54 protein-coding genes and 1 pseudogene (1 of these 55 only partly in view) are annotated in these 57,671 nt (G+C 42.8%); 29 read left to right on the top strand and 26 right to left on the bottom strand.

Annotation, left to right across the window (positions count from 1 at the left end; translation table 11 throughout):
• A protein-coding gene (locus tag F899_RS10540) for an acyl-CoA dehydrogenase family protein (protein WP_005222669.1) crosses the window boundary here: on the top strand, nt 1–604 show its 3' portion. Its footprint begins 539 nt before the window's first position; 604 of the gene's 1,143 nt are visible here — the last part of the coding sequence; its start codon lies beyond the left edge, outside the window; the stop codon is at nt 602–604.
• Nucleotides 605–686: 82 nt separating this feature from the next.
• On the opposite strand, the gene F899_RS10535 is transcribed toward F899_RS10540, so the two are convergent.
• The gene (locus F899_RS10535) at nt 687–1,205 is read right to left on the bottom strand and encodes a DJ-1/PfpI family protein (RefSeq protein WP_005222668.1); all 519 of its coding nucleotides are present in this window, start codon (nt 1,203–1,205) and stop codon (nt 687–689) included.
• Nucleotides 1,206–1,690: 485 nt separating this feature from the next.
• On the opposite strand from F899_RS10535, the gene pheA reads away from it, so the two are divergent.
• From pheA to F899_RS10515, 4 genes are all read left to right on the top strand, one after another.
• Nucleotides 1,691–2,800, top strand: a complete 1,110-nt coding sequence (gene pheA, locus F899_RS10530; protein WP_004892523.1) for a prephenate dehydratase — start codon at nt 1,691–1,693, stop codon at nt 2,798–2,800.
• Nucleotides 2,801–2,865: 65 nt separating this feature from the next.
• Nucleotides 2,866–3,957 carry a histidinol-phosphate transaminase gene (hisC, locus tag F899_RS10525; RefSeq protein WP_005222667.1) on the top strand — a complete coding sequence of 364 codons (1,092 nt, stop codon included), beginning with the start codon at nt 2,866–2,868 and terminating at the stop codon, nt 3,955–3,957.
• Between the two features lie 3 nt (nt 3,958–3,960).
• Nucleotides 3,961–6,207 carry a bifunctional prephenate dehydrogenase/3-phosphoshikimate 1-carboxyvinyltransferase gene (locus F899_RS10520; protein ID WP_005222666.1) on the top strand — a complete coding sequence of 749 codons (2,247 nt, stop codon included), beginning with the start codon at nt 3,961–3,963 and terminating at the stop codon, nt 6,205–6,207.
• A gap of 100 nt (nt 6,208–6,307) precedes the next feature.
• On the top strand, nt 6,308–6,673 hold the full coding sequence (locus F899_RS10515) for a hypothetical protein (RefSeq protein WP_004892531.1): 366 nt from the start codon (nt 6,308–6,310) through the stop codon (nt 6,671–6,673).
• 43 nt (nt 6,674–6,716) lie between these two features.
• Here the strand turns inward: F899_RS10515 and F899_RS10510 are convergent, their stop codons facing one another.
• Complete coding sequence (locus tag F899_RS10510) at nt 6,717–7,346, bottom strand: alpha/beta hydrolase (RefSeq protein ID WP_005222665.1); 630 nt, start codon at nt 7,344–7,346, stop codon at nt 6,717–6,719.
• A 124-nt stretch (nt 7,347–7,470) separates the two neighbouring features.
• On the opposite strand from F899_RS10510, the gene yaaA reads away from it, so the two are divergent.
• From yaaA to rnhB, 7 genes are all read left to right on the top strand, one after another.
• On the top strand, nt 7,471–8,253 hold the full coding sequence (yaaA, locus tag F899_RS10505) for a peroxide stress protein YaaA (RefSeq protein ID WP_004892538.1): 783 nt from the start codon (nt 7,471–7,473) through the stop codon (nt 8,251–8,253).
• 822 nt (nt 8,254–9,075) lie between these two features.
• Entirely contained in the window at nt 9,076–9,237 is a 162-nt protein-coding gene (locus F899_RS15580) for a hypothetical protein (RefSeq protein WP_155756525.1), read from the top strand.
• Between the two features lie 404 nt (nt 9,238–9,641).
• Entirely contained in the window at nt 9,642–10,964 is a 1,323-nt protein-coding gene (locus F899_RS10500; RefSeq protein ID WP_004892544.1) for an NCS2 family permease, read from the top strand.
• Nucleotides 10,965–11,041: 77 nt separating this feature from the next.
• Complete coding sequence (locus tag F899_RS10495; protein ID WP_005222664.1) at nt 11,042–12,043, top strand: adenosine deaminase; 1,002 nt, start codon at nt 11,042–11,044, stop codon at nt 12,041–12,043.
• A 60-nt stretch (nt 12,044–12,103) separates the two neighbouring features.
• The gene (locus tag F899_RS10490; protein WP_005222663.1) at nt 12,104–12,451 is read left to right on the top strand and encodes a hypothetical protein; all 348 of its coding nucleotides are present in this window, start codon (nt 12,104–12,106) and stop codon (nt 12,449–12,451) included.
• A gap of 153 nt (nt 12,452–12,604) precedes the next feature.
• Nucleotides 12,605–12,967, top strand: coding sequence for a hypothetical protein (locus F899_RS10485; RefSeq protein WP_390882837.1), 363 nt, complete (start codon nt 12,605–12,607; stop codon nt 12,965–12,967).
• Between the two features lie 71 nt (nt 12,968–13,038).
• On the top strand, nt 13,039–13,632 hold the full coding sequence (gene rnhB, locus F899_RS10480) for a ribonuclease HII (protein WP_004892558.1): 594 nt from the start codon (nt 13,039–13,041) through the stop codon (nt 13,630–13,632).
• A 109-nt stretch (nt 13,633–13,741) separates the two neighbouring features.
• On the opposite strand, the gene csrA is transcribed toward rnhB, so the two are convergent.
• The 3 genes from csrA to alaS form a co-directional block, all read right to left on the bottom strand.
• Nucleotides 13,742–13,996, bottom strand: coding sequence for a carbon storage regulator CsrA (csrA, locus tag F899_RS10475; RefSeq protein WP_004892562.1), 255 nt, complete (start codon nt 13,994–13,996; stop codon nt 13,742–13,744).
• Between the two features lie 253 nt (nt 13,997–14,249).
• Nucleotides 14,250–15,530: an aspartate kinase gene (locus F899_RS10470; RefSeq protein WP_004892566.1), complete on the bottom strand. Its 1,281-nt coding sequence runs from the start codon at nt 15,528–15,530 to the stop codon at nt 14,250–14,252.
• A 64-nt stretch (nt 15,531–15,594) separates the two neighbouring features.
• Nucleotides 15,595–18,288, bottom strand: a complete 2,694-nt coding sequence (gene alaS, locus F899_RS10465; protein ID WP_171063862.1) for an alanine--tRNA ligase — start codon at nt 18,286–18,288, stop codon at nt 15,595–15,597.
• 409 nt (nt 18,289–18,697) lie between these two features.
• Between alaS and F899_RS10460 the strand changes: the two genes are divergently transcribed.
• From F899_RS10460 to F899_RS10435, 6 genes are all read left to right on the top strand, one after another.
• Nucleotides 18,698–19,723, top strand: coding sequence for a type I glyceraldehyde-3-phosphate dehydrogenase (locus tag F899_RS10460; protein ID WP_005222660.1), 1,026 nt, complete (start codon nt 18,698–18,700; stop codon nt 19,721–19,723).
• Nucleotides 19,724–19,899: 176 nt separating this feature from the next.
• On the top strand, nt 19,900–20,196 hold the full coding sequence (locus F899_RS10455) for a hypothetical protein (protein WP_005222659.1): 297 nt from the start codon (nt 19,900–19,902) through the stop codon (nt 20,194–20,196).
• Nucleotides 20,197–20,786: 590 nt separating this feature from the next.
• Complete coding sequence (locus F899_RS10450; RefSeq protein WP_004892575.1) at nt 20,787–21,953, top strand: ATP phosphoribosyltransferase regulatory subunit; 1,167 nt, start codon at nt 20,787–20,789, stop codon at nt 21,951–21,953.
• Between the two features lie 71 nt (nt 21,954–22,024).
• Complete coding sequence (locus F899_RS10445) at nt 22,025–23,344, top strand: adenylosuccinate synthase (protein WP_004892578.1); 1,320 nt, start codon at nt 22,025–22,027, stop codon at nt 23,342–23,344.
• Nucleotides 23,345–23,508: 164 nt separating this feature from the next.
• A complete protein-coding gene (locus F899_RS10440; RefSeq protein ID WP_004815415.1) occupies nt 23,509–23,817 on the top strand; it encodes a hypothetical protein in 309 nt (102 codons plus the stop codon).
• A 113-nt stretch (nt 23,818–23,930) separates the two neighbouring features.
• Complete coding sequence (locus F899_RS10435) at nt 23,931–24,701, top strand: M48 family metallopeptidase (protein WP_004815416.1); 771 nt, start codon at nt 23,931–23,933, stop codon at nt 24,699–24,701.
• Nucleotides 24,702–24,826: 125 nt separating this feature from the next.
• Here the strand turns inward: F899_RS10435 and slyD are convergent, their stop codons facing one another.
• From slyD to F899_RS10420, 3 genes are all read right to left on the bottom strand, one after another.
• Entirely contained in the window at nt 24,827–25,309 is a 483-nt protein-coding gene (gene slyD, locus F899_RS10430) for a peptidylprolyl isomerase (protein WP_004815419.1), read from the bottom strand.
• Nucleotides 25,310–25,447: 138 nt separating this feature from the next.
• Nucleotides 25,448–26,734 (bottom strand): NAD(P)/FAD-dependent oxidoreductase, encoded by a 1,287-nt coding sequence (locus F899_RS10425; protein ID WP_004815420.1) that lies wholly within the window; start codon nt 26,732–26,734, stop codon nt 25,448–25,450.
• A gap of 232 nt (nt 26,735–26,966) precedes the next feature.
• Complete coding sequence (locus tag F899_RS10420) at nt 26,967–28,271, bottom strand: D-alanyl-D-alanine carboxypeptidase PBP6B (RefSeq protein ID WP_004815422.1); 1,305 nt, start codon at nt 28,269–28,271, stop codon at nt 26,967–26,969.
• A gap of 175 nt (nt 28,272–28,446) precedes the next feature.
• On the opposite strand from F899_RS10420, the gene F899_RS10415 reads away from it, so the two are divergent.
• Complete coding sequence (locus tag F899_RS10415) at nt 28,447–30,150, top strand: M61 family metallopeptidase (protein WP_005222658.1); 1,704 nt, start codon at nt 28,447–28,449, stop codon at nt 30,148–30,150.
• Between the two features lie 62 nt (nt 30,151–30,212).
• Nucleotides 30,213–30,932 (top strand): hypothetical protein, encoded by a 720-nt coding sequence (locus F899_RS10410; RefSeq protein ID WP_017401422.1) that lies wholly within the window; start codon nt 30,213–30,215, stop codon nt 30,930–30,932.
• Nucleotides 30,933–30,939: 7 nt separating this feature from the next.
• Here the strand turns inward: F899_RS10410 and uraH are convergent, their stop codons facing one another.
• The 3 genes from uraH to F899_RS10395 form a co-directional block, all read right to left on the bottom strand.
• Complete coding sequence (gene uraH / locus F899_RS10405; RefSeq protein ID WP_005222657.1) at nt 30,940–31,335, bottom strand: hydroxyisourate hydrolase; 396 nt, start codon at nt 31,333–31,335, stop codon at nt 30,940–30,942.
• Between the two features lie 119 nt (nt 31,336–31,454).
• On the bottom strand, nt 31,455–32,246 hold the full coding sequence (locus F899_RS10400; protein ID WP_004815429.1) for a pseudouridine synthase: 792 nt from the start codon (nt 32,244–32,246) through the stop codon (nt 31,455–31,457).
• 232 nt (nt 32,247–32,478) lie between these two features.
• Nucleotides 32,479–33,213 (bottom strand): 3'-5' exonuclease, encoded by a 735-nt coding sequence (locus F899_RS10395; protein ID WP_005222656.1) that lies wholly within the window; start codon nt 33,211–33,213, stop codon nt 32,479–32,481.
• A gap of 245 nt (nt 33,214–33,458) precedes the next feature.
• On the opposite strand from F899_RS10395, the gene F899_RS15925 reads away from it, so the two are divergent.
• The 3 genes from F899_RS15925 to F899_RS10385 all read left to right on the top strand — a co-directional run bounded on the left by F899_RS15925 (nt 33,459) and on the right by F899_RS10385 (nt 36,391).
• Entirely contained in the window at nt 33,459–33,593 is a 135-nt protein-coding gene (locus F899_RS15925) for a hypothetical protein (protein WP_004815433.1), read from the top strand.
• A 174-nt stretch (nt 33,594–33,767) separates the two neighbouring features.
• On the top strand, nt 33,768–34,319 hold the full coding sequence (locus F899_RS10390; protein ID WP_005222649.1) for a M23 family metallopeptidase: 552 nt from the start codon (nt 33,768–33,770) through the stop codon (nt 34,317–34,319).
• A gap of 86 nt (nt 34,320–34,405) precedes the next feature.
• Complete coding sequence (locus F899_RS10385) at nt 34,406–36,391, top strand: acyltransferase family protein (protein WP_005222647.1); 1,986 nt, start codon at nt 34,406–34,408, stop codon at nt 36,389–36,391.
• 46 nt (nt 36,392–36,437) lie between these two features.
• Here F899_RS10385 and F899_RS10380 read toward each other — a convergent pair whose 3' ends face one another.
• Nucleotides 36,438–37,868, bottom strand: a complete 1,431-nt coding sequence (locus tag F899_RS10380) for a pyridoxal phosphate-dependent aminotransferase (RefSeq protein ID WP_004815439.1) — start codon at nt 37,866–37,868, stop codon at nt 36,438–36,440.
• A gap of 230 nt (nt 37,869–38,098) precedes the next feature.
• Here F899_RS10380 and msrB point away from each other — a divergent pair, with 230 nt between their 5' ends.
• From msrB to F899_RS10365, 3 genes are read left to right on the top strand one after another with little or no spacing between them, the layout of a single operon-like run.
• Nucleotides 38,099–38,518 carry a peptide-methionine (R)-S-oxide reductase MsrB gene (msrB, locus tag F899_RS10375; protein ID WP_004815441.1) on the top strand — a complete coding sequence of 140 codons (420 nt, stop codon included), beginning with the start codon at nt 38,099–38,101 and terminating at the stop codon, nt 38,516–38,518.
• Nucleotides 38,515–38,991: a glutathione peroxidase gene (locus F899_RS10370; RefSeq protein WP_004815442.1), complete on the top strand. Its 477-nt coding sequence runs from the start codon at nt 38,515–38,517 to the stop codon at nt 38,989–38,991. The genes msrB and F899_RS10370 overlap by 4 nt, the downstream gene beginning before the upstream one ends.
• A gap of 53 nt (nt 38,992–39,044) precedes the next feature.
• The gene (locus F899_RS10365; RefSeq protein ID WP_005222644.1) at nt 39,045–39,497 is read left to right on the top strand and encodes an energy transducer TonB family protein; all 453 of its coding nucleotides are present in this window, start codon (nt 39,045–39,047) and stop codon (nt 39,495–39,497) included.
• A gap of 31 nt (nt 39,498–39,528) precedes the next feature.
• On the opposite strand, the gene dapC is transcribed toward F899_RS10365, so the two are convergent.
• The 5 genes from dapC to F899_RS10340 all read right to left on the bottom strand — a co-directional run bounded on the left by dapC (nt 39,529) and on the right by F899_RS10340 (nt 46,175).
• Nucleotides 39,529–40,698 (bottom strand): succinyldiaminopimelate transaminase, encoded by a 1,170-nt coding sequence (dapC, locus tag F899_RS10360; protein WP_005222642.1) that lies wholly within the window; start codon nt 40,696–40,698, stop codon nt 39,529–39,531.
• Nucleotides 40,699–40,715: 17 nt separating this feature from the next.
• Nucleotides 40,716–43,388, bottom strand: a complete 2,673-nt coding sequence (gene glnD / locus F899_RS10355; protein WP_005222640.1) for a [protein-PII] uridylyltransferase — start codon at nt 43,386–43,388, stop codon at nt 40,716–40,718.
• A 27-nt stretch (nt 43,389–43,415) separates the two neighbouring features.
• Entirely contained in the window at nt 43,416–44,630 is a 1,215-nt protein-coding gene (purT, locus tag F899_RS10350) for a formate-dependent phosphoribosylglycinamide formyltransferase (protein WP_171063231.1), read from the bottom strand.
• A gap of 448 nt (nt 44,631–45,078) precedes the next feature.
• Nucleotides 45,079–45,426: an L-valine transporter subunit YgaH gene (ygaH, locus tag F899_RS10345; protein ID WP_005222633.1), complete on the bottom strand. Its 348-nt coding sequence runs from the start codon at nt 45,424–45,426 to the stop codon at nt 45,079–45,081.
• Complete coding sequence (locus tag F899_RS10340; RefSeq protein ID WP_005222631.1) at nt 45,423–46,175, bottom strand: AzlC family ABC transporter permease; 753 nt, start codon at nt 46,173–46,175, stop codon at nt 45,423–45,425. Before F899_RS10340 ends, ygaH begins: the two co-directional genes overlap by 4 nt.
• Before the next feature lie 105 nt (nt 46,176–46,280).
• Here F899_RS10340 and F899_RS10335 point away from each other — a divergent pair, with 105 nt between their 5' ends.
• Nucleotides 46,281–46,766, top strand: a complete 486-nt coding sequence (locus tag F899_RS10335; protein WP_005222629.1) for a hypothetical protein — start codon at nt 46,281–46,283, stop codon at nt 46,764–46,766.
• A gap of 70 nt (nt 46,767–46,836) precedes the next feature.
• On the opposite strand, the gene F899_RS10330 is transcribed toward F899_RS10335, so the two are convergent.
• Complete coding sequence (locus tag F899_RS10330) at nt 46,837–47,532, bottom strand: Crp/Fnr family transcriptional regulator (RefSeq protein ID WP_005222627.1); 696 nt, start codon at nt 47,530–47,532, stop codon at nt 46,837–46,839.
• Between the two features lie 102 nt (nt 47,533–47,634).
• Here F899_RS10330 and F899_RS10325 point away from each other — a divergent pair, with 102 nt between their 5' ends.
• Nucleotides 47,635–48,180 carry an Mpo1 family 2-hydroxy fatty acid dioxygenase gene (locus F899_RS10325; protein WP_005222626.1) on the top strand — a complete coding sequence of 182 codons (546 nt, stop codon included), beginning with the start codon at nt 47,635–47,637 and terminating at the stop codon, nt 48,178–48,180.
• Between the two features lie 56 nt (nt 48,181–48,236).
• Here F899_RS10325 and ychF read toward each other — a convergent pair whose 3' ends face one another.
• From ychF to F899_RS10290, 7 genes are all read right to left on the bottom strand, one after another.
• The gene (ychF, locus tag F899_RS10320) at nt 48,237–49,328 is read right to left on the bottom strand and encodes a redox-regulated ATPase YchF (RefSeq protein ID WP_005222625.1); all 1,092 of its coding nucleotides are present in this window, start codon (nt 49,326–49,328) and stop codon (nt 48,237–48,239) included.
• 112 nt (nt 49,329–49,440) lie between these two features.
• Entirely contained in the window at nt 49,441–50,100 is a 660-nt protein-coding gene (locus F899_RS10315; protein WP_005222624.1) for a methionine ABC transporter permease, read from the bottom strand.
• Nucleotides 50,081–51,151 carry a methionine ABC transporter ATP-binding protein gene (locus tag F899_RS10310; protein ID WP_034434060.1) on the bottom strand — a complete coding sequence of 357 codons (1,071 nt, stop codon included), beginning with the start codon at nt 51,149–51,151 and terminating at the stop codon, nt 50,081–50,083. The genes F899_RS10315 and F899_RS10310 overlap by 20 nt, the downstream gene beginning before the upstream one ends.
• A 10-nt stretch (nt 51,152–51,161) precedes the next feature.
• Nucleotides 51,162–51,992, bottom strand: coding sequence for a MetQ/NlpA family ABC transporter substrate-binding protein (locus F899_RS10305; protein ID WP_005222622.1), 831 nt, complete (start codon nt 51,990–51,992; stop codon nt 51,162–51,164).
• 19 nt (nt 51,993–52,011) lie between these two features.
• Entirely contained in the window at nt 52,012–53,424 is a 1,413-nt protein-coding gene (locus F899_RS10300; protein ID WP_171063883.1) for an LLM class flavin-dependent oxidoreductase, read from the bottom strand.
• Between the two features lie 11 nt (nt 53,425–53,435).
• The gene (locus F899_RS10295) at nt 53,436–54,659 is read right to left on the bottom strand and encodes an SfnB family sulfur acquisition oxidoreductase (RefSeq protein WP_005222619.1); all 1,224 of its coding nucleotides are present in this window, start codon (nt 54,657–54,659) and stop codon (nt 53,436–53,438) included.
• 11 nt (nt 54,660–54,670) lie between these two features.
• The gene (locus F899_RS10290) at nt 54,671–55,873 is read right to left on the bottom strand and encodes an SfnB family sulfur acquisition oxidoreductase (protein WP_005222617.1); all 1,203 of its coding nucleotides are present in this window, start codon (nt 55,871–55,873) and stop codon (nt 54,671–54,673) included.
• Between the two features lie 380 nt (nt 55,874–56,253).
• On the opposite strand from F899_RS10290, the gene F899_RS10285 reads away from it, so the two are divergent.
• Complete coding sequence (locus F899_RS10285) at nt 56,254–57,018, top strand: glutathione S-transferase family protein (RefSeq protein WP_005222615.1); 765 nt, start codon at nt 56,254–56,256, stop codon at nt 57,016–57,018.
• Nucleotides 57,019–57,071: 53 nt separating this feature from the next.
• On the opposite strand, the pseudogene F899_RS15815 reads toward F899_RS10285, so the two are convergent.
• Nucleotides 57,072–57,671 (bottom strand): annotated as a pseudogene (locus F899_RS15815) (hypothetical protein); the annotation flags it as partial.

Genomic DNA, 57,671 nt, shown 5'->3' with positions numbered 1-57,671 from the left:
TGTTTCATTACTTTTGGTAGATACTCATCTGGAAGGTTTCAAGAAAGGCACCAATCTGGACAAGATTGGCCTGCACTCACAAGATACTTCTGAGCTGTTCTTTGATAATGTCAAAGTGCCAAAAGATCAGTTACTCGGTCAACTAGGCCAAGGCTTTGCATACCTGATGCAAGAACTGCCACGTGAGCGCACTGCGATTGCGGCTACGGCTTTGGGTGCGATTCGTGGTTCAATTGATATCACCACGACCTATGTCAAAGAGCGTCAAGCCTTTGGTCAGGCAGTGGGCCAATTCCAGAATACTCGCTTTGTATTGGCACAGGCCAAGATTGATGAACTGGCAACAGCGGCGTTTTATAACCAGAATGTTGAGTTGTATATGCAGGGCAAGCTGAATGTTGAAACGGCAGCAGCCTTAAAAAGTTTTTCAACTGACATGCAGATGAAAATTGCGGATAATTTGCTCCAGCTGTTTGGTGGCTATGGCTATATGACTGAATATCCGATTTCCCGTTTCTTTGTCGATGCGCGTATCCAAAGGATTTATGGTGGTACGAACGAGATCATGAAAGAAATCGTGGCACGTAGCCTATTAGGTCGCTAAAAGTATTTCATTCGCTATAAAGTAAAAGTGAGTCTATAAGGGCTCATTTTTATGTAAGGGAGCAAATTACATTTTTCATATTTTAAGATCTTAATACTTCTAGGCACTCATCAATAAACACAGATAAATCGTCTGGTGCACGTGAAGAGATCAACTGGTTATTATCATTGACTAGTTCTGCATCATAATAACGACCGCCTGCATCTTGCAGCCAGTGCGCATGGTCACGAATACTGGTAATAATCCGGTCCTTCAGCACGTCAGCTGCACCGAGTAATAATGAAGCATCGCAGATGCTAAAGATGGTTTTATTGGCTGCATTAAATTCCTGAATCAACTTTAGAACAACAGCATCTGAAGTGAAGGTCAGGGGAGATTCTCCACCTGGAATTAGTAATGCGTCAAAATCATCGACACAGATTTGGTCAATACTTTCATCTATAGTCACTGAAGCTGTATGTTTCTGACCATATATGACCTTTCCAGCTTCATGGTCAATATTGCAGATACTGTGACTGGCAGCACGAAAGGCTTCTACAGGTTCAAAATATTCCTGATCATCAAAGTTATGAGTGACGAGCACAGCTATTCTTTTTGGCATGTATTTGCTCCTGCCTAAGTTTTGAACAGACTAGCGGGATAAGGTTTAAAAATCGTCCCTGCTTTGTAAATAAATACATGTTAAATGTAAGAAACTCTGTTAAAACAAGTAAAAAAAGCATATGTGCAGGATGTTGAGCGGTAATTTTAAAATGAACTATTGATCATCTAGCAACATCCTTCCATTGCTGATTTTTGAGTCTTTGTATGATTTTTCTTATGGTTAAAATCGTTATATAGATTAAGAAATAATGATAATTCATCCATCCTAAAATCAGTTAAGATGCAAACGCAAACTTTACAATTTGATAATGTAACTTTTGCTGAATACGCTGTGGAAAATGTTACCAAACATTGCAGATGCGATGAGTGGTTAGGCAACGCATAAATAACTGACTTTTAAAAGACAAAGTCATATTGCGTAACATTTGAAAGCTTACTATTGTTATACTGAAACAGTTACGGTTTATGAAGGGCGACATAACAATGATCAACGACGATCAAAACACTACGACTTCTCTTGATTTGGCTAAGATTCGTGAAGATATCGATTCAGTTGATCAGCAAATTCAGCAATTGATTAATCGCCGTGCGCGTTTGGCAGAAGCTGTAGCAAAAGCAAAGTTTGCTTCAGAAGAGAATCCACTGTTTTACCGTCCTGAACGTGAAGCGCAGGTTTTGCGTAATGTTATGGAACGTAATGAGGGGCCACTGTCTGATACCACCATGGCACGTCTGTTCCGTGAAATCATGTCGGCATGTTTAGCGCTCGAAGCACCACAAAGTATTGCTTTCCTGGGGCCTGTGGGTACCTATACGCATTCAGCAGTATTGAAACATTTTGGGCATGATGCTGTAGTACGTCCATTGCCAACCATTGATGAAGTGTTCCGTGAAGTAGAAGCGGGAAGTGCGCATTATGGTCTGGTACCAGTTGAAAACTCGTCTGAAGGTGTGGTGAACCATACTTTAGACTGTTTCAAAACTTCGCATTTGAATGTGATTGGTGAAGTGGAATTGCCAATTCATCACCAGTTCCTGATCTCTGAAAATACCCGTAAAGACAGTATCAAGCAGATTTATGCGCATCAACAAACTTTGGCACAATGCCGTAAATGGTTAGATGCCCATTATCCAGGTGTTGAGCGTGTCGCACTCAGTTCAAATGCTGAAGCAGCACGCCGTATTCAGAATGAATGGCATTCTGCTGCAATTGCTTCAGAAATTGCTGCGAATATCTACAATCTTGAGATCATGCACAGCAATATCGAGGACAATCCGGAAAATACCACACGTTTCCTGGTGATTGGCCGCGAGAAAGTACCACAAAGCGGTAATGACAAAACTTCACTGCTGGTGTCAGCGCATGACCGCGCCGGTGCATTGCTTGAGATCCTTGCACCATTTGCCAAGCACAACATTAGTCTAACAAGTATTGAGACTCGTCCTGCACTTCCTGAAAAATGGGCTTATGTGTTCTTTATCGATCTGGAAGGTCATATCGATCAGGAACATGTTAAAGCTGCGATTGAAGAAATTCGCCCATTGGTGAAAGAAGTTCGCGTATTGGGTTCATATCCTCAAGCTGTACTTTAAGTCAGCCATTTGTAGTCAGTGCGAGGGTGCTGACCACTGTTTCACACGTAAATCGGAAGTATAAAATGTCGTTCGTGCCAGCCAATCAAGGCATCTCAAAGTTAAAGCCATACCAGCCAGGTAAGCCAATCAGTGAACTTGAACGTGAGTTAGGGATCACTGATATTGTGAAACTTGCTTCAAATGAAAACCCGTTGGGCTGTTCAGATAAAGTCAAAGAAGCAGTCGCTGCAGAACTGGAAGAAATTGGTCGTTATCCAGATGGTGGTGGTTTTATCCTGAAAGACCAGATCAAAGCACAATTTGGTTTTAATCATGACCAGATTACTTTGGGCAACGGTTCAAACGACTTACTGGAAATGTTTGCCCGCGCATTCGTTTCTTCAAGCGATTCTGTGATTTACAGCCAGCATGCATTTGCAGTATATGCTCTGGTAACTCAAGCGATCCATGCTGAAGCGATTGAAGTACCAGCAAAAGGCTTCTCGCATGATCTTGAGGCCATGGCAGCTGCAATTAAAGACAATACCAAGCTGATCTTTATTGCCAATCCAAATAATCCGACAGGCACCTGGTTTGAAGAAGCTGAATTTGAAGCGTTCATGCAGAAAGTGCCGGCAAATGTGATCGTAGTGCTGGATGAAGCGTATGTGGAATATTTCCCGGAAAACTTCAATAGCCTGAAATTCCTGAAGCAGTATCCTAACCTGATTGTCAGCCGCACTTTGTCTAAGTGTTATGGTCTGGCTGCACTGCGTGTTGGTTTTGCATTGGCATCGGTTGAAGTAACGGACTATTTAAACCGTATCCGTCAGCCATTTAACGTTAACCATTTGGCGATGGTGGCTGCAGTTGCTGCACTGAAAGATGAAGCCTTCATCGAAAAATCTCGTGAAGTGAACAAGGCAGGTATGGCACAGCTTGAAGCGGGTTTTAAAGCTCTAGGTCTAAACTATGTGCCATCTCGTGCCAACTTCATCCTGGTCGATGTTCAAGCAGATCCTGCTGAAACCTTTAATGGTTTATTAAAGCAAGGTGTGATTGTGCGTCCAGTGGGTATTGCTAACCACTTGCGCGTATCGATTGGTACCGAAGCTGAAAATGCCAAATTCCTTGCTGCACTCGGCAAAGTACTTGGCTTAGAGGCAAAAGCTTAAGTTATGTCGCAGCCACTGTTTGAAAAAGTTGCCTTTATTGGACTTGGACTGATTGGTTCAAGTCTGGCACGTGTGATTAAGGCTGAACATTTAGCCAATGACATCGTGGCATCGACCCGTTCGCAAAAAACGCTGGAAGATGCCAAAGCCTTGGGATTAATTTCCGAAGGCTATGCAGATCCTGTAGAAGCTGTCAAAGGTGCAGACCTGATCGTCCTGGCGTTACCCGTACGTGCTACGCAAAAAGTATTGGAAACGATTCAGCCTTATCTGGCTGAAGGTGCCATTATTACCGATGTGGGTAGCACAAAGGGCAATGTAGTTGAGGCGGCCAAAGCGGTTTTTGGTGATGCATTACCTGCAGGTTTTGTACCGGGTCATCCGATTGCCGGTGCAGAACATACGGGTGTGCATGCAGGCAAAGTTGATCTGTTTGCCAATCATAAAGTGATTTTGACGCCGTTGCCGACCAGTGCAGCGTGGGCAGTCGATAAACTGATTCAACTGTGGCAGGCGGCAAAAGCGGAAGTGATTTGCATGGATGTGGAAAAGCATGATGAAGTGCTGGCGCATACCAGTCATCTTCCGCATCTGATGGCCTTTAACCTGGTCGAACAACTGGCCAAGCGTGAAGACAATTTAGATATTTTTCGTTATGCTGCGGGCGGCTTTCGGGACTTTTCCCGAATTGCAGCCAGTGATCCACAAATGTGGCATGACATCTTTTTTGCCAACAAAAAAGCAATTCTGAATGCTGTAGATGGCTTTGAGGCTCAGCTGGAAATTATCCGCAAGCTGATTGAAGACGAAGATTCCCAAGCATTGATGGGCTTACTGGGACATGCGCAGGCAGCTCGCCAGCATTTCAACCATATGCTCGCCAAGAAACCTTTCATGGAGAAAAATCAAGTGACACAACAATTTACCATTCAGCCGGGTGCCAAGAAATTCCAGGGCAAATTTACCGTGCCAGGTGACAAATCTGTGTCACACCGTTCCATCATGTTTGGTGCTATCGCTGAAGGTACAACCCATGTGACCGGTTTCCTTGAAGGGGAAGATGCTTTAGCGACTCTGCAAGCTTTCCGTGATATGGGCGTGAGCATTGAGGGGCCTAAAAATGGTGAAGTGACGATTCATGGTGTGGGGATGCATGGTTTGAAAGCACCACAGTCTGCACTGTATATGGGCAACTCAGGTACATCAATGCGTTTGTTGTCCGGTATGCTGGCAGCGCAGAAATTTGATTCTGTGATGACCGGTGATGCTTCACTGTCTAAACGTCCAATGGAACGTATTGCCAAGCCTTTACGTGAAATGGGCGCGCAGATCCAGACTACGGGTGAGCGCGGTACGCCACCTGTATCCATCACCGGCAACCAAAACCTTAAAGGGATTCAGTACGATTTGCCAATGGCCTCTGCTCAGGTGAAATCAGGAATTCTACTTGCAGGCCTGTGGGCGGAGGGTGAAACTTCGGTAACTGAGCCTGAACCAACTCGTGACCATACTGAGCGTATGCTGCGTGCATTTGGTTATGAAGTGAAAACTGAAGGTAACCGGATTTCACTGCAAGGTGGTGGTAAGCTGGTCGGAACCAATATTCAGGTGCCTTCAGACATTTCTTCAGCAGCCTTCTTTATGGTGGGTGCTGCCATTACTGAAAATTCGGACGTCACCCTTGAAGCCGTCGGTATTAACCCCACCCGTACTGGTGTGATTGAAATCCTGAAACAGATGGGTGCAGATATTACAGTTGAAAATGAGCGTATTGCGGGCGGTGAACCGATTGCAGATATTCATATTCGTGGTACTCGTACCTTAAAAGGTATTCATATGCCAGAAGATCAGGTGCCATTAGCCATTGATGAATTCCCTGCATTGTTTATTGCAGCGGCATGTGCCGAAGGTCAGACGATTTTGACCGGTGCTGCAGAGCTTCGCGTGAAAGAGTCAGACCGTATTCAGGTCATGGCGGATGGTTTAAAAACCATGGGTATTGACTGTACCCCAACTGAAGATGGCATCATCATTGAAGGTAAAGGCAAGGCAGGTGACTGGTCACCAATCTTTACCGGTGGTGAAATTGAATCGCATCATGATCACCGTATCGCAATGAGTTTCTCGATTGCAGGTCTGCGTAACTCAGGTGAAATCAAGATTGTCGGGACTGAAACAGTCGCGACCAGCTTCCCAACCTTTACTGCACTGACATCTCAGGCTGGTCTGGCGATTGAAGTGACAGAATAATCCTTAAATTTATGTGAAACGGCCAAGCTTTTGCTTGGCTGTTTTGTTTATATTGGCTTATGCTAAACCCATACAAGAAAAAAGCCATTTGGATGTAGCGATGCGAAAATTAAAATTTATTGCCAATACTCAAAGCCAACAGCAATTACAGGATAGTCGTGAGACCCAAGAGTATGTCGCGCAATTTCTTGCTGATGAACTAGGAAAATATGGCTTTCAAACCCTGCCACAAAGTGGTGGACAGGTTGCTGTTGCAGTAGATGAACACGCATTGCCACTTTCGGTGAGTTGCGAAAGTCGTGACAGTGAAGGGCATTTTGTCTGTGAGATTGTATCTTATCCAGATGAAGAACAAGACTGGCTGGATCGGATTACCGAACAAAGCCTCCTTAATCAACTGGCACAGGCCGTAGAAGCTTCACTCAAAGAGCAAGAAAGCTTTAGTGAATTCGAATGGAAAAATTAAAAAAAGCGGCCATTGAGCCGCTTTTTTTAATTATGGAATTTTTTTACAGCATTAAAAAGCGCGTAATCGCAATACGTAACTGTTTGAGGTAACCAGTAAAGAAATGATTGGCACCTGGTAAAATGGTCAACAAATGACGCTGTGGTTTAGCCCATTCAATCAGATCCGACAACAGGGTTACATCATCGGCTTCAGCATGCAGGAACAGAATGTCACCTTTAATATGCGGTGTTACATAGTGGCGTAAACCTGCTACGGTGGCGGTTGGCAAACCGCATAAAACCGTCTGTTTAGGCTGTAATTCTATAGGTAGCGTGGCATAGCTTTTGGCCATGACATGCGCACCGAAACTAAAGCCGCCTGCATAGAATGGCAAGCCAATATGTTGAGTACGAGCGAATTTAATCACTTCAAGTACATCATCAGTTTCACCATAGCCTTCGTCATGTATTCCATCACTTTGACCAGAACCACGGAAACTTGGACGATAGACAACACAACCACGCTCTAAAAACATTTGTGCCAGCAATACTGGAACTTTATGTTGTGGTGTACCGCCTTGTAATGGATGGGGGTGACAAACAACCGCGAATCCTTTCACTTCACCCTGAGGATAATCCACAAAAACTTCAATTTGTCCCACAGGACCCTGAAGGAAAATTTGCTCGGACATAGGAAAATCGATAAATGAGGGGAGAAAGGCGTATTTTAACGATTGTATTAAGTAAAAACATGAATTGGAATTAAAATAACTCGACTGATATAGTTTGATTAATCACTTTTTAACCAGGTTGGCTATGCTCGCATTAATTTCCCCTGCAAAGACCCTCGACTACGAATCATCGTTACCAACAGATCAGCATACGCAAGCAAGATTGCTGGAACATTCCCAGGAATTGATAGAAGTTGCCAGCAAGTTATCAGCAACAGAAATTTCCAGTCTGATGTCAGTAAGTGAAAAAATTGCCAATCTTAATGTTGAGCGTTTCCGTGACTGGCAGCCAGAGTTTGATCTGTCAAATGCACGACAGGCGATTTTTGCCTTTAAGGGCGATGTTTATACAGGTCTGGATGCCTATAATCTAAAAGATCATGATATTAGCTATGCCCAGGAACATTTGCGTATGCTGTCCGGCTTATATGGTTTGTTACGTCCATTGGATCTGATGATGCCATATCGATTAGAGATGGGAACAAAACTTGCCAATTCTCGTGGTCATAACCTGTATGAATTCTGGGGACATACCATTACTGAGCTGATCAATTATGATCTCGCAGCGGCGAATTCAGAACTTTTGGTGAATATTGCTTCTGATGAATACTATAAATCTGTGAAGGAAAGTAAAATCCAGGCAGAAATCATCAAGCCTGTGTTTCTGGATCAGAAAAATGGCAAATATAAAGTGATTAGCTTTTATGCCAAGAAAGCACGTGGCCTGATGGCACGCTTTATTATTGAAAACCAGATCGATCGCGTAGAGGGACTGAAAGGTTTTAATACTGATGGGTACTACTTTGATTCAGAGAGTTCTCTTAAAGGTGAGCTGGTATTCAAGCGTGATGAACAACTCGCTGCTTAGGTAGTCTTATTTAATAAAAAAAGATCATCTGTGGGTGATCTTTTTTTATATATGAATAATTAAGCATTAAAAAGGCGCATAAAATAAGTTTTTTCTTTTTACAGATAAGAATTCTGCTACAAAAAGAAGCATTAATTTTAAAGGATAAAATTTATTCTATTTCAAAGTAGAACGGCAAATATGGGAGAGTTAGCAGTTAAAATATACAAGTTTTAATCGATGATTTTGACAATGGGTCAGAAAAATTGATTTAGAAAAATTTATAGATAAGGCTGTAAGAAACTCAATTTTCCCCATTCTTTATTTCAAAACAATTAAAGTTTATTTAAATTAAATATTCACTAGAAATAGATATTTATTTAAGATTTTCATAATTAATTTTAATTATAGGATTTTTTTATAAATCATTTTTGAATCCCTATAAAGGGAATTACCTCTCCTACAAGGAGGCTTGCGGAGCATGCTCCTCAGAGAGAGATTTTTTCTAATAAATCTCCTCACCCTGTTCGAAGTAATATTTCTCATCCCAAAGGGAGAAAGGGCTTTTAATATCTATAAATATGAATAAAACAATCATTTTTTGATTTATGAAAGAAATGTATTTTAATAAAAATATTTAAAAAGATTAATGCTTTGTATTAACAATAAAAGCATTATTTTTTTATTGTAGAATTCCTGATATTGATAAAGCTAAACTGAGTCAATTAGGTTACAAATTCATAATATTGATTACAATTCATATAGAATTTCACCTACTTTGTCACATGATTAGTTGATAATTTATTCATACAATTTTAAAAATGTAAAAGAATGCCTATAATTATGAAAAGTTATGTAATTCCAGTTTGCGCTTTATTGGTCGGGGTACTGGGATACTATGTGTATAAGCAAAGTGAAAACAGGCGCCAGCAGGAAATAAGCCGCATCATTACCGATGCCAAGATTTCTTTGCAGGCAATTGAGGGTAAGCACATTCGTCATTAAGAAGATATCTGCTTGAGTGAGCTATTAACTGCATAAAATCAATGAACTTTTCAAATGACTGAACAGTTGAAAATTGAATAGAGAATTAAAGTTAAATTTTAGAAACAATAAAAAATCAATGTGTTATAATTCTGAAAACAAAATATTGGATCAGATTTGAGTTATTGTAACCAATTGATTCAATTCATTTATTAATGAGCTGCATAAGGTTATGCAGCTTTTTTGTTTAGTTTTTTTGTGCTTAGTGCATAGTTACTGTTTTGCTGTGCTTTAAGATTACTTGACCCGTCGAATAGCGATGCTGGCATATTCGTTGCTAACTCATCCGCAAAATCCTTTACCTAATAAGTAGAGGGATTTTATGGAATGCTCAGGCATAAAGTTTACTCAATAGGGGCTAGGTCATGACGACTCCTAATCCATCTTCCGAAAACATGCTGGAACGTCTGTTCAAACTGAGTGAAAACAAAACCAGTTTCCGTACAGAAGTTCTTGCAGGTGTAACGACATTCTTAACCATGTGTTACATCATTATTGTCAATCCAATGATTTTATCCGAAACAGGGATGGATCATGGGGCTGTCTTCGTTGCAACCTGTCTTGCAGCCGCAATTGGCTGTCTAGTGATGGGTCTTGTAGCAAACTATCCAATTGCGCTTGCACCTGGCATGGGCTTGAACGCTTTCTTTACCTATTCTGTATGTCTGGGAATGGGTGTGCCATGGCAAACTGCATTGGGCGCCGTTTTTGTGTCAGGTCTGGTATTTATTGCCATCAGTATGTTCAAAATACGTGAGGCAATCGTCAATGCTATTCCAATGTCCTTAAAACTGGCGATTGGTGGTGGTATTGGTTTGTTCCTTGCGCTTATTGCGCTGAAAAATGCAGGAATTATTGTCGATAACCCAGCAACTTTAGTTGGTCTAGGCGACCTTAAACAGCCATCGGTATTGCTTGCATTGCTTGGTTTCTTAATGGTTGTTGTGATGCATCATTTTAAAGTTCGTGGTGCAATTATCATCAGTATTTTAGTACTGACGGGCATTTCGGCTGCCATGGGCCTGAGCGAATTTAAAGGTGTGGTCGGTGCTGTACCTTCAATTGCGCCAACTTTTATGCAAATGGACTTTGAGGGTTTGTTTACTGCAAGCTTGATCGGTGTCATCTTCGTATTCTTCTTGGTCGATTTATTCGACTCAACAGGTACTCTTGTTGGTGTTTCTCACCGCGCAGGTTTATTAAAAGATGGTAAATTACCTCGCTTGAAAAAAGCACTATTTGCTGACTCATCTGCAATTGTGGCAGGTGCAGCATTAGGTACGTCTTCAACTACACCATATATTGAGTCTTCAGCAGGTGTAGCTGCAGGTGGTCGTACAGGCTTAACCGCAGTGATTGTCGGTTTCTTGTTTATTGCCTGCTTATTCTTGGCACCTCTTGCTCAATCTGTACCAAGCTTTGCAACAGCACCAGCCCTTTTGTTTGTGGGTGTGTTGATGATTCAAGGCATCGTACATATTGATTGGGACGATATCACAGAAGCTGTTCCAGCATTCTTGACTATCGTGTTCATGCCATTCACGTATTCAATTGCTGATGGTATCGCGATGGGTTTTATCAGCTATGCTTTGATTAAATTACTCACAGGTAAGGCTTCAACTGTACCGTATATGGTGTGGATTGTTGCTGTGCTTTGGGCATTGAAATTCGCGCTATTCGGTGGCTGATTTTTGTCAAATTCAGAAAGGGTGTAAACTCAGTTTGCGCCCTTTTTTATTTTTCTCAGGTTTAATCAGGAGTAGTGATGAACCGTCTTGAATTAATACAGGCGATGCCAAAAGCAGAGCTGCACGTGCATATTGAAGGTACTTTTGAACCTGAGTTAATGTTTGCAATTGCACAACGTAATGAGATTGCCATTCCTTACCAGTCGGTTGAGGAAGTTAGGCAGGCCTATAATTTCCATAATCTGCAATCCTTTTTAGATATTTATTATGCTGGTGCCAATGTTCTGATTCATGAACAGGATTTTTACGATCTGGCCTGGGCATATTTTGAAAAATGTGCCGAAGACAATGTTGTACATACCGAAATGTTCTTCGATCCACAAACCCATACCGATCGTGGAATTGCTTTCGAAACGGTACTGAATGGTCTGCAACGTGCGTGTGATGATGCCGCAGAAAAACTCGGTATTACTTCACATCTGATCATGTGTTTTTTGCGTCATCTCAGTGAAGCAGCAGCATTTGAAACTCTAGAACAGGCTTTGCCATATAAAGATCAAATTATTGGGGTGGGGCTGGATTCAAGTGAAGTTGGACATCCGCCCTCTAAATTTGAACATGTCTTTGCTAAAGCGCGTGAAGCAGGTTTCCTGATTGTGGCACATGCGGGTGAAGAAGGTCCGGCAGAATATGTCTGGGAAGCTTTAGATCTGTTGAAAGTGAACCGTATTGATCATGGTGTACGTTCTGAGGAAGATCCGGCATTGATGCAGCGTTTGATTGCAGAAAAAATGCCGCTGACAGTATGCCCACTGTCAAACTTAAAGCTTTGTGTGGTAGATGATATGCAGCAACATAATATTCGTCGCCTGTTACAGCAGGGCGTGCATGTCACTGTGAATTCGGATGATCCATCTTATTTTGGTGGTTATATGAATGACAATTTCATTGCTATTGCTGAAGCTTTGGATCTAAGCAATGATGAGTTAAAACAGTTAGCGATCAATTCTTTTGAAGCCTCATTTATCAGTGAAGCAGACAAGGCCAACTGGATTAGCAAGATCAAAGTATTGGTCTAAGTAAACTATATATAAGAGGTGGAGTTCGCTCCGCCTTTTTTCTGTTGAATGAGTAAATTCATGAAAAAATATATTATCGCGATATCTGTGGCTGTTTTGGCTTTCTGGACACATAGTCATGCCGATATAAGTCTGACTCAAAAAGCTTTAAAGCCAGTGATTGTCTATCAATGTGGGCAAGAACTCAAAGACTCCAAAGTCTGGAAAGTTTCGACCTATCTGATGCAGGACACTAATAAAGCCAAACTGGAACACAATGTCTGTGATTGTGTGGGTGAACATGCTTTAAAAGATGTGCCGGCATCAACTTTGCTTAAAGCAACAGTAAATGAAGAAGCGAAAAACCAGTTGGCACGTCAAGCTGTAGCGAATAGTCTGAAAGGCTGTGTACAGAAATTAGTGAAATAGGTCAGGGTTTTCAATGGGCGTCGTTTAATTGCACAACTGACTCCATGGGCTGAAATAGTGATTTATTCACGCTTTAATTTTCGGCAAAATAGTGCATCTTTAATTCACAACATAGGATTTACAGTGAAAAAATTAGCAGCTGTACTTGCACCCATGGCTTTTGTTTTAACTGCTTGTGTTACCACTGATGGTACAATAGGTACAACAGGTTCAACTGCTGCAACTACAGCGAACGGCTTGGCAATGGCTGCAGTCAAAGTAGGCGTGCAAGCAAAATGCGTCACTGAAATCAACAATAATACCTACTGGAAAACAGCATCTAAGTTGATGACTGAAACTCAGCAGACTGAATTACAAAACGAAGTATGTTCATGTGTAGCTGAGAAAGCGACTACTAGCGTAACAGCAGCTGACCTGGTTATTGCTGCAATGGACAAAACTTCTCAAGCAACCTTGGTAACTAAAGTGGTAAGTAGCACATTGAATGCCTGTGTTGTAGAAACTTTGAAAAACTAAGCAAGATTTGCTTAAATGAGCGGCCACTTTGGCCGCTTTTATATTTGGGCTGAATAATTGAAGGAAATATGATGCGAATTGCAGGTGTAGATGAGGCAGGGCGTGGTCCATTGGTGGGTTCAGTGGTGGCGGCTGCAGTTATTCTTGATCCGAATAATCCGATTGAAGGCCTGAATGACTCGAAAAAACTCACTGAAAAGAAACGTGAGAAGTTATTTATTGAAATTCAGGAAAAAGCATTGGCTTGGGCAATTGCCGAAGCATCTGCAGCAGAAATTGATGAACATAATATTTTGCAGGCTTCATTGCTGGCGATGCGTCGTGCGATAGAAGCACTTGATATTCAACCAGATCATGTACTGGTTGATGGCAACAAGATTCCTCGAGGTTTGGCGATGAGTTGTGATGCTGTCATTGGTGGGGATGCACTGCATGCCGAGATTTCAGCAGCAAGTATTCTGGCTAAGGTAACTCGTGATCATCAGATGGTTGAAATGGATCATAAATTCCCACACTTTGGTTTTGCCAAGCACAAAGGTTATCCAACCAAAGCACATTTTGAAGCAATTGCCTTGCATGGGGTAATTGAAGAGCATCGACGCAGTTTTGGTCCTGTGCGTAAAGCCATTGCAGCTATGCAAGAACAGAGTGAACTGGAGCTATAAGACATTTATAGAATATTTTATAAATACATAGAATGTCTAAGTGAAGTGCGGTAAAAGTGTAGAAAAAAATAAAAGCGGCCTAGAGCCGCTTTATTATTTTTCGCAGAAATTAACGATTAAAGTTATTCTGAGAAGAGGTATCATCTTCAAATGAAGGCTGATAGTCCTGGTCAATATGTTGAAGATGCTCATGCATTGCACGTTCATGCTGAATACGCTGGTAAATTTCTTCACGGTGGACAGAAACTTCCTTTGGCGCATTCACCCCAATACGTACCTGGTTGCCCTTTACGCCAAGCACAGTCACGCTGACTTGGTCTCCAATCATCAAAGTTTCTCCGACACGGCGAGTCAGAATCAGCATGTTTATCTCCTTGCAAAACGCTAAACGTGCATTCAATTTAGAATGTATGTTGAAACACAACTTGAAATCACAAGAGAAAATCGAACAGATCACCACGCACCATCTTGGTTGGGATTATCATCTATTTAAATTTTCTATAAATCCTCGCCCTTAATATAACAGAGCCACTATAAAAAAAACTATAGTGGCTCTGATTTTTTATGAAGTTTTGCAAAATAATGTCAGACAACGACAATAAATTACAAATCAATCATTAAGCACGTGCGCTTGATTCGCCAGACTCACGATCTAGACCAAATGCAGTGTGAAGTGAACGTACCGCAAGTTCTAGGTAGTTTTCTTCAATGATCACTGAAATTTTAATTTCAGAAGTCGAGATCATCAGAATGTTAATGCCTTCGTCTGCAAGAGCAGTAAACATTTTGCTTGCTACGCCTGCATGTGAACGCATACCTACACCCACGATTGACACTTTTACGATGTCATCACGAGTCGCTACTTCACGTGCACCAATCGCTTGCGCTGTTTCTTCAAGGATTTTTTTCGCTTTTGCAAGCTCGCCACGGTTGACTGTGAACGTGAAGTCGGTGGTGCCATCTTCTTCAACGTTTTGGATGATCATATCGACTTCGATATTGGCATCACCAATTGGTTTTAAAATTTTAGAGGCAATACCTGGTTCGTCTGGAACACCCAGAATAGTCAGTTTAGCTTCGTCACGGTTAAACGCGATACCAGAGATAATTGGCTGTTCCATGTTGTCTTCCAATTCAGTAGTGATAAGGGTTCCGACGTTGTTTTTGAAGTCTTCATCAAACGCGCCATCGTTGTCGTTGTCGAAGCTTGAAAGTACACGTAATGGCACTTGGTATTTACCTGCAAACTCAACTGAACGAATCTGAAGGACTTTAGAACCAAGGGATGCCATTTCCAGCATTTCTTCAAACGAAATACGGTCAACTTTTTTCGCTTTTGGTGCAACACGCGGATCAGTTGTATAAACACCATCTACATCTGTGTAAATTTGGCATTCATCAGCTTTTAATGCAGCGGCAAGTGCAACACCAGAAGTATCTGAACCACCACGACCTAGAGTCGTTGTGTTGCCATTGGCATCAAAGCCTTGGAAACCTGCCACGACAATGACACGGCCAGCATCTAGGTTTTCAGTCAAAACATCGGTATCAATCGCTTCAATACGAGCCTTGGTGAAAGCGCTGTCGGTTTTAATCCCAACCTGGCGACCAGTCAAAGATTTAGCTTCAACACCGATCGAGTTCAATGCCATTGCTAACATCGAAATCGTTACCTGTTCACCGGTAGAAACCATTTGGTCAAGTTCGCGCGGGTCAGGGGTTTCGGTAATGGCTTTCGCTAAAGCAAGTAAGCGGTTGGTTTCACCACTCATAGCTGATACAACAACAACCACCTTGTGGCCGTGGTCATGCCAGCGCTTCACACGACGAGCAACATTTAAAATGCGCTCGGGAGTACCCATTGAGGTACCGCCATATTTTTGAACGATTAATGCCATAGTTGTTCCATTCAAACCATGACCCTGATGTTCCAATCAGGGTCAGTTACACAAAATGAAGTTTTTATTTTGCTTCAAGCCAAGCTGCTAGATCAGCCATCACTGTTGCAAACTTCTCGTTAAGTGGCGCGCCACCTTGTGCCAAGTCAGGTTTACCACCACCTTTACCACCAAGCTCAGTTGCCAAGTGTTTGATGATGTCACCCGCTTTAATAGAAGCAGTAAAATCTTTCGCCACAGATGCGATCAAGCTCACCTTGTCACCCTCTACACCTGCAAGAACAATCACTGCATTTTCTAATTTAGATTTCACACCATCGTGCAAGTTACGAAGTGCTTTTGCATCCATGCCTTGAACGGTTGTGATGAGTGTTTGACGACCTGCAATCGTTTGAACTTGGCTTAACAGTTCACCCGCTTGTAGGCTTGCCAATTTTTGATTCAGTTGTTCGATTTGTTTTTGCAAGCTTGATGCTGTGTCAACAATCGCTTCAACTTTCTCTAAAGTTTGGTCTTTTTGTGCTTTCAATAAGCCATTAATCGTGTTGATATCACGATCCACTTTTTGAGTAACTTCAATTGCTTTAGTGCCTGTCACCGCTTCAATACGACGCACACCTGCTGCAACACCACCTTCAGAGGTGATCTTGAACAGGCCGATGTCACCTGTACGTTTTACGTGAATACCACCACACAGTTCGATTGAGAAGTTTTTCTCTTCAATCACTGAACCCATAGACAGTACGCGAACTTCGTCACCGTATTTTTCACCAAACAACATCATCGCACCTTTTGCTTTCGCAGATTCGATATCAAGCAGTTCAGTGGTTACAGGGGTGTTGGCAATCACTTCAGCATTTACAAGACGTTCAATTTCTTGTAGCTGTTCAAATGTCACAGGTTGGTCGTTGGCAAAGTCGAAACGTAATACGTCAGATGCAACCAAAGAACCTTTTTGTTGTACGTGTTCACCAAGAATTTGACGCAGTGCAGCATGCAGAAGATGCGTTGCAGAGTGGTTACGTGCAGTCGCTGCACGGATGTCTGCTTTTACAGTTGCTTCTACGTTTTGAGTAACTTTGAGGTTACCCATGGTTACGATACCTTGGTGAACGAATGCATCACCAGATTTCTTGGTGTCTTGAACTTCGAAAATACCGGTATCGTTTTTGAAGATCCCTGTATCACCGATTTGACCACCGCTTTCTGCATAGAAAGGCGTTTGATTCAGTACGATCAGTGCTTCGTCGCCTTCAACCACTTCATCGACTTGCTCGCCATCTTTATAGATTGCGATGATTTGACCTTCGCCTGCAGTTGCATCGTAACCTTCAAACTGAGTTTCGCCTTCAACTTTAACCACGCTGTTATAGTCGATGGCAAATTTGCCTGCATCACGCGCACGTTGACGTTGTGCCGCCATTTCAGTTTCAAAACCAGCTTCATCGATCGTCAAATCACGTTCACGCGCGATGTCAGCTGTAAGGTCTGTTGGGAAGCCGTAAGTGTCGTAAAGTTTGAACACCACTTCACCTGGAATCACAGAACCTTTTAAGTTTGCAAGTTCGCCTTCAAGCAATTTCAAACCTTGCTCAAGTGTTTTTGCAAATTGCTCTTCTTCTTTCAGAAGTTGCGCTTCGATACGTGCTTGGTTCGCTGCAAGTTCAGGATACGCAGCACCCATCACTTCAATCAAAGGCTTCAACATTTTGTGGAAGAATGAACCTGTCGCACCCAATTTGTTACCGTGACGCACTGCACGGCGGATGATACGACGTAGCACATAACCACGACCTTCGTTCGATGGGTTTACGCCATCAGCGATGAGGAATGAACATGAACGTGCATGGTCAGCCACCACTTTAAGTGACGCAGGGTATTCAACCGGTTTGCCTTCAGCTTGTGCTTTTGCTTCAAGTTCAGCCGTATCTAAACCAATGATTTCAGCAGCTGCTTTTAACAAGTGCTGGAATAGGTCGATTTCGTAGTTTGAGTTCACATGTTGTAGAACTGCAGAAATACGCTCTAAGCCCATGCCTGTATCCACAGAAGGCGCTGGAAGAGGGTGGAGTACGCCATCTGCAGTACGGTTGAACTGCATGAATACGTTGTTCCAGATCTCAATGAAACGGTCGCCATCTTCTTCAGGTGTGCCCGGTAAACCGCCCCAGATGTGATCGCCATGGTCATAGAAAATTTCAGAACATGGACCACATGGACCTGTATCGCCCATTGCCCAGAAGTTATCTGATGCGTATTGACCGCCTTTGTTATCGCCAATACGGATAATGCGAGATGCATCTAGGCCAATTTCTTTGTTCCAGATCTCAAATGCTTCGTCGTCTGTATGGTAAACAGTGGCATAAAGTTTATCTTTTGGCAGACCTAGCCATTGCTCAGATGTTAAGAAATCCCAAGCAAATTTGATTGCATCACGTTTAAAGTAGTCACCAAACGAGAAGTTACCCAACATTTCAAAGAATGTGTGGTGACGCGCTGTGTAGCCAACGTTATCTAAGTCGTTGTGTTTACCGCCTGCGCGTACGCATTTTTGTGAAGATGTCGCACGGACATAATCGCGCTTTTCCAGACCTAAGAAGCAGTCTTTAAACTGGTTCATACCGGCGTTGGTAAACAATAATGTTGGGTCGTTGGCAGGAACCAGAGAACTCGACGCGACACGTGTATGCCCTTGCGATTCAAAGTAGCTTAAAAAAGCTTCGCGAATTTCAGCTGATGTCATAAAACGAGTACTCACAACCAAGTCACTCCATAATTTCTGATTGGGCAAAAGCAGTGCAGTCTGACAAGAAGGTTGGTTCTTTGCTGCAATGCGGGGCTTAAATTTTTAAAAACGCCAAATTATAACGGAAAATGCCTGTTCGACCAATGATTTTCATATTTATAGATCATAAAACTCTAAGGAATGAATATTGGTAAATTCTGCAAAATGACCTGTAAAATCAAAAGCTATTGTCAGAACAGCAATTTATTTAAAATCTGTCAGGATTAAAGAGAATATTCACGATTATAAAACATAAATTATTCGGTGAAATATTGGACATACTGTGTAAATTTTAAAGGATTTGGCTGAATAGTTATCAGTCAGCTGCATAATTCTATTAATATAGGGCACTCAAAGTTTTATGCTGCTTAAGGGAATGTCGATGCAACGTATCGCAATTAATGGTTTTGGGCGAATCGGACGCAATGTGTTACGTGCATGGTTTGAAAATCCGAAAGATTTTAATTTTGACATCTTTGCCATTAATGACATTGCCGATGTGGAAACTTTACTGCATCTGTTCAAATACGACACCACTCATGGCCGCTTTCCAGGGCAGGTCGACCTCAGCTATGAACAGGAACGTGTTTATCTGCATGTGTCTTATCAGGATGCCAGTTTAAAAGTCGAAGTCCTGCGTCAAGCCAGCCCAGCTCAGATGCCATGGCAGGAGCTGAATGTTGATGTGGTACTGGAATGTACCGGTCTGTTCCGTTCCCGTGAAGCAGCGACCCAGCATATTACTGCCGGTGCCAAACGTGTGATCATTGGTGCAGCGCCGTTTGACAGTGTAGATGCTGCGATTGTTTATGGCGTGAACCATCGTGATGTGAAAAACAGTGACCAGATCATTTCCAGCGTATCTTGTACCACGCAGGCATTAGTGCCGCTGGTTAAAATCATAGATGATGCTTTCGGTATTGATACCGCGCTAATGACTGAAATTCATGCGGTCACTGCGGATCAATCAGTCCTAGACCATGCACATCGCGACTTACGTCGTGCTCGAGCTTCAGGGCAAAATATTATTCCGACGACTTCTTCGGCTTTAGGTGCCTTAAAACGCGTAATGCCGAAAATGGAAAACCGGATTGATGGTTACTCGATTCGTGTACCGACCATTAATGTGGCAGCCATTGATTTAACTTTTGTGACTCAAGCCAATATTACCGATCATCAGCTGAATGACGTCCTAATCAAAGCAGCAGCTCACGACTATACTGAAATCATGTCGATCACGGATGAACCTTTAGTCTCTTCCGATTTTAATCATTCACCGTATTCATTGATTGTGGATATGACCCAGACCCTAGTCGTAGGCAAGCAGGCCAAAGTATTTGCCTGGTATGACAATGAATGGGGTTATGCCAACCGGTTACTAGATTTATGTCATTCCTTTAATGCATAAAGCGCTCTAATCTATGGCTTAAGTAAATTTTATTCTTAAGTATATTGATGTATAAAGAAAATTAATCTACTTTACCAGTCGATATCTGGTGCTGGCATTCCGATAAAATCGTTACAATATCGCCTGTTTTTTTGATTATGATAAAACTCAGGCGACCAACTAGAAGAGCAAAAGCAATGTTATTAATGTGGGGCTTTATTACACTCCTGACACTGGCGGTGATTTTCCTGATCTGGCTGCAGTTCAATCAGGTTGAAACTGGTCCTGAATTGGAGGGTGTTGCGGTCGAGCAAAAGGTCGCAAATCTGGAAGATAATCTAAAAAAGACCTTAGAGATTATGCAGGATCTGGCGAAGAAAATGCATGTACAGCAAGAAGTACTGGACCAGACCACGAACAAACTAAAACAGGTCGAATTACAGAATGCCGAGCTGGTGCATCTGCTGGCAAAAGTAGTTGAACCAAAACAATAATCTTCGAAAATGGTTTTCTGATTAAGCAGTCTAAAAGAGCAGGCTGCACAAAACTCCTGCCGAAATTACACTCATTATAATGGTAGGCAGCATGCTGAAACCTGATGTATTACATATAGATGTAGGCTAAATTTAATCTAATAACGAACTGTATTTTTATAAGAAGTGCAGGGTACTGTCCTATTAACTTCAAATTTGCCTGAATAGTGCTGTTTTCTTAGGTATTCAAATCCGTGCAGTTTGTATTTATGCGGGATTTTTTTAAACATTTAAAAATTAATTTTTCTGAAGTATTTGCTGGTTATTTTGGAAAGTATAGAGTTCAAGATAAAACCTTAAAGTTTTTTTTAAGGAATAAATTTTTTAAAATCATGTTGATAGTTTAGCTTTTGATATCTTTTTAATCGACTTGGCCCAAGTCTTCACCGCTGGATTTTCATTATCAATGTTAGTCATTTGATCAGTCAGAGAAAATTATAAAAATTGCGATGCACAGCCTAAATGATCGTGCTAGACTAGGAGAAATCGGGTGTGCTCCCGATTTTTTTATGCGGATTTGTTCCGCGCTGACAAGAATTTAGGTTTACAACATGCCCATTTCAGAGACATGGTTATTACCTGATGGTGTAGCTGATGTATTACCAGAACAAGCGCAAGTCATTGAGCATTTGCGTCGTAAATCACTGGATTTCCTCGCATCTCGAGGTTATCAGTTGGTGTACACGCCATTCATTGAATACATTGAATCTTTATCTTCTCTCTCAGAATCGAATCAGGATTTAGACTTAGCCACTTTTAAAGTGATCGACCAGCTTTCTGGTCGTTTGCTTGGTGTGCGTGCCGATATGACACCACAAGTGGCTCGTATCGATGCGCATGTACATCCAGTGGAAGGTGTAGCTCGTTACTGCTACGCAGGTACGGTTTTACATACCAAACCCCAGGGTTTTAACACCACGCGTGCACCGCTGCAGTTGGGTGCAGAATTATTCGGTTCAGACAGTATTGATGCCGATGTAGAAATGATTGACCTTATGGTGAGTCTGATTCAGGAATCTGGTCTGGCAGATGGTATTCACCTTGACTTGGGTCATGTCGGTCTGTTCCGTAGTCTTGTAGCTCAAGCGGGCTTAAGTAAGGCAGCTGAACGTCAATTGTCTGACCTATATCAGCGTAAAGCATTGCCAGAACTGCAAGAGTTTACTGCAACCCTGAACCAAGGCCATGATTTCTACGTATTGGGTCGCTATGCAAGTGATTTGAATGCATTACAAACACAATTGAGTACTGAAGTACTGGCAAATCCAGACTTTAAACAGGCACTGGATGCATTGATCAACACTCAACAGGAAATCCAGGCACGCTGGCCGAATCTGGAAATTGGTGTCGATGTGGTTGAATTGCGTTCTTACCATTACCACACTGGCCTGATGTATGCCGTGTATGCACCAAACCGTGCTGCACCACTGGCACAAGGTGGCCGTTATGACGGTATTGGTCAACACTTTGGTCGTGCCCGTCCTGCAACCGGTTTCTCTTGTGACTTGTATAGCTTAAGTGCAGGCAAATTTGAAACTGCACAGATTATTGTTGCACCTAAAGGCAATGATGCTGCTTTGCTTGATGCGATTCAGGCAACACGTGCACAAGGCTTAAGTGTAATTCAGTTATTAGGTAATGATGGTTTAAACTCGGTGCCGTATGCAACTCACCAGCTGGTGAATGTTGACGGTGAGTGGACAGTCAAAACAATTTAATGGTCAGGCTCAGTATTCATGTCGCTGGGCCAGGCTTTTCAACTTTAACAGCATGATGTAATGAGGCTATTATGGGCAAGAATGTTGTGGTACTTGGTACCCAATGGGGCGACGAAGGTAAAGGTAAAATCGTCGACCTGCTCACAGATCAAGCGGCAGCAGTTGTACGTTATCAAGGCGGTCACAACGCAGGCCATACTCTTGTAGTTGGTGGTAAAAAGACAGTTCTTCACCTCATTCCATCAGGTATTTTACGTGAAAACGTACTGTGCTTAATTGGTAACGGTGTGGTTCTTTCACCTGAAGCGCTCATCAAAGAGATGGATATTCTTGAAAAAGAAGGCGTGCCAGTTAAAGAACGTTTACGTATTTCGCCAAACTGTCCTTTGATTCTTCCAAACCATATTGCGCTTGATCAAGCACGTGAAATCAAACGTGGTAATGCAAAAATTGGTACGACTGGTCGTGGTATTGGCCCAGCTTACGAAGATAAAGTGGCTCGTCGTGCAATTCGTGTTGCTGATCTGGTACGTGGTGGTGAACATCTTAAAGCGCAGTTAACTGAGCTTCTTGAATACCATAACTTCCAGTTAACTCAATTCTACGGCGTAGAAGCAGTTAAGCTTGAAGAAGTACTTGCACTTTGCGACCAATGGCGTGAAGTGGTTGCGCCGCTTGTTATCGACGTAACAGGTGAGTTGCATAAATACCGTAAAAACGGTGACAACATCATGTTTGAAGGTGCGCAAGGTTCACTTCTTGACGTTGACCACGGTACATATCCGTACGTGACTTCTTCAAATACGACTGCGGGCGGCGTAAGCTCAGGTTCAGGTCTTGGTCCATTACACCTCGATTATGTATTGGGTATTACCAAAGCATACACAACACGTGTAGGTGCTGGTCCATTCCCAACTGAACTTGTGTACGATGCTGCAAATGATGTTGGCGATGCAATCGGCAAACACTTAGGTACTGTAGGTTCAGAATTTGGTGCGTCTACTGGTCGTCAACGTCGTTGTGGCTGGTTCGATGCTGAAATCCTGCGCCGTTCAGTAGAAGTAAACTCACTTTCTGGTATTTGCCTGACTAAACTTGACGTTCTTGACGGTTTAGAAGAAGTAAAAATCTGTGTAGGTTACGAAGCTGCTGATTCTGGCTGTGTAGGTTCTTCTGATGCACTTGCATTCGAAACTTTAAAACCGATCTACGAAACGATGCCAGGCTGGTCTGAGTCTACTTTCGGTGCCAAATCATTAGATCAATTGCCACAAGCTGCAATTAATTATGTGAAACGTCTTGAGCAATTGATTGAATGTCCAATCGACATCATTTCAACTGGTCCAGACCGTGAAGAAACAATTGTTCTTCGTCATCCGTTTGATGCTTAATCCTTTAAGCTGAAATGAGAAAAACCCTGTGAATTTCACAGGGTTTTTTTATAACGTATCGAGTAAGGAATACGGGCGCACGACTAAAGTTGCATCACAGAGTGATGTGTAATGCTGCTGTGCTTGTTAGAATAAATATTAAAGAAATTATAAGAGCTTGCAGGATGCAAAAAAATATCTCGGCAACCATGTTCTATTCGTTGCTGTTTGCCATGGGCGGGGCGCCCACCATTGCCATGCTGATTATTCGTGCTCAAACCAGTAATCCTGAAATTATCTATAATGCGCTGGTGGGCTTAAGTGTCATTATTGCCTGCATATTGGTGCCAATGATCCTGATCCAGAACGCTATCCTGTTTGCCAAGCGCAAAAGTGAAAGTCTGGAGTTGAAGATCCAACCTTTGAGCCAGTTTTATCTGGTTTTAAATGTACTTTGTCTAATTTATTGGCTTGGCATACAATTCATCACCTGAAATATTACATAAATGCTAAAAAGATGAAGTAATTACACGTTTCAGCTATAGCGATGTTTCAATTATAATTTTTAACAAGTATTGTGCCTTGAAACTGGGGTGGAGAATCTATAATGAAAAATAATTTTTTGTTCAGCATGTGTGCGGCCACAGTCGTCACTTTATCAGGTTGTACCACTGTCGCTGATATAGCGGGCGCGGATACATCAACCTTAAACGCTGTAGCGACACAAGGCTTTAACAAGACCGTTCAGGAAGCACGTGCTGCCAATACACTGGATACGTCTTCTGTTACCTATAAGCGTATCAACACCGTATTTAACAAATTGCGTCCTTATGCAGACCAACTAAACCAGACAGGCACCCGATTTGACTGGCAGCTGGCTGTACTGAAGAGCGATCAGGTCAATGCTTATGTTGCACCAGGCGGTAAGGTAGTGTTCTATACAGGTATCGTCAATAAATTGAACTTAACTGATGCTGAAATTGCAGCAATTATGGGTCATGAAATGGTGCATGCGCTAGAAGAGCATTCTAAACAGAAGATTGGTGCTCAGGCACTGACTGACTTGGCTTTGGGCATTGGCCTGAGTGCGGCAGGTGTGGGTCAGGGTGGTGCAGCAGCTGCACAACTAGGCAGCCAGATTGGTATTGGTCTGCCATACTCACGTAATCTGGAAAGCCGTGCTGACCAAGGTGGCTTAATGTTGATGGCTCGTGCAGGTTATAACCCGAATGCTGCAATTACCCTGTGGGAAAAAATGAGTAAGCAAACCAGTAGTGGTGTCGCGTTCTTATCGACTCACCCATCAAGCAGCCAGCGTATTGCCGCAATGCGTCAAAATCTGCCAGCCGCAATGCAGATTTATAACCAACGTAAATAATTATTGCTTGAATCATAAAAAAAGCAGGGTAGAGGCTCTGCTTTTTTTATGCCTGAATAAAATATATAGGCAACAAAAAAAGGCAAAGTTTTCACTTTGCCTTTTGCACTTCAGATCAATCGATCTTAGTGGTGGTGACCGCCTGCACCGTGTACGTGACCATGGTCAAGTTCTTCTTGAGAAGCTTCACGGATTTCCACGATTTCAACGTCGAAAGTCAGGTCTTGGCCAGCAAGTGGGAAGTTCGCATCAACAACAATGTTTTCGCCTTCAACTGCTTTAACAGTTACGATTTGAACGCCGTCATCAGTTTGCGCCTGGAATTGCATACCAGGTTGGATGTTGTCCACACCCTGGAACATTTTCGCAGGAACTTCTTGTACTAGCTCTGGGTTGTATTCGCCATAGCCTTCAGCTGCTGGAACAGTTACAGTGAATTTGTCGCCTACAGTTTTACCAAGTAGTGCATTTTCAAGGCCAGGAATGATGTTGCCTGCACCATGCAAATATGCAAGTGGTTCACCTTGAGATTTATCGAGAGTTTCACCCTCTGCGTTAGTCAATGTGTAGTGGAAAGAAACCACGAGGTCATTTGCAACTGCAGTCATGATATTGATCCAATCAAATTTTTTAAGAGATACATCATAAAGTGAAATTGAGTTTTTGTAGACTAAAATTAGCAAAAAAAATGCAATTTCCCTATATAAATGCTGATTTTTTCATTGATGGGGGCGCATCTGTAAATTTCAATGCAATTTTATCTTCGGCGAGATTTTTCTTGTAACGAAGTCTTTTACCGTCATTACCCCAGCCTGAGTATAGCCCAAGATCGTGGCCTGATGCAGCCGGTATAATGAAACATACATCGACTTGGCGACAAAGCCCTGTACATTGACCTGACCGAGTAATTCACCTACGGCTTTATTTTCACTTAAGGACACCAGAGAACCTTTATCCGAGAAGACAAACATCGGTAACTGTGTCTGACCATTCGCACGTAATCGTAAAGAATTGACAAGGAAACTGGCCTGCTGGCTGGCAACCTGTGCACGTGGTCCCAAGACGGGTTCATCAGCTCTAGGCTTGCAATGTGCACAATCTCCAAAGGCAAAAATATTCGGATCTGCGGTCGTCTGCAATGTCGCATAAACTTTAAGGCGATGAATATTGTCTCTTTCCAGTCCCTCAAGTTGCGTGAGTACCTCAGGCGCCTTGATTCCGGCTGCCCAGACTTTTACTTCTGCTTCCAAACTTGAACCATCTGCAAAATAAATATGCTCTTCATCGACTTTAGCCACACGATGTTGAGTTAGTACTTCAATACCTAGCTGTTTCAGCTGCTTCATCGTGTGCTCAGCAACTTTGGGAGACAGGGCAGGAAGAATACGATCTGCAGCTTCAATCAGGGTAATTTTGACCTTATTCGGATCGATCTTGTTTAGACCATATTTATGAAAATTATTCTTGGCAGAAACCAGTTCTGCTGCCAGTTCAACGCCTGTAGCACCTGCACCAATAATGGCAATTTTCAGTTCACGGCTATCTGCTTCATTCTGGGCATTTAAGTAAAGATGCAGCAGGTCTTGCTGGAAAATATCCGCCTGTTCGCGACTGTCGAGGAAATGACAGAACTGTTTGACACCTTTGGTATTAAAGTCATTTGAAGTGGAGCCTAAAGCAAGCACCAAGGTGTCATAGTCAATATTTCTATTTTTGGTAGGTTGGACTTTTTTAGAAAAGTATTCGGTTTCAACCAAAATCTGTTTGGTTTCACGGTCAATATTTTTAAACGTGCCCAGAACAAATTCATAATGATTTGCTGCGGCATGGGCAAAATAATTGGTTTCTTCTTCATGCGGATTGAGTGTTCCCGCTGCAATTTCGTGAAGAAGAGGTTTCCAGATATGGGTCAGCTTCTGGTCGATCAGGGTAATCTGGGCCTTACCATTTCTGCCTAAGCTTTGTCCTAACTGGGTAGCCAGTTCCAGACCACCTGCACCACCACCTACAATCACAATTTTATGGGCTGTCATACCTTATTAACCTATTTATTTTTTTAATGAAATAGAAAGAAAACATACTATGACAGGCTTAAAATAAGGTCTTGATAAGAATTGTTATACAGCTTACAAATTGTAGCAATTCAAGGATATAAATTAATAATGTCTTTTATGGAGGTTGTTATTGGTAAAATTAAAAATAAATGTAGGCAATAAAAAAGGACGGCTAATTAATATAATTACCATCCTTTGTCTGTCTCAGATTTTATTTGCCAATCGGATACAATATAACGTCTGCGTTCGTATTTGAGAATAGGCCAAATAACCATTGCAGGAACTTTTCAAAAAAATTCGCTTCTTCAATATCGACCTGATCTTCAATCAGGATGGTACGAATCAACTGATTATTCTGATAGACGTTTACCGTTGCCAATTGCATGACTTTTGCCAGTGGCGCGGTCAGTTGGGTCTCATTCACTTCAATGTTTAAGTGGGTCTGAGTTTCGCGTAATGGCTCAATGCTTTGTAGAGTACCATTCCCTGTATCTAACATCACGCGTTGAGTACTTTGATCAAACTGGTTCAGGTCAATGCTATAGCTCTGATCATAGAGTGAAGTAGTAATTAATTCAGGTTTTTTGGTCGCTACCTTAAACATTTTCAGGGTAGATTGAACCACAGGCAGTTCAGCCAGCACTTGCTTGTCCTTAAGTGCTACCTCATTGCGGGTATAGGTATAGGCCAGATTCATTAGCTTATGAGCGACTTCCGCACGTTTTACCGCACTTTTGCTCCCCATCACCACGACGATTAAACGACGGTTAGATAGACTCATGTCCATGCTTGGACGGATCGCGGTGGCAGCTAGGTTATAACCCGCGGCACGGGTAAAACCAGTTTTCAAGCCGTCTACTGTTGGGTCTATTTTTAGCAATAGATTGGTGGCACGGTGGAAACGCTGGTTATAACTGAAGCTCTGTTGCTTGGAATAGAACAGATAGTTTGGCGTTTCATTGACCAAAGCCTGAGACAGTTTGGCCAGGTCGGCTGCCGTGGAATAGTGCTCAGGCATGGTGATACCAGCCGGATTCTGGAAGTTGGTATGCTGCATGCCCAGTGCTTTGGCTTCCTGATTCATACGCTCCACAAATTTGGGTACGCTTCCAGAAATTTTTTCCGCCAACGTCACTGCGGCATCATTGGCAGACATTACAATTAAGCCTGCTAATAACTGATCTACTGAAATCTGATCACCTTCTTTTAGGTACATCTGGGATTCATCCCACATCACCATATTCACTACAGACGTTGCAGTTATTACTTCATTTTTATCTAATTTTCCGGCCTGAATTTCCTTGAGCGTGATATAAGCTACCATCATTTTGGTCAGGGAAGCCGGAGCACGTTGCAGGTCTTCATTATGTGAAGCAATAGTCTGACCGGTCTGGCTGTCCAGAATGGTCCAGGCTTCTGCCTCAACACTTTCAGGATTAATATTCAGTAGGGCAGCATGCGAGATTGCGGACATAAAAAAGCACAATGTCGCAATCAGTGAGGCGATAAATTTCAAGGGGGTTCCTTATTCGACCAGTCCGTTGGCGAGCAAAAAAATTTTAGGCATGCTAAGCCTTTTTTTTTGTCATGGCTAGTACTCATTGTAGACATTTAAGACACTTCCGCAATGTATTGGAAAAAAATGTTAAGCTTAGACTTAACACATTCTAATTTCTTTTGAATCGCCCATTATGTTGCATTATCAAATCGAATTTGACGATTATCGTCAGCATCTTGTTCACGTGACTGTTCGCTTTTTAGCAGACCCTACACAGGTGTTGTCTTTGCCAACGTGGATTCCGGGCAGTTACCTGATTCGTGAATTTTCCAAGCACATTGAAGGGGTGAAAGCCTTTGATGAAGCAGGACGCCAGCTGAAAATCCAGAAATTTGAAAAGAATAAATGGCGCTTGTTTAATACCGACCATGAGCTGATTACGGTTGAATATGATGTCTATGCCTATGATCTGTCCGTACGCGGTGCATATGTCGATGGAACACGTCTATATGTGAACCCGGCCTGTACTTGTCTGGGGCTGGAAGGACAAGAAAATAAAGCGATTGAAGTTGAAATCTTCCTGCCAGATGAACTGAAACACTTCCAGTTAGCAACCGGTATGGCATCCAAGAGCCTGGTCAAAGGCCGCTATACGCTTAAAGCAGAAAATTATGCCGAGCTGATCGATTCACCATTTGAACTGGCAGAACAGACCCGTTTTAGCTTTGAAGCCAATGGTATTCCGCATGAGTTCGTGGTTTCTGGCAAACATGAGATGAATGCTGAACGTATGCAGCAGGATCTGGAAAAGATCTGTAGTACCGAAATTTCTATGTTTGGTTCGGCGCCATTTAGTAACTATACTTTTATGACCATGGCAACAGGCAACAGTTATGGTGGTCTGGAACATCCAAATTCAACCAGTCTGATTACACCACGTGACGATCTGCCGAAAGCCAACGAGCCGGAAGAGCCATCGAAGGATTATCAGCGTTTCTTAGGTTTATGTAGCCATGAATATTTCCACTCTTGGTTAGTGAAATTTATTCGCCCTGAAAACTTTGTAAATTACGATTTAAACAAAGAAGGCTACACCTCTTTACTTTGGATCTTTGAAGGATTTACTTCTTATTATGATGACCTGATTCTGCTACGTAGTGGTGTGATTAACCAGGAATCATATATTGCTTTACTGAAAGCACAGATTGACCGTTATTTGCAAAACTCAGGTCGCTTTATTCAAAGTGTGTCTGAATCAAGCTTTGATGCCTGGGTGAAATTCTATCGTCAGGATGAAAACTCCAATAATGCTGGCACCAGCTATTACAACAAAGGTTGTTTAGTGGCACTTTGCTTAGATTTAGGCTTGCGTCTACGTGGTTCAAGCCTGGATGCCTTGATGCGCAAGTTGTATGAAAATGCGCAAAATGGCATTCAGGTGAACGAGCGTACTATCTTCGAGTTATGTGAAGAATTGACTGGCGATAACTGGTTAGAACAGATCAACCATCTGATCAATACCACAGAAGAATTACCACTGGATCAGTTATTCCCTGAGTTTGGGGTAAGCTATACCCTGAAAAATGACAAGTCTCTGCCATTTGGTTTGAAATTGGTAGATAAGCCTGAAGGTGTATTCGTTCAATCCGCTCGTCGTGACAGTGCTGCGGCGAAGGCAGGCCTTTCAGCCAATGATGTGATCATTGCAATTGATGGCTTGAAAGCGACGACAAAGCTTGCCGAGAAATATGCGAAGCAGGAAGGAATTTATACTGTTCATGCATTCCGTCGTGATGAGTTAATGGCCTTTGATATTCAAGCAGCGGGTTCTGAATTGACTGAAGTCGAACTTAAAATTGAAGATCAAACTAAAGCTGAGAAATGGTTGAAAGCTTGATTTGCATAGTTTAAATAAACCATGTAAAACCGGTGCTTAGGCATCGGTTTTTTTATGTGAATATGAATAAGAAGAGTTTAAATTGGGGAATGGGAATTACGGTTGTCTGGTTAGCCATAATTTTTATATTTTGGTTTTTCGGAGATTTGAAAAGTCCAATATCTTTAAATGAATTAGGTGATTTTCTGGCAGGAATTTTTGCACCTGTAGCTTTTCTTTGGTTAGTGTTGGGTTATGTTCAGCAAGGAAAGCAACTAGAGCAAAATACCAAAGCTTTAGAACAGCAGGAAAAAGCATTACAGCTTCAAATTGATGAAATGAAGGAAAGTGTTAAACAACAACAGCAATTAGTGAGTTTGCATCAATTTGAACATGAGCAAAGAATGAAATCGGTAGAGCCCCTATTCTTATTTTTTGATTCCCAAGTCAACTTGATAGGCTATGGTTATGAAAATGATGGGCACGAAGGACCTGATTATTTATTGTCATTCATTATCAAAAATATTGGATCTGAAGTTAAAACTGTTTATGTTACAAACAATCTGAAACAACTTATCAATAAGTTTGAGGTTCTGAGCAAGGATAACAGTCAGAAAATTGAGATAGAAGTAGATAATTTTGAATGGAATAAAAATACACTTGTAAGTGAATTTACTATTACATATTTAAATCTATATGGACAAGAGCTATCTCAAATTTTTAAAGTAGAAATACTGTTTGATGATCTTAAAGATTTTGATATAGATAATCCTGATGAAATTAAAATTAATAAAATTAATTAGTAAACATTCAATTCCCCCGATACGTTGAATATCCATAAGAACTTAACAACAGTGGAATATGGTAATGCTCCAAAGGGCCATCAATCACAAACACAACCGGAATTTCTGGGAAAAAGGTGCGTTGATTATTGGTCTTAAACCAGTCACCCGTTTTAAAAGTCACTTTATAAATTCCTTTCTGCAGATTGGTATCTTTGGGATATAGTTCTTTAATCCGGCCATTACTATCGGTTTTGGCTTCATTCAGCTTGACCCATTTCTCACCTTGCTGGGCTTCTAAAGTTACCGTGATATTGGCAGAAGGCAAGCCTGTTTCCTGATTTAGCACATGCACACTGAGTGGATTGGCAAAGCCAAAAGTTGAAAGGAAAGTCGCAGCTAAAGCAAAAATGATTTTTTTCATGAGACCTATTGCAAAATAAATACTTATAATTATTCTAAAAGACTGAAAAATAAAAAATATTAAAGTTATGTAATAAAAAAAAGCCCACCTTCGTGAGCTTTCATTAATTCATTTAAATATTATCCACGACCGCGTCCGCGACCACGTGGTGCTTTGGTATTTGGACGTGTCGTACCATTGGTCTTACGACGTGGTTTTTCACCTTCTTCCAGTTGCCAAACACGTGGTGTACCGGTTTTCTTCTTGGTACCGTCTTTATTCACTTTTTTATTGAGTGGTTTGCCGCCCGTACCACCTGGTTTTTTCACATAAGAACGTGAACGGTATGGCTCTTCTGCGGGTACATCTTTAAAGTCAGGGTAAAGCAAAGGTTCAATTTCTTTGGTTTCACCCGGTTGCAGACCCAATTGAACCAGATCAATAGAACCGATTTTGGTACGGATCAAACGTAAAGTTGGGAAACCTACGGCAGCAGTCATACGACGTACCTGACGGTTACGGCCTTCACAAATTGAGATTTCTACCCATGAAGTTGGCACAGAAGCACGGTAACGAACTGGAGGATCGCGATCCCATAACCATTCAGGTTGCTGAACCTTGATTGCTTTTGCAGGTAAGGTCATACCATCTTTCAGCTCTACACCTTTACGTAACTGCTCAAGTGCTTCTTCAGTCACGTCGCCTTCAACCTGAACCAGGTAAGTCTTGAATTTTTTATTGGCAGGATTGGTAATGAACTGGTTTAAACCACCATGATCGGTCAGGAATACCAAACCTTCCGAGTCCATATCGAGACGACCTGCCAGACGCAGTGTAGGATCATCTACGAAATCAGACATCGTCATGTGTGCTTCGTCTTTACGAAACTGGGAGAGGACGTCATAAGGTTTATTTAGAATGACGATTTTCATAGGAAAAGACTTCTATAATTACAAAAATTTGAAAATGAGCAGATTTCTTCGCGTGGGGATAGTCGTGATCTCCCATTGAAATCTAAAAAACGGTGGATTTATATATGGGTATTATGAGGGAAGACGGCCTTAAAGTGTTGCTTATCTCGAAATATTTTTGAAACCGCTGGCAGTTGAACCTGTGAATAGTATCTTGTAAAAGGGTAAAGTGCAGCTATAAGTGTTAATAAAATCAAACCTGAATCTGTTTTAAAATTAAACGGAACAGCTCAGCCTGAAAAATCGCATCCTGTAATGCATTGTGATTGCCTCTGCTTTGTGGCTTTAAAATTTCAATAATATTCTTTGCCCGTGTATCTGACCAACGTCCGCCAAATGCACCCATATAAAGAGATTTAATATCGAGTGAGGAAACACCAAAAGGATTGTGTCCGATAAATTTATGGAAATAATAATTCATAAAAGACCAGTCAAAACCGGCATTTAATCCGACAAAAATTGGTGTTTCAGATTTGGAAAGATGTTGCTCAAGCCAAGTGGCGCAATTCTGCATCGCAGTGGTGGGGTCTATCCCATTTTTTGTTAAATCTTCTAAATTGAAACCGCTAACGGCCAAGGCTTTCGGGTCAGCTTTATGGGAGACCGGCTTTAATTCACAATAAAACTGGATCTCAGGTTGATCGACAAGACACATGCCGATAGATAGCAAATCATATTCCCCAGGAATCGGGCCGGAAGCTTCAATATCGACGGAAATAAACACTTCTTTTTTAGCCATTTTTGTCTGATCACTCTCATCTATCTGTAAAAATTTTAATCTTGCTTGCCAGGTTTTCTGAATATCCATATTAAAATCACTATTGTGGCAGAGAAGGGACTCTTCCAATATCTTAGATAAACAATACAGGGTTAAAATGACCGAGTTAAAGTCATCATAATCTATGATCTTTACAGTCGGAGCTGACACTAAAATCTTGGCTTCATATTTATAAATCTCAATATATAAATTATACGCTGAGTAATCTCATGTTTCAGTCTGCAAAAATCTGTAAAACTTGTAATTACAAAAAACCATGTCCCCTTAAAACAGAATAACTTAGCTAAAATGTAATTACATTGAAGCAATTAGATACGACTCTGGCATTGGTTATTTATTTATAGTGGTTAGAGTAGAAAAACAATCTTTTTGATCGAGATGAGTAGGAGTCAAAAATGGCTAGATCTCAGGCAAAACATAAGCAGGTTCAGCAAAAGGACAAAAAGGATTCCATGCAGGATGAGGAACAACAGCAGCAACAGCAGCAACCTCAAAAATCTAAACCATCACGGGCGAAAAAACGTAAATAGTCCATGATTTTGAATCGGTGATAATCAATGACAAAACCCTCTATAAGAGGGTTTTTGCTGTTTAGAAGAGAAAATAATATTCAAAGGAATCATCAATAAAAATTACAAGAACAGCACGTGTAATCAGATTGAATTGAATAAGATTATTCTAAGAAGAATGAAAGAGAAATTGCAGTGCCGAATTTAAGCGCTTCCCTGTTACTGATTACTATATTAATACTCCTGAGTGGCTGTCAGCCACCACCTTCTGGTGAGTCAGCGGGCTGGAAAAGTCCTTATCTGTATTGGCAATTAAGAAAAGAAACTTTATCGCAACCTTTAACCATTCCAGTCGAAGGTGTGACGCAAAGACAGCTCAATGATACTTGGGGTGCTTCACGAAGTGCAGGCCGTAAGCATGAAGGAATTGATATCTTTGCTAAACGAGGTACACCTGTGCTGAGTGCGACCAGAGGTATTGTTAGAAATATTGGAACTAATAACTTGGGCGGTAAAGTGATCTGGATAACAGGACCTGAGCTGAGCCAGCATTATTATGCACATCTGGAGGATTATGCTGAGCATATTCAGGAAGGTGACTGGGTGGAAGCTGGCGAAGTCATTGCCTATGTGGGCAATACCGGTAATGCTAAAACCACGCCACCACATCTGCATTATGGAATTTATTTTAGTGGGCAGGGTGCTACGAATCCTTATCCTTACTTGAAAGCTGAGGAATTGGAATAAACGTCATAATGTAAGATAAATATAAAAGAATTTATTCTGAAATTGGAAAGGCATAAAATAGCTTATCTCCCGCTTTTCCTGTTTTTATGAGTATTGCCTACAGACCAGATATCGATGGCCTACGTGCTATTGCGGTATCTCTGGTTATTTTCAATCATTTAGGCTGGTCACTATTTTCTGGTGGCTATATTGGTGTAGATATCTTCTTTGTGATTTCAGGTTATCTGATCACCATTATTCTCACACGCGATATTCAGGCCCAACAATTTTCAATTGCACGATTCTATAAAAAACGTGTAGTCCGTTTGGCACCAGCGTATTTTACCGTACTCGCTGTGGTTAGCCTGATTGCCTGGCAGGTGATGCTGCCGGGTGAACTGACTGAATACTTTAAGAGTGTCATGTATGCCACTGTGCTCATTGCGAATCTCTATATGCGCAATGAAGTGGGGGATTACTTTAGCCCGAGCGTGGAAAATGTACCCCTATTGCACTTATGGTCATTGGGGGTGGAAGAACAGTTCTATATTTTCTGGCCTTTAATATTATGGCTATTTTTTACCAGAGCATCACGCAAATATCTCTGGTTGATGATCAGTACATTCATTATTGTTCTACTGGTTTATGCCCAGTACCAACTCACGCAAAATCCAGCCAAGGCCTATTACAGCATGCCGGTCCGGGCTTTTGAGTTACTGATTGGCGCATTGATTACCTGTTTGCCACGACCAAAACTCCCTAAAAAATTACTACAAATTCTGGTGTGGCTTGGGGTTCTTGTTTTATTTGCAGCAGCGATTTATTTTGATCAACAAACACCATTTCCCGGTCTTATGGCGCTGATTCCGTGTCTGGCAACAGCAGTAATTATTTATCTGGGCCAATCTGTACCCGCAACCAATCTGTTGCTCAGTAATCAGCTGAGCACCTGGATCGGAAAAATTTCATATCCGCTGTATTTATGGCACTGGCCGATTATCGTGCTATTTGGCATTTATATGCTGCCACTCAATACAGAAAATCAGATCATCATTCTCCTGCTGTCAGTGCTTTTGGCATTTCTTACCTATCAGCTGGCAGAAAAACCCCTAAAACGCTTTGTAATGGCTGCCAATTACAAGGTGATTCTTCTCGGATTTGTAATTCCTGCGATCATCTTTATTGTTATCGCTCAGATTATTAAAAACAATGAGGGTTTTCCTGATCGGTTTCCACCCTCCGTATATGTCAAGCAGGAAGCATTGCAGGCTTATGCGCATGTGATTCGTAGCCAGTGTATGGATACGAATCCGAAAACCTTACCTGATCCCAAAGATTGCATATTAGGACACACGAAGGATGATATTGATTTCTTATTGATCGGTGATTCACATGCCAATGCCTATACTGCAATGCTGGATGAATGGGCTAAAGATGCCAATTTACGTGGTTATGATATTGCCCAGAGTTCAACTTTTTATTTGCCTGGTATACAGCGTTCTGAGTTAAAGCTCGGACGTTGGGAAGAACTCATTAAGTTTCAGCAACGTAATAATGCTCTTACCGAACATCTGTCTAAAACCCATTATCCAATGATTATTTTAGCCGGTTCTTATGCGCCATATTTTGGAGATGAGGTGAAACTTAAAGATGGGATTCATCAGCGCAATCATGAAATCTTTAAAATCGGCTTGATGAAAGCGCTAGAAATTGCCCACAAAGCGAGTGATCAAGTAGTAATACTGAACGATGTACCACGATTGGATTGGGATGGAATACCTTCAGACTGTAATATCCGTAACGAGATTCTAAATCGACATGCACAATGTACGGTTTCCAGAAAAAGCTACGATACTTATCTAAAACCATTTAATCAGATTCTGGCTGAAGCCAAACTGAAATACCCTGATTTGAAAATCATTGATCCGACCAAAGTGATCTGTGATCAGCAGGTATGTAAGATCATCGTGAATGATGTGCCTTTATATCGTCTAAAAGATGATAACCATATTAATGATCAGGGTTCACGTCAATTAGGGATTGAATATCTGAAACAATTTGGTAATCCACTAAAAGATTTAAAAGCAAATTAATTATAAAAAAACCGCGTTATTAAACGCGGTTTTTTTATCGGTGCTATTAACGAATTTTTGCCAGGAAACGGCTCAAACGGTTAATAGCTTCACGTAGTTCATTTTCTGCTGGCAGAAATACCACACGGAAATGATCCGGAGTTGGCCAGTTAAAGCCTGTACCTTGAACCAGCAATACTTTCTCGGCACGCAGCAGATCCAGCATCAGTTTTTCATCATCTTCAATCGGGTAAATTTCCGGATCCAGACGCGGGAAGCAGTACATTGCACCTTCTGGTTTCACACAAGTGACACCAGGAATTTCATTGAGCATTTCCCATGCAATATTGCGCTGCTCATACAGGCGACCACCTGGGCGGATCAGGTCATTAATTGACTGGTAACCACCGAGAGCAGTCTGAATTGCGTATTGCGCCTGATGGTTGGCACAAAGGCGCATCGATGCCAGCATATCCAGACCTTCGATATAATCTGCTGCACGAGACTTATCACCCGTAATAGCCATCCAGCCAGAACGGTAACCTGCAATACGGTAAGCTTTAGACAAGCCATTGAAAGAGATACATAGCTGATCACCGGCAAGTGATGCAACGGCAACATGCTCAACACCGTCATAAACGATCTTGTCATAAATTTCGTCAGCAAACAAAATCAGGTCGTGCTTTTTCGCCAGATCCACGATTTGCTGTAATACGTGACGTGGATAAACTGAGCCTGTCGGGTTATTCGGGTTAATGATCACGATACCGCGGGTATTTGGTGTGATCTTGCTTTCCATATCTGCGATGTCTGGATACCAGTAATTTTCTTCATCACATTTATAGTGAATCGCAGTACCACCAGACAGGTTCACTGCCGCAGTCCACAACGGATAATCAGGCATTGGAATCAGCATTTCATCGCCGTCATCCAGCAAGCCTTGCATTGCCATTACAATCAGCTCGGACACGCCGTTACCCACATACACATCATTGACGTGCATATCCAGAATACCTTTTTGCTGGTAGTACTGACAGATCGCCTTACGTGCCGGGAAAATACCTTTTGAGTCGGTATATCCAATCGCATTTGGCAGGTTGAGCGCCACATCATTGATAATTTCTTGGGGTGCTTCAAAACCAAATGGAGCAGGGTTGCCGATATTCAGCTTGATGATCTTATGTCCGGCTTCCTCCATCTCGTTGGCTGCTCGTAACACTGGTCCGCGAATATCGTAGCATACATGCTCGAGTTTAGACGATTTTTTGATTTCGCGAGATTTTTGGAAAGTGTTCGGCATTTTGATGTTCTCTGAAAGAGTGGAGGTCACTTTTGCATAACGATATAAGTAGCTTTTAAATGTCTCAGTGGTGACTAGATCGAGATCGTGCTCATCTCGGAGTAATGCCACAATTTTTTCATGCGTAAATCCAAGCTGTTGATATTGTTTAATCTCCGGCAATAGATTTTTAAAAATTACGCTTTTTTTTTGCGACATTATTTAATCCTCAGCAAATTTAGTACCAAGCCTAACACTAAAATTGCTCACAAAAAAGCATTTAATGAACAAAATGCTTACTTTTATTTTGTTAATTTGCTTACTTTTTGCTTTTTTGGGGGATTATATGTCTTTTGTAAAATGTTAAACAAACACTAGAATTTTTAAAATGAATCACGTAAATATAGAATTATCCTATTTAAAATAGCAAGATAGAAAGGACCGTCATCATGGGAAAACTCAGTAAATCAGACAGAGAATGGCAAAGAGAGTTATCACCTGAAGAGTTCCGTATTACACGTCAAAAAGGGACGGAGCCAGCATTTACCGGTAAATACTGGAATACGAAACAAGATGGTACTTATGTATGCCGTTGTTGTGGTGAACCTTTATTTACCTCAGAAACCAAATATGACAGTGGCTGTGGCTGGCCAAGCTTCTATAAGGCGATCAACGGCTCTGCAATTGAAGAGCATTTAGACACATCTCATGGTATGGTCAGAACAGAAATTGTTTGCCATCATTGTGATGCACATTTAGGGCATGTTTTCACTGATGGACCTCAGCCAACTGGCTTACGTTATTGTGTGAACTCCGCTTCATTAGAATTAAAAACACAAGAAAAAAATGATGAGGAAACTTATCCATGACCAGCATATATCAGTTTGAAGCTGAATTGTTAGATGGAAAAACCAAACAATTTGCAGACTATGAAGGAAAGGTACTGTTAATTGTGAATACCGCAAGTAAGTGCGGTTTCACACCGCAGTTCGCCGGCCTGGAAAAACTTTACGAGAAATATAAAGATCGTGGCCTGGAAGTTTTAGGCTTTCCCTGTAACCAGTTTGGCGGACAGGATCCGGGCAGTAATGAGCAAATTGGTGCATATTGCCAGAAGAACTATGGGGTGACATTTCCGATGTTCTCCAAGATCGATGTCAAAGGTCCTGAAGCACATGCAATTTTCCGTTATCTGACCAATAATTCTAAAGGGATTCTGGGTAATGGTATTAAATGGAACTTTACCAAGTTCCTGATTGGGCGTGATGGCAAGGTGCTGAACCGTTTTGCGCCAACCACCAAGCCTGAAGACCTGGAAGCTGAGATCGAAAAAGCGCTGTAAGACGCTTATTCAGGGCGGTTATTGGCCGCCTTTACTTTCTTCAAGCTATTGCCATGCCATTCAGAATCTTCGTTCAGAGCCTGTTATTTAGCATATGTATCGGGCTGTTTTTAGCTCCTGCTTATGCACAGGATGAAAAAACCCGGCAATTACTAAAAAGGCTGAAGCAGCCTGTTCCAGCTTATCAGCCGCCTACTGTCAAAAATGCTGTTCCGCCACATTTGCTGGCGAAGCAGGGCTATGAAGTCAGCTGGCTAAAAGCACCATATCTGAGATTTAGTGATGCAGAATTGCAACGTGCCAAGACAGTAATCGTGCAAATGACGGTCATCGCCAATACAGGGCGGATTACCGACGTTGAGATCATTCAGAGTTCTGGCTTGAGAGTTGTCGATGCTAAAGTTAAAGAAGCGGTGTTGGCTGCCAAGCTAGAGCCAATCAAGGGTGTAGACCACAATCTGGTGTATAGCCTGGAACATAAGATTGAAATAAAAAATCCACTATAAATATAGTGGATTTTTTATTAAAAATTTTAGGTTAAAGAATGGCTTTTAATCGCTCAATGACCTGCTCACATTGTGCCAGATCAGCAACCAGTGCCAGACGTACATGGTTTTCACCTGGATTGCCTTGCTCAGTATCACGAGACAGGTAGCGGCCAGGAAGTACTTTGATATGTGCCTGTTGCATTAAGCGTTTGGCAAATTCTTCGTCATTGTCTACTTTCAACCAGTAGTAGAAACCCGCATCCGGTTTTTTTAGTGGCAACAAGTGACCAAGCTCTTTCTGGAACAGATCAAACTTGGCACGGTACTGTACGCGGTTTTCTTCAACATGTGCTTCATCATCCCAGGCAGCAATTGAAGCCAGCTGATGTTGAACCGGCATCGCTGCACCGTGGTAAGTACGATATTGCAGATAAGGTTTAAGCAAAGCCGCATCCCCCGCAACAAAGCCTGAACGCATGCCTGGAAGATTCGAGCGTTTAGAGAGCGAATGAAATACTACGCAGTTTTTGTAGTCATCACGTCCAATTTCTGCACAGACTTCCAGTAAACCCACAGGGGCTTCATCAAACCATAACTCTGAGTAGCATTCATCTGAAGCAATTACAAAATCATATTTATCAGAAAGTGCAACTAGCTTTTTAAACTGTTCTTTGGACAGAATTGCACCTGTCGGGTTACCCGGTGTGCAGACAAATAGGAGTGCGGTTTTTTCCCAGACTTCAGCAGGCACTGTATCAAAATCACCAAGATAATTATTTTCCTCAGTGCAGTTGATAAAGTACGGTTTTGCACCTGCAAGTAGTGTTGCACCTTCATAAATCTGATAAAAAGGATTTGGCATCACCACATAAGGTGCATCTTCACGATTAATCAGTGCCTGTACAAAAGAGAAGATTGCTTCACGGGTACCCGATACTGGCAAGATATTGCTGTCTGCGCTAATGCTGTTCAGTTTAAAACGGCGAGTCAGCCAGTTGGCGATACTGGTACGCAGTTCAGGTAAACCTTTCGAGTTTGGATAAGTCGAAAGGTGCTGAAAATTATCAATAATGGCCTGTTTCACGAACTCAGGAGCTGGATGCTTTGGTTCACCAATCGATAGGGGAATGAGTGGCATATTCGCAGGCTTAATATCCGCAAAAAGTTTATTCAACTTTTCAAATGGATAAGGAGGCAATAAAGACAAGCTAGAGTTCATGAATGAGTTACCGCGTTTTAATGTGAGTGTTGACTGTTGACCTGATTAGAGGCTTCATCCAGCGCTGCTTTTAAAGCACAGGCAAATTCAGAAGATTCTTCAGGGTTCAACGGCATGCCATCTTTTTTGGTGACAAAGAAAATGTCTTCGGCACGTTCGCCAAGTGTGGCAATTTTAGCAGAATGGATATCCAGACCACGCATCATAAATAATCCGCCTACTTTGGCAAGTAGACCCGGTTGGTCGAGCGTGGCAATTTCCACCATATTCTGGTTCAAAACAGGGTTCAGGCTGATATCTACCGTATTTTCAATATCAAAATGACGGAGCTGACGTGGAATACGGCGCTGCATCAGGCCTGGGTATTTGTCGGAATGACTTAAAGCATCTTTAAGTGCATCAATCACTTTCAGCTCGCGTTCCGGATCGGTAAGCAGCGTACCGAAACGGTCAAGCACGACATAAGTGTCCAGACTGAACGCCTTGGTTGCTGTGATAATTCTTGCATCCTGTACATCCAGGTCCATGCGGTCCAGAACGGCCACTGTGGTGGCAAACAGGTTTGGTTTATCTTGCGTATAAATAAAGATCTGCACTGCATCTTGCGCATATTTACGATGCGGGCGCATCAGCACCAGCGGTTCAGAATTATCACCATGCTGTAAAATGGCACGGGTATGCCAGGCGATTTCATCTGGCGATTCTTTCAGGAAGTAGTCATCACCGAGTTCCTGCCAGATGGTTTCCACATCATACAAAGAAAAATCCTGTACCAGCAGTTCGCTGGCAGCAAACTTGGTGTCTTCAATCAGCATCTGATAATCCACCGGACGGCCCAGACCAGAACGAATTACATCACGCGCATGCGTATATAGCTGACGCATTAAAGACGCGCGCCAGGTATTCCACAGTTTTGGATTGGTGGCATTAATGTCGGCAACAGTCAGGGTGTACAGATAGTCCAGGTGCTCCATATCACCCATTTTTTCTGCAAATTCACGGACCACATCCGGATCAGAAATATCTTTTTTCTGTGAAGTCACTGACATGATGAGGTGATTCTGAATCAGCCATGCAACCAGATTGCATTCACGCTCGGTAAAGCCATGCGTGCGGCAGAATGCAATCGCATCAGTGGCACCGAGTTCGCTATGGTCACCACCACGACCTTTGGCAATGTCATGGAACAGGGCAGCCAGATAGACGATGTCACGACGGGCCAGACGCTGGAACACCGAACTGACTACCGGAAATTCCTTGGCGAATTCCGGTTCCTTAAAGCGGTTCAGGTTGCGTAATAGCAGTAGGGTATGCGCATCTACAGTATAGATATGGAACAGGTCATACTGCATCAGCCCCATAATCTGGCCAAAGGCCGGAATATAATTCCCTAATACGCCGTAGCGTTTCATTGCTACCAAGGTTTCATATAAACGATATGGTGAACGGATAATCGCCATGAACAGCGCTTGATGAACGGGATTATTGCGATAATCCTGATCAATCCGTTTTGCTGCGAGCGTTAAAAGACGCAAAGTACGGGCACGGATGCCTTCAATCTCCGGACGGTTTGCCAGAAGATAAAAGATTTCCAGAATCGCGCTTGGATTTTCCGAGAAAGTTTTATGGTGCTGTACCGCAAGTTTGCCATCAACCAGTTTAAAGTTCTGGTTAATTTCTTCGATGTTACGCTCATAGTTTGGCAGGCGCGGGGTAATTACCGATTCATTGAAATAAGCCAACAGCATTTCATTCAGCGTCGATACCTGCTGTGCATTGCGGTAATAGCGCTTCATAAACTGTTCGATCGGATAGTTCTGCGGCTGGCCTTCTTCACGTACATAGCCGAACTTCGCGGCGATATCACGCTGATAGTCGAATAACAGGCGGTTTTCATCGCGTTTGGTAATGCGATGCAGATGATGACGGATTTCCCAGAGGAAGCTTTCGGCTTCTTCTAAAACGGCCAGTTCAAATTCTGAAATAAAACCAAGATGTACCAGATCATAAATACGGTTTACGCGGAAATGGCGTTTAGCAATCCAGCCGATCTGGTTAATATCCCGAATACCACCCGGAGCATTTTTAATGTCCGGTTCGAGATTACTTTCGGTATTGTTATGTTGAGCATAGCGTTTATGCTGCTCTTCCATTTTGGCATCAAAAAAGGTCTTGTCAGTCCAGGATTGAGACACGATACGACGTGGCCATTTGGCCAGGCTTTCATTACCGGTAATCAGACGGGACTCAATCAGGGTCGTGGCTACAGTCAGGTCACTGCTGGCCTGATTGACACATTCACTAATGGTGCGGACGCTAATACCTGGCTTGAAATTGCCGACATCCCATAAAGATGAAATAAAGGTCGAAATCAACTGTTCCTGTTCAGACGTAATTTCATCTTCTGACAGGATCATGATATCGACATCAGAATAGGGCAGCATTTCGCGGCGGCCGTAGCCACCGACAGCAAATAGACCCAGATCAGTCTGATCGAGTTCAGCATGCTTCCACAGGAACTGTAGCGCTTCATCAATCAGATTTGATCGGGTCAGAATAATGTCACGGATCGACTCACCATTTTCAAAACATTCCTGCAGCTGGTGCTCGACATCACTGCGCCATTCGTTAATGGCTTTAATGTCATGGTTACTTTTGGTGTAATTCAGCAATGGCAGGGTATTGATCATGAACAGTCGTCCGTTTCGTTTTTCAGCTTAGTTTTGGTTGACACTGACTTGTTGAGCCACCTGTTGCGCAAGTTCACGTGCCTGATCTGTTGTTTCAGCACGTGCAGTTGCTACACCCATACGACGTCGTTTGAAGCCTTCAGGCTTGCCAAACAGGCGCAAGTCTGTATTGCCATCTGCTAAAGCAAGATCCAGACCAGAATAAGAAAGATTCTGATCATCTACACCAGCGTAAATCACAGCACTGGCTGCAACGCTATGACGAGTGGTATTTACCGGAAGACCCAGGATCGCACGCGCATGCAACTCAAATTCACTTTGGAACTGGGAAGCTAAAGTGACTAAGCCGGTGTCGTGTGGACGTGGTGACACTTCACTAAACCATACTTTGTCGCCTTTGACAAAGAGTTCTACCCCAAAAATACCGCAACCACCGAGCGCAACGGTTACTTTATTGGCAATTCGCTTGGCTTCTTCCAATGCAGCAGGTGTCATTGGCTGAGGTTGCCAGCTTTCAACATAGTCCCCAGAATCCTGACGGTGACCAATCGGGTCGCAATAAGAAGTTTCGATTTCACCTGTTTTCGGATTTTTGGCACGAACAGTGAGCAGGGTGATTTCAAAATCAAAATCAATCTGTGACTCAACAATGACGGTACCTTGATTTACACGACCACCCGTTTGCGCATATTCCCAGGCAGCATCAACTTCATCGAAGCTTTTGACACGAGACTGACCTTTGCCTGAAGAGGACATCACAGGCTTCACAAAGTTTGGATAACCAATATCATCACAAGCGGCACGGAAAGATTCTAAAGTATTGGCAAAACGGTAAGCAGATGTTGGCAACCCCAGTTCTTCAGCGGCGAGACGACGGATGCCTTCACGGTTCATGGTCAGATTCACTGCTTTCGCGGATGGAATTACTGTTACGATGTTCTGCTCTTCAATTTCAACCAGCACCTGGGTGGCAATCGCTTCAATTTCCGGAACAATCAGATTTGGTTTCACCTGATCAATCAGCTGTTTAAGTTCTGCTGGATCAGCCATATTCAGGGTATGCGACTGATGGGCAACTTGCATGGCAGGTGCATGGTCATAGCGGTCAGCAGCGTGAACCTCGACACCTAACCGTTGCAGGGAAATCACCACTTCCTTGCCCAGTTCACCTGAACCCAGTAATAAGACCTTGAAGGCAGAAGCCTGTAGTGGGGTACCAATCGTCACGCTCATGTAAATCATCCATGCTTGATTTTATGGGCTTTTAGCATAGCAGAACTCTCTGCGGAGATAAGCCAAGTTTCATACAAAATTGTGATATTGACCAACAATTTTATTTATAAAGTTCGCAAAATTTAGATTAAGAAATCAGAAAGATACTTCCACTGGATCGATTTGAGGATCTAAATAATAAATATGATTTTGCGGATTGAGTTTTTTCATTTTCAGAAGCTGGCCCGGAATTAATTTCAGCCAAGGTAGGAGTTTCATGGTTTGGTTGCGTTGCCAAGAGAGATGAGGAGAACAAAGTCAATCGTAAATATTGTAATGCTCCACTCCAGCGCTGATGGATAAAGATTTTCCGCTCAAGCATTTGTCTTGGTTCAAACATGCCAATTTTCTTATTATCATTAAAAAAAGGCTTATACCGGAACGTAGCATAAGCCTCTTATATTCATTGATTCATTTTTTAAAAATGAATCGGTAGGTAAGTATAAATCAGGCCATAGGTGAGGGCAGCCGTCAAAGTGGCCATCACAATGCGTTTAAACTTGAAATACAGCACTGTTAATACAATAAAACCGGCCAGCATCGCCACACTTTTATCGGGAGTTTCCAGCAAAGGCGGTAGTGTCGCCACGACCAACATTGAGCTAATTGCAGAAATTCCAATCGCACCTAAGGCAATTTTCAACCACAGCGCACCACGCTTTTGTGAACCTTGCTGCGATTTCTGAATCACAAAAAAAGGTCCGAAACGGGAAGCGAAATTGGCAATCCCGACCAGAATACCAACCAGAATAATTTCTAAATTCATAGTTCTTCTCCCATATGCTCAGGATCGGGACGTTTGAGTACATAGTGCTTGAACAGGCCTGCCAGAATACCGGAACTGATGCCGATAAAGATTGCAGCAGACAGGTCAATCATGTAGCAGGCAATAGCAGAAACAACAATCGTCACACTGACAACAAAAGTATGTTTCTTTTCAAAGGCTGCCAGCAGGAAGCTTAGGAATAGCGCAGGTAACAGGAAGTCTAAAGCGGCCTGTAAAAATTGCGGTAAGTTGCTGACCTGATCTGCAAATAAGCCACCGAGAAAAGAACCTGTTGCCCAGGACAGCCAGCTGAATAAACTCAACCCCAGCATCCACGATTCAGACCATTCCTGACGCCGTTGCGACAGTTTGATCATGCCAGAGGCAAATACCTCATCGGTGAGTCCCCAAGCCCAGACTGCGGTTTTTTTCAGATTAAGCCGATCCTGAATCAAATTCTGTAGCGCAGGGCCATAAAGTAGATGACGGATATCCAGAGCAATCACGGTTAATGCAGTCATCCAGCTGGAAGTGCCACTCCCTAAGAGTGCAACAACCAGGAATTGACTGGCACCTGCATACATGGAGCAGGACAGGAATAATGCTTCCCATGCGGTAAAGCCAAACTGGGTCGCAGAAACCCCAAAGGCAAAAGAAACGGGCAAATAGGTAAAAATAATCGCCTGGCTGTCTTTGGCACCTTGCCAAAAACTGGCAGGTTTTACAGCGTGTTGATTCAGTTCGGACACAGCACACCTTGGAGGGAGAGTTGAACAAGGGGTCAAATGGTAATTGAGTATTGTACGTGAATTTAATAGCATAGTGCCGAATTGTTTAAGATGGCGAGCCTGATAATGTTCATGTTCAAGACACGTTATATACTGAGTGGTGCTTTAGTCAGCACAGCATTGTTATTACAGGCATGCGGAAATGAGGGTTCAGGCAATCAAGCACCGGAAATTAAGCCAGCCCCGAAACTGAGCAATGATGCGACCACTTATGCCCATGAAGCTTGGACATTTATGAATGAAGTAGATCCGCTGGTCTACAACAAGCAGATTGATCAAATTGAAAAACGCGTTCGTCAGCCTGCGCGCAAGTTGAGCACGGATTGGCGCATTAATGTGAAAATGACCGATTCCGTGACTGAAGGAAAATATGCATTATGTCGTAAGGCTTTAACCAGTCTGGAAATCTGGGCACGTACCACACTTGAAGATGGGAATAGTCTGGCACAGAAGCAAGCCGATTATGAACGTGACAAAAAACAGTGTGAAAGTGCAATTGCTCATCCACAACTGGGCAATACTGATCCGAAACAGGTGGGTGTTGCCAGCTGATCGATATTTTGTTTGTGTCAACTTAAGGCTGAGTCATATGCTCAGCCTTTTTGATTTTCTTAGTTCGGAATCAGTGAAGTGGAACGCCAGTCAATTGATGTAGTCGTTGCACATCCAGAATTTCAATCTGTTTAAAGGCAATTTTCAGGATATTCATTTTTTCCAGCTGTTGCAGTTCCTGATTAATAGTCTGGCGGGAACACATCAGCATTTGTGACAACTGTTCCTGCGACAACTGAATGGTACGGTTTTTAATGACCAGGTGATTGCCATAGCCTTGCAAAATAAACAGTAAACGCTGCGCTAGGCGTTGTTGCATGGTTTGGGTCTGAATAGAAAATAATTCCAGAAACACATAACGTAATTTCTGGCTCATGAGCTGGGAGATGTGAAACCAGAATGCAGGTTGTTCAGCCACCAGCTTATAAATAAATTGCGCGGGAATATGCAAGAGCAGGGATTTCTTGCAGGCGATGGCGTGATGAGAACGCGGCTGCTCATCCACCAATGAGATTTCACCAAACCAGACAATGGGTTCTACAATTGCAGAAACTGCCTCTTTACCCTCAATATTGATAGAACCTAAACCAATTGCACCTTCTAATACAGCATAAATTCCATCAAACACATCACCTGAATAAAATACGGCCTGGTCTTTATCGACGGATAAGGTAACTGCATGTTTCAGCAGGCTGTTCTGGAAATGAGAAGGTAATTTTGAGAACCAGGAATTTTTTTCTAATTCAACAAGATATTTTTCTTCCACTCGCTTTATTGCTCCAAGTTTTATGAGTTGTCGTCCAGCTGACAACTTATCTTTTATTGTTGCGCTATAGTCAAATTCTATGGCCAGTCAAGGAAGAATAATATGACCAGAGTAGAACGACTATTAAGCCAGTATGCAGCTTATCATTTAGACCGTAAGAATGTCATGACACATTTTATTGGGGTCCCATTAATTGTTTTTTCTATTATTTGTCTTACTGCACGTGTATCACTGATGATGTCCGGCTTTGAGGTGACTCTTGCCTTGGGACTTCTCATTGTTTCAATTCTTTATTATTTAACTATTGATGTATTTTTTGCATTGATCATGGCCTTCATTTTTATGTTTGTCTATCCTTATGCCTATAATGTGGCACAGTGGGATACTGGAACCTGGCTGAGTACCAGCGTTGGAATTTTTGCCATTGGATGGGCATTCCAGTTTGTAGGTCATTTCTACGAAAAGAAAAAACCGGCATTTATGGATGATCTGATTGGCCTGGCGATCGGACCTTTATTTGTTCTTGCGGAATTAATTTTCCTGTTCGGCTTTCGCAAGGAACTAGAAGCGAAAATGTTACTTGAAGCACGTAAGCAACGCTTGCTGATGGAACAAAACACCCCATATGCGGAAATAGCAGCTGATTAATTCTTTTTTAAATACATAAAAAGCCCCGATAATTCGGGGCTTTTTTTAGCTTCAACTTATACGTTGAAACGGAAGTGCAGAACATCGCCATCCTGAACGATATAAGTTTTACCTTCCAGACGCCATTTACCTGCTTCTTTGGCGCCAGCTTCGCCGTTGTACTGTACGAAGTCATCGTAAGCAATACATTCAGCACGGATAAAGCCTTTTTCGAAGTCAGTGTGGATTACACCCGCAGCTTGAGGAGCAGTCGCACCCACTTTTACTGTCCAGGCACGAACTTCCTGTACGCCAGCAGTAAAGTAAGTTTGTAGACCAAGCAATGAATAACCTGCACGAATCACCACGTTCAGACCTGGTTCTTCCATGCCCATAGCTTCCAGGAATTCAGCACGGTCTTCATCTTCAAGTAATGAAATTTCTGCTTCGATCTGGTTACAAAGTGGAACCACGATTGCATTTTCAGCAGCAGCCAGTTCACGTACAGCATCTAAATGCGGGTTATTTTCAAAACCGTCTTCAGCCACGTTGGCGATATACATGGTTGGTTTAAGCGTTAACAGACCAAAACCACGTACCAGTTTACGTTCGTCATCATCTAAGGTTGCAGCACGAGCAGGTTTGCCTTCATCTAAAAGAGGAAGAATTTTATCTAGAACTGCTTTAGTCGCGATCGCTTCTTTATCGCCACCTTTTGCAGATTTCGCTAAACGAGTCACTGCTTTAGTCACAGTTTCAAGATCGGCTAGAGCAAGCTCAGTATTAATGGTTGCGATGTCATCAAGCGGATCAATTTTGCCGTTTACGTGAATCACGTTTTCATCTTCGAAACAACGGACCACGTGAGCAATTGCATCAGTTTCACGGATGTTTGCAAGGAACTGGTTACCCAGACCTTCACCTTTAGATGCACCAGCGACAAGGCCCGCGATGTCCACGAATTCCATAGTTGTCGGGATCACGCGTTGTGGTTTTACGATTTCAGCAAGTTTGTCCAGGCGTGGATCTGGCACAGGCACGATACCGGTGTTTGGTTCAATGGTACAGAATGGGAAGTTTTCCGCAGCAATTGCAGCTTTGGTTAATGCATTGAAAAGCGTAGATTTACCAACGTTAGGCAGGCCTACAATACCACAATTAAAACCCATGAAATAACTCACAAAGCGTTATATAAAAATTGCCAGTGATTTTACATGAAAGCCATGACAAAGTCAGGTCATGGCTGAGGGCTTTGTTGAAAACTTATGAAAAGAGAGGTTTTTAAATTTTGCGTTTGTCGAGCTGATTCGACAAGGTGTCACCAGCGGTCTGAATCAGCATTACCAGAATAACCAGTACTACAATCACGGCCAGCATGATCTGCATATCAAAACGCTGATAACCATAACGGTATGCAATATCACCTAAACCGCCGGCACCAATCGCACCGGCAATGGCTGATGAATTGATCATAGTGACTAAGGTTACGGTAAAGCCAGCCACAATTCCTGGTAAAGCTTCAGGCAATAACACATGCCAGATGATCTGCTTACGGTTACAGCCAATGGCTTGTGCAGCTTCGATCAGTCCCTGATCCACTTCACGTAAACTGACTTCAGCAATCCGCGCAAAGAAAGGGGTAGCTGCCAAGGTTAAAGGCACAACTGCGGCCCAGACCCCATAACTGGTGCCGACAATCCAGCGGGTAATTGGAATCAGCGCGACCATCAGAATCAGGAAAGGCACAGAACGGGTGATATTTACAATCCAGCCCAAAGCCTGATTAATTGGTTTGGATGGATAAATGCCATGCTCTGAGGTACTGACCAAAACCACCGCCATTGGTAACCCAATCAGAAAAGCAACGATGGCAGAGACACCCACCATGATTAAGGTATCGGTAGTTCCCGTCAGTAATAAATCAATGAGTTGGTCGTGCATAGCCAATCACCTCAATCTGTGCAATGTGTTGTTTGAGTTTTTGCTGGAGCAGGTTGGTATCCAGATTGAGGTCAGCCACCGCGACAATCAGGCTGCCGACCAGATGGTTCTGGATACTGTCGATATGGCTCTGATAGAGGTAAACCGGATGATCAAAATGCTCAAAAATCACCTTTAAATCTGGTGAATACTGAACACTAGAGGCATAGCGCAGTTTGACAATGCTATGCGTGGTATCCGCGGTTACTTCAGGACTAATGGCAAATGGCAGTTCCAGTTGTTCCAGATTCAGCAGTTCCTGGGTAATCTGCTGCTGAGGATTGGAAAATACTGACCAGACTTCACCCGCTTCGACAATTTCACCTTTATCGATCACTACCACCTGATCGCAGATTTCACGGATCACCTGCATTTCATGCGTAATCAGCACAATGGTAATGCCAAGTTTCTGGTTGATTTCTTTCAGTAAAGACAGCACCACGGAGGTACTTTCTGGATCTAGTGCAGAAGTGGCTTCATCACAGAGTAAAATTTCCGGATGATGCACCAACGCGCGGGCAATACCGACACGCTGTTTTTGTCCACCAGAGAGCTGCGAAGGATAATTCTGCGCTTTTTTGCTTAAGCCCACCAGTTGCAGTACTTCATTGACACGTGCATTGATGTCTGACTTTTTATAGTTTGCAACTTTGAGCGGCAGAGCGACATTTTCCCAGACAGTTTTGGCAGACATCAGATTGAAGTGCTGAAAGATCATGCCAATGCGCTGACGTAACTGGATCAGTTCAGCATGGGTGAGTCCAGCCAGATCCTTCTGATGAATATGGATATGACCTTCGCTGATCTGTTCCAGACCATTCAAGGTACGTAGTAGCGAGGATTTTCCCGCGCCACTTTTGCCGATAATTCCGAAAATCTTGCTTTCAGGAATATCCAAGTTAATGTTTTTCAATGCATGAACTGATTTGCCTTGAACTTCATAATATTTATTCAGGTTGCGGATTTTGATATGTGGGACGGAAAACGCTACCTGAGAACCAAAACTCACCATAGTATTTTCCTTATTTCCAGCCTGGGAACCAGAGCTTCGCACCAAAGTCAGCATCAAGAGCTTCCTTTACGCGAGGTGAATTCTGATAGATGTCGACAAATTTCTTCAGCTTGTCATTCTTGTCCTGATAGTCCTCACGTACTGCAAACAGAATTGCATAGCGGTTGTCCTTATTAGAGTCAAATAACAGTGCTTTTTCAGGATCAGCTGTTTTTGCCAGTCGCAGGTAATGCGGATAACCAAATGCCAGATCGACATCATCAATGGCACGTGCAGTTTGTGGACCTTCAACTTCAACAAACTGCAGATTCTTCGGATTTGCTGCAAGATCTTTCAGGCTAGATAAATGATTATTTGGATTTTTGAGTGTTACCAGTTTGGCCTGTTGCAATAACAGTAGGGCACGACCCTGGTTTACAGGATCATTGGGAATGACCACTTTCGCGCCATCATTTAGTTCATCAAAGCTTTTAATTTTCTTGGAATAAAGGCCAACATGAGTGGCTGCACCTTTAGCAAAGGCTTTGATCTTAAAGTCGGTTTCTTTCTTGGCATTATCCAAAAACGGCTGATGCTGGAAGAAATTGGCATCAATATCGCCATGATTCAGGGTGATATTTGGCGTATTCCAGTCCGAGAATTCGACCAGTTTGACATTGATACCTTGCTGTTTGGCTTCTTCTGCTGCCACCTGTAAAGGTTTGGCAAAAGACGGACTGATACCAATAACCAGTTCATCCGAACCAGATTTTTTTTGTTGGTTCCACACCATCAGCCCGATAATGACGACGGCAATAATCACCCCAATAATGGTGAATTTTGTTTTAGCGGTTTGTGCCATGTTGCACCTCAAAATAAATTTATGCTGATTGTTTTTGCTTTAGGTTTATGTTCGCTGTTGAGGCGGAGCTTTGACATCGAAATTGCTGCACTGGATGAGCGCTGGATAAGCGATCTCCTTGCTGGTATAGCTTGTGTCTGAAACTGCCTTGTTTATATTCAGTCTTATAGCGTCCGCGCTGCTGTAATTCAGGAATAACAAAATGGATAAAATCCAGATGCGATTCTGGAGCCACCGTACGGGTCAGGTTGAAGCCATCTATCCCGGTTTCATCGACCAGCTGAATCAGTTTTTCTGCCACCGTTGCACCACTGCCCACGATCAGTGGATAACGCCCACCCAGTACATGCTGTGCTTTCAGATCAGTTGGTGTAAGCTGTTGTTCTTTAAACTTGTTATTGACTGAAGCAATGCTGTTGGTTTGCTGGTAAGGAATTGGCTCATCATCGGCAAATGTGGACAGGTCAATTCCGACTGAACTGGAGAAATGTGCAAGGCCAGCTTCAGGGCTGGCATAAAAACGATATTCTTCCAGCTTTTGCTGCGCCATTTCATCCGTTTCTGCGGTTACCACAGTGATACCAACAAAAATTTTGATCGCTTCAGGATCACGTCCTTGTTCAGTGGCCTGGCGACGGATCTGATGGACCTGTTTCTTGATTCTGTCCGGATGATCACCACCAATAAACATGCCTTCCGCATGCTGGGTGGCAAAGGCCATACCACGCGGTGAAGCACCAGCCTGGAACAATACCGGAGTACGTTGAACAGAAGGAGAAACCTGAAATACGCCCTGACTGCGGTAGAACTGACCTTGATGATTAACCTGATGCACTTTGGCCGGATCGGTAAAGATCCGCTGCTGTTTGTCTTTCAGCACAGCATCATCTTCCCAGGAGCCTTCCCAGAACTTGTAGCACAGCTGCAAAAATTCTTCGGCCTGCTCATAGCGTAGATCATGGTCTTTCAGACCATTTTCACCAATCAGGCGCTGGGCACTGTCCAGATAACCAGTGACAATATTCCAGCCGATACGGCCATGGGTCAGATGATCCAGACTGGCGAAGCGACGGGCGAATTGATAAGGCGATTCATAGCTGAGATTGACTGTAACGCCAAAACCAAGATGCTGGGTCACGGCTGCCATGGCAGACACGAGGGTGCTTGGATCATGACTCGGTAATTGAATCGATTCTCTTAGAGTCAGATCAATGCCATTTTGATAGACATCATAGACCCCGGTGATGTCGGCCATAAACAGGCCATCAAACAATCCTTGTTCTAACGTTTTTGCCAGATCGGTCCAGTAGCTCAGCTCATTAAAGCGATACGATTCATCCCATGGATGAGTCCACAGGCCATGATTGATATGACCTACGCAGTTCATATCAAAGGCATTGAGTAGGATTTCCTTCGCTTTCGAGCTGTTCATAATATTTGTCATTACAATGTCCCCCGGCGTGGAGGCAGAACACCATTCAGCAAATAATTGGCAATGAAATAATATTTCCAGCGTGAAGCATCATGCAGGGTATGCACACGGGCATTGCGCCAGAAGCGGTCCAGACCATCTTCACGCTGGCTGCCACGGCTGCCAGCCAGTTCAATCAGCTTCGATGATGCTTTTAATGCGGTTTCAGAACTGTGTGCACGCACTTTGGCTACATCTAGAGAGGCTTTGGCAACACTGACCTCAGTCGGAGCAACCTTGGCGGCATCAACAGAACGTGCGGCCTGTTTGAGTAACACTTCAGAAGCACGCACATCAGCGACCACACGGCCCAGTTCAAGTTTGGTCAGCGGATCATCGGTGGCCTTGTCCACACCAGAATCAATCCACGGACGCGCCTGACGTACACGGTCCAAGGTTTCCTCAAATGCAGCACGGGCAATGCCGGTTTCAATGGAGGCATGTAGCAATTGTGCGAAAGGACCGGAAATGGTTGGGCGGGAATAGGCCGTATCAAAACGTACCACATCTTCCTCAAGCACCTGCACGTTGTCGAATTTCACCGTGCCGCTGCCAGTGGTACGCTGGCCAAAACCGCTCCAGTCATCAATCAAGGTGAGACCTTCACTGTCACGTGGGACAAAGGCCAGGAATTGCTGTTCGCTTTCATGCACGACCAGTGTCGGAATGCGGTGCGCAAACAGGCTGCCGGTGCAATAGAATTTTTCGCCGTTAATGACATAACCTTGCTCGGTTTTGCGAATCGCAGTTTGGCGCTGTGCAGCAGTCTTGGTCTTGAATTCAGCTAGGGCATTACCAAAACGGGCACCTTTTAAGACTTCGGCATAGAGTTTCTGTTTTTGTTCCTCCGTGCCGTTATTGCGCAGGATTTCCAGACCATAGAAATGGTTTTGCGGAATCTGACCGATTGATCCATCCACACCGCTCATTAGGGCAATGACTTGTGCCACCGTATAGCTAGACACTTCTGCACCACCATATTGTTTCGGTACGGTAATCGCCCAGAGCCCGGACAGGCTATAAGCCTCGATTTCTTCAAAAGGAAGAATACGTTCGGCATCACGCTGTACGGCACCCGCCTTGAATTGCTCTGCCAGATTACGGGCAATTTCTAAGGCTTCCTTATCAGACTGGATGATATGAGCTTGCGCCAGCTGCTCGGATTGAAATGGAATAATGTTTTGAAATGAAGTCATGGCAAATCTCCCTAAATCCAGGCGTGGCGGGCAGGGAGTTTATGATTCAGGTAATGATCCCCGAGTGCATGCAGCTTCCAGCGGATCGGGTTATGCAGGGTATGCACACGTGCATTACGCCAATGCTGATCCAGATTGTGCTGACTCAGGCTGGAGCGGCTGCCGCCCAATTCCAGTAACTTTTCCGAAATATTTAAGGCTGCATCATTGGCATAGATCTTGGCTTCAGCCACTAAAATTGAGGCTTTGGCTGCCTGCTCATCAGTCACAGATTCCAGCTGATCCAGTTCATCCAGATATTCAGCAGCTTCATCCAGCAGTAAAATCGCGGCATCTAATAACACAGATGACTTACCCACTTCCTGCAGGGTGTAATGCTCAAAGCTGGCTTTTTCGACTTGTGCATCCACAACCGGACGAGCCTTATGTATGGCCGTCAGCGTATCGGAAAAAGCCGCTTCGGCAATGCCGACATCAATTGCCACTTGTAGTAATTGTGAATAAGCACCGCGGTAATTCGGTTGGTTGGAAAGCAGGCGTTCATCAAAAATCAGCAGCGGATCAACTTCGACATGCTGCAGTCTGACCGTGCCACTGGAGGTGGTGCGTTGACCAAAACCATTCCAGTTATCAATCACTTCAACACCGTCAGCAGTCCGGTCGACAATAGTGAGCACCACATGCCCTTCAGGATGAATCGCTTTAATTGCCAGCCAGTGCGCGAAGCTGCTACCAGTTGAATAGAATTTTTCGCCATCGATAAAATAGCGACCATTTTCGATTGTAAGCGTGGTCGCCAGGGTTTTAGAATCTTTGGTATGGCGTTCCGGACCGCCATTGGACAGACGTTTACCCTTTAAAATTTCACTATACATAAACTGTTTTTGTTGTTCTGTACCCATGATCTGGATCATGTTGAGTAATGCGATCTGGTTCTGAGGGATTTGTCCGACACTCGAGTCAGCTTTATTCACAATACGGAATACATGTGCCAGGGTTTTATTGGAAACGAAGGCACCGCCGTACTGTTTTGGAATACGAATACCGCCCAGACCCCTTTGGCTGAACAGGTCAATTTCAGCAAGAGGGAGTACACGTTGCTGATCACGCTGATTTCGGCCTTCCAGAGCAAAGTCTGCAACATGGTAGGCAGCATTAATTGCGTCGTGATCATTTTCAATAACATGAACTTTTTCAAAAGTTAAACGAGACATAATGACATCCTAAATCGATATCAAAACGTTACAGGCTAAGCTTTATGAGATTAAGTAATTGCTTTCGCAAAGCTTATGAAAAAACCTATTTAGGACAAAAATTGCTAGGTTTTTATCAATTTTGAATATAGTAAATAGTTAGAAAACAACAGGATTTAATTTGTTTTTCAATCTATAAGTATGGATTTTAAAAAGACATATCTGCTTTAAATATAAACAAGACAAAAAAATGTATAAAAATAAACATTGTGGAGTTGAATAAGTAACATCTTAATTTTGAATTAAAAGCACATTGTATTTCCAATGAAGGGTGTCTAAAGTATCCAACTGAAATAGATGGTTTTAATGCGACCGAATTTAATAATCAACATGGAGATTTTATGCGCACCTTATACCAGTTTCCTTTATCACATTTTTGTGAAAAAGCACGTTGGATGCTTGATCATAAAGAACTGGATTATGTCGCACAAAACCTCATGCCAGGTGCGCATCGTGCCTTTGCTCGTCTTAAAACGGGACAGAACCGTCTGCCAATTTTGCGTGACAAGGAACAATGGATTGCAGATTCAACCCAGATCGCCTTGTATCTGGATGAACATTATCCTGAGCATCGTTTATTACCAGTAGAAGCACGCTTACGCCAAAAGGTGCTGGAGATTGATGAAATGACTCAGGAACTGGGACGTCATATCCGTCGCTGGATGCTGGCCCAGGCTTTATCCCATGATCATGAATCGATGGAGATCCTGATCGGTGAAAAAGGGTATCTGCGTCAGTTCGAAAAATTTTCCAAGCCTTTGCTTAAAACCCTTCTCAGCAAAGGTTATGCACTTACTGAAGATACACTTGCTCAGTCCCGTGAATATATTAAAGAGACAGTTGAACAGCTGAACCAGACACTGATCGAGAATAAGGGAGCTTATTTTGCTGGATCGCGTTTTAGTCTGGCCGATATTGCAGTCTGTTCAATGTTGGCACCTTTGTTGGCAATTTCCGGTACACCGTGGGAGCGTGACAGCTTTGAATCTATGTCAGATGAATATCGGGATTATCAGACCTATCTCTCGGAATTGCCTTTAGGCCAATATATTAAAAACATCTATCGTCATGAACGTAATGCTCGTATTGATTGGCGCGGTGTATAAGTTAAATAGTGAAATAAAAAAACGCGCTTAAAGCGCGTTTTTTTATTTGATACTTAGCCCCAAGGGTTTGTGAGATCAATATCACTCTGTTTATTAAAGCCACTGAGAAGTGAGCTAAAGTCAAACTTCGGTAATGGACTACCGCTCGAGATATTGGAAATTGTTTCTTTGATGGTCGGAATAATTTCAGTAATACTGATATTGTTATCAACTGAGCTACCACCTGAAATAAGATCACCTAATTCTGGAATAATGCTCGAACCTAAGTCGCCTAGACTTCCATCAAGTAAGCTTTCAAATGCATTTGAACCTAAACCATTGCCTAGGTCGCCTAAACCACCCAGTAAGCCACTCAGATCAGAGCTATCATTTGCACTCACGAGACCACCAAGTAAATTGGTCAATTGTGAAAGGTCGAAGTCACCGCCATTATTGCTGAAGCCAGAAATAATATCGGTAATCGCACCTAGGTCGAAGTCACCAAGACCACCTGAACCACCAATTAAGCCACCGACCAGTTGAGCGATCTGACCGATATCGATGTCACCATTGCCTTCAATTAAGCCGCCAACCAAGCCTGCAATTGCCCCGATGTCGATACCTTCAAGACCACCAGAGCCACCGATTAAGCCACCAACGAGTTGAGCGATCTG

Source organism: Acinetobacter sp. CIP 101934, from assembly GCF_000369585.1.
GTDB lineage: Bacteria > Pseudomonadota > Gammaproteobacteria > Pseudomonadales > Moraxellaceae > Acinetobacter > Acinetobacter schindleri.
The sequence above is the reverse complement of the archived record's forward strand: the minus strand, read 5'-3'. Positions and strand labels throughout refer to the sequence as shown.

Excerpts from the sequence above, each read along its gene's own strand:
- F899_RS10535 (WP_005222668.1), bottom strand. The coding sequence starts at position 1,205 with ATGCCAAAAAGAATAGCTGTGCTCGTCACTCATAACTTTGATGATCAG.
- pheA (WP_004892523.1), top strand. The coding sequence starts at position 1,691 with ATGATCAACGACGATCAAAACACTACGACTTCTCTTGATTTGGCTAAG.
- hisC (WP_005222667.1), top strand. The coding sequence starts at position 2,866 with ATGTCGTTCGTGCCAGCCAATCAAGGCATCTCAAAGTTAAAGCCATAC.
- F899_RS10520 (WP_005222666.1), top strand. The coding sequence starts at position 3,961 with ATGTCGCAGCCACTGTTTGAAAAAGTTGCCTTTATTGGACTTGGACTG.
- F899_RS10515 (WP_004892531.1), top strand. The coding sequence starts at position 6,308 with ATGCGAAAATTAAAATTTATTGCCAATACTCAAAGCCAACAGCAATTA.
- F899_RS10510 (WP_005222665.1), bottom strand. The coding sequence starts at position 7,346 with ATGTCCGAGCAAATTTTCCTTCAGGGTCCTGTGGGACAAATTGAAGTT.
- yaaA (WP_004892538.1), top strand. The coding sequence starts at position 7,471 with ATGCTCGCATTAATTTCCCCTGCAAAGACCCTCGACTACGAATCATCG.
- F899_RS15580 (WP_155756525.1), top strand. The coding sequence starts at position 9,076 with ATGAAAAGTTATGTAATTCCAGTTTGCGCTTTATTGGTCGGGGTACTG.
- F899_RS10500 (WP_004892544.1), top strand. The coding sequence starts at position 9,642 with ATGACGACTCCTAATCCATCTTCCGAAAACATGCTGGAACGTCTGTTC.
- F899_RS10495 (WP_005222664.1), top strand. The coding sequence starts at position 11,042 with ATGAACCGTCTTGAATTAATACAGGCGATGCCAAAAGCAGAGCTGCAC.
- F899_RS10490 (WP_005222663.1), top strand. The coding sequence starts at position 12,104 with ATGAAAAAATATATTATCGCGATATCTGTGGCTGTTTTGGCTTTCTGG.
- F899_RS10485 (WP_390882837.1), top strand. The coding sequence starts at position 12,605 with ATGGCTTTTGTTTTAACTGCTTGTGTTACCACTGATGGTACAATAGGT.
- rnhB (WP_004892558.1), top strand. The coding sequence starts at position 13,039 with ATGCGAATTGCAGGTGTAGATGAGGCAGGGCGTGGTCCATTGGTGGGT.
- csrA (WP_004892562.1), bottom strand. The coding sequence starts at position 13,996 with ATGCTGATTCTGACTCGCCGTGTCGGAGAAACTTTGATGATTGGAGAC.
- F899_RS10470 (WP_004892566.1), bottom strand. The coding sequence starts at position 15,530 with ATGGCATTAATCGTTCAAAAATATGGCGGTACCTCAATGGGTACTCCC.
- F899_RS10460 (WP_005222660.1), top strand. The coding sequence starts at position 18,698 with ATGCAACGTATCGCAATTAATGGTTTTGGGCGAATCGGACGCAATGTG.
- F899_RS10455 (WP_005222659.1), top strand. The coding sequence starts at position 19,900 with ATGTTATTAATGTGGGGCTTTATTACACTCCTGACACTGGCGGTGATT.
- F899_RS10450 (WP_004892575.1), top strand. The coding sequence starts at position 20,787 with ATGCCCATTTCAGAGACATGGTTATTACCTGATGGTGTAGCTGATGTA.
- F899_RS10445 (WP_004892578.1), top strand. The coding sequence starts at position 22,025 with ATGGGCAAGAATGTTGTGGTACTTGGTACCCAATGGGGCGACGAAGGT.
- F899_RS10440 (WP_004815415.1), top strand. The coding sequence starts at position 23,509 with ATGCAAAAAAATATCTCGGCAACCATGTTCTATTCGTTGCTGTTTGCC.
- F899_RS10435 (WP_004815416.1), top strand. The coding sequence starts at position 23,931 with ATGAAAAATAATTTTTTGTTCAGCATGTGTGCGGCCACAGTCGTCACT.
- slyD (WP_004815419.1), bottom strand. The coding sequence starts at position 25,309 with ATGACTGCAGTTGCAAATGACCTCGTGGTTTCTTTCCACTACACATTG.
- F899_RS10425 (WP_004815420.1), bottom strand. The coding sequence starts at position 26,734 with ATGACAGCCCATAAAATTGTGATTGTAGGTGGTGGTGCAGGTGGTCTG.
- F899_RS10415 (WP_005222658.1), top strand. The coding sequence starts at position 28,447 with ATGTTGCATTATCAAATCGAATTTGACGATTATCGTCAGCATCTTGTT.
- F899_RS10410 (WP_017401422.1), top strand. The coding sequence starts at position 30,213 with ATGAATAAGAAGAGTTTAAATTGGGGAATGGGAATTACGGTTGTCTGG.
- uraH (WP_005222657.1), bottom strand. The coding sequence starts at position 31,335 with ATGAAAAAAATCATTTTTGCTTTAGCTGCGACTTTCCTTTCAACTTTT.
- F899_RS10400 (WP_004815429.1), bottom strand. The coding sequence starts at position 32,246 with ATGAAAATCGTCATTCTAAATAAACCTTATGACGTCCTCTCCCAGTTT.
- F899_RS15925 (WP_004815433.1), top strand. The coding sequence starts at position 33,459 with ATGGCTAGATCTCAGGCAAAACATAAGCAGGTTCAGCAAAAGGACAAA.
- F899_RS10385 (WP_005222647.1), top strand. The coding sequence starts at position 34,406 with ATGAGTATTGCCTACAGACCAGATATCGATGGCCTACGTGCTATTGCG.
- F899_RS10380 (WP_004815439.1), bottom strand. The coding sequence starts at position 37,868 with ATGTCGCAAAAAAAAAGCGTAATTTTTAAAAATCTATTGCCGGAGATT.
- msrB (WP_004815441.1), top strand. The coding sequence starts at position 38,099 with ATGGGAAAACTCAGTAAATCAGACAGAGAATGGCAAAGAGAGTTATCA.
- F899_RS10370 (WP_004815442.1), top strand. The coding sequence starts at position 38,515 with ATGACCAGCATATATCAGTTTGAAGCTGAATTGTTAGATGGAAAAACC.
- F899_RS10365 (WP_005222644.1), top strand. The coding sequence starts at position 39,045 with ATGCCATTCAGAATCTTCGTTCAGAGCCTGTTATTTAGCATATGTATC.
- dapC (WP_005222642.1), bottom strand. The coding sequence starts at position 40,698 with ATGAACTCTAGCTTGTCTTTATTGCCTCCTTATCCATTTGAAAAGTTG.
- glnD (WP_005222640.1), bottom strand. The coding sequence starts at position 43,388 with ATGATCAATACCCTGCCATTGCTGAATTACACCAAAAGTAACCATGAC.
- purT (WP_171063231.1), bottom strand. The coding sequence starts at position 44,630 with ATGATTTACATGAGCGTGACGATTGGTACCCCACTACAGGCTTCTGCC.
- ygaH (WP_005222633.1), bottom strand. The coding sequence starts at position 45,426 with ATGAATTTAGAAATTATTCTGGTTGGTATTCTGGTCGGGATTGCCAAT.
- F899_RS10335 (WP_005222629.1), top strand. The coding sequence starts at position 46,281 with ATGTTCATGTTCAAGACACGTTATATACTGAGTGGTGCTTTAGTCAGC.
- F899_RS10325 (WP_005222626.1), top strand. The coding sequence starts at position 47,635 with ATGACCAGAGTAGAACGACTATTAAGCCAGTATGCAGCTTATCATTTA.
- ychF (WP_005222625.1), bottom strand. The coding sequence starts at position 49,328 with ATGGGTTTTAATTGTGGTATTGTAGGCCTGCCTAACGTTGGTAAATCT.
- F899_RS10315 (WP_005222624.1), bottom strand. The coding sequence starts at position 50,100 with ATGCACGACCAACTCATTGATTTATTACTGACGGGAACTACCGATACC.
- F899_RS10310 (WP_034434060.1), bottom strand. The coding sequence starts at position 51,151 with ATGGTGAGTTTTGGTTCTCAGGTAGCGTTTTCCGTCCCACATATCAAA.
- F899_RS10305 (WP_005222622.1), bottom strand. The coding sequence starts at position 51,992 with ATGGCACAAACCGCTAAAACAAAATTCACCATTATTGGGGTGATTATT.
- F899_RS10300 (WP_171063883.1), bottom strand. The coding sequence starts at position 53,424 with ATGAACAGCTCGAAAGCGAAGGAAATCCTACTCAATGCCTTTGATATG.
- F899_RS10295 (WP_005222619.1), bottom strand. The coding sequence starts at position 54,659 with ATGACTTCATTTCAAAACATTATTCCATTTCAATCCGAGCAGCTGGCG.
- F899_RS10290 (WP_005222617.1), bottom strand. The coding sequence starts at position 55,873 with ATGTCTCGTTTAACTTTTGAAAAAGTTCATGTTATTGAAAATGATCAC.
- F899_RS10285 (WP_005222615.1), top strand. The coding sequence starts at position 56,254 with ATGCGCACCTTATACCAGTTTCCTTTATCACATTTTTGTGAAAAAGCA.